This window comes from Streptococcus sp. HMSC066F10 (assembly GCF_001813805.1).
In the GTDB taxonomy this organism is placed as follows: domain Bacteria; phylum Bacillota; class Bacilli; order Lactobacillales; family Streptococcaceae; genus Streptococcus; species Streptococcus vaginalis.
Map to the genome: position 1 here is coordinate 1 of NZ_KV813955.1, position 57,189 is coordinate 57,189.

General features: G+C 38.9%; 56 protein-coding genes and 9 pseudogenes (1 of these 65 only partly in view). 56 read left to right on the plus strand and 9 right to left on the minus strand.

What is annotated here, in order from left to right:
• Positions 1-48 precede the first annotated feature (48 nt).
• The gene (locus HMPREF2933_RS00575; RefSeq protein ID WP_024052805.1) at positions 49-231 is read left to right on the plus strand and encodes a hypothetical protein; all 183 of its coding nucleotides are present in this window, start codon (positions 49-51) and stop codon (positions 229-231) included.
• A 31-nt stretch (positions 232-262) separates the two neighbouring features.
• On the plus strand, positions 263-493 hold the full coding sequence (locus tag HMPREF2933_RS00580; RefSeq protein WP_003026266.1) for a GlsB/YeaQ/YmgE family stress response membrane protein: 231 nt from the start codon (positions 263-265) through the stop codon (positions 491-493).
• A 503-nt stretch (positions 494-996) separates the two neighbouring features.
• On the opposite strand, the gene def is transcribed toward HMPREF2933_RS00580, so the two are convergent.
• Positions 997-1,611, minus strand: a complete 615-nt coding sequence (gene def, locus HMPREF2933_RS00585; RefSeq protein ID WP_024052804.1) for a peptide deformylase — start codon at positions 1,609-1,611, stop codon at positions 997-999.
• 231 nt (positions 1,612-1,842) lie between these two features.
• Here def and HMPREF2933_RS00590 point away from each other — a divergent pair.
• From HMPREF2933_RS00590 to HMPREF2933_RS00640, 11 genes and pseudogenes are all read left to right on the plus strand, one after another.
• A pseudogene (locus HMPREF2933_RS00590) lies at positions 1,843-2,905 on the plus strand (CotH kinase family protein).
• Positions 2,892-3,626: a polyphosphate polymerase domain-containing protein gene (locus HMPREF2933_RS00595; protein ID WP_070584653.1), complete on the plus strand. Its 735-nt coding sequence runs from the start codon at positions 2,892-2,894 to the stop codon at positions 3,624-3,626. The pseudogene HMPREF2933_RS00590 and the gene HMPREF2933_RS00595 overlap by 14 nt, the downstream one beginning before the upstream one ends.
• A gap of 14 nt (positions 3,627-3,640) precedes the next feature.
• Positions 3,641-4,301 (plus strand): annotated as a pseudogene (locus HMPREF2933_RS10530) (DUF4956 domain-containing protein).
• A 101-nt stretch (positions 4,302-4,402) separates the two neighbouring features.
• Positions 4,403-5,680 carry a DUF4832 domain-containing protein gene (locus HMPREF2933_RS00605; protein ID WP_224783935.1) on the plus strand — a complete coding sequence of 426 codons (1,278 nt, stop codon included), beginning with the start codon at positions 4,403-4,405 and terminating at the stop codon, positions 5,678-5,680.
• A gap of 121 nt (positions 5,681-5,801) precedes the next feature.
• Entirely contained in the window at positions 5,802-6,974 is a 1,173-nt protein-coding gene (locus HMPREF2933_RS00610; protein WP_024052798.1) for an MFS transporter, read from the plus strand.
• A pseudogene (locus tag HMPREF2933_RS00615) lies at positions 6,961-7,689 on the plus strand (pseudouridine synthase). The gene HMPREF2933_RS00610 and the pseudogene HMPREF2933_RS00615 overlap by 14 nt, the downstream one beginning before the upstream one ends.
• Before the next feature lie 134 nt (positions 7,690-7,823).
• The gene (gene rpsO, locus HMPREF2933_RS00620; protein ID WP_003026255.1) at positions 7,824-8,093 is read left to right on the plus strand and encodes a 30S ribosomal protein S15; all 270 of its coding nucleotides are present in this window, start codon (positions 7,824-7,826) and stop codon (positions 8,091-8,093) included.
• A 160-nt stretch (positions 8,094-8,253) separates the two neighbouring features.
• A complete protein-coding gene (locus HMPREF2933_RS00625) occupies positions 8,254-8,475 on the plus strand; it encodes a DUF4649 family protein (protein WP_003026254.1) in 222 nt (73 codons plus the stop codon).
• A gap of 15 nt (positions 8,476-8,490) precedes the next feature.
• Positions 8,491-8,805, plus strand: coding sequence for a thioredoxin (gene trxA, locus HMPREF2933_RS00630; protein ID WP_003039843.1), 315 nt, complete (start codon positions 8,491-8,493; stop codon positions 8,803-8,805).
• A gap of 193 nt (positions 8,806-8,998) precedes the next feature.
• Entirely contained in the window at positions 8,999-10,258 is a 1,260-nt protein-coding gene (locus HMPREF2933_RS00635; protein WP_024052745.1) for an MFS transporter, read from the plus strand.
• Between the two features lie 73 nt (positions 10,259-10,331).
• A complete protein-coding gene (locus HMPREF2933_RS00640) occupies positions 10,332-11,378 on the plus strand; it encodes an ArsR/SmtB family transcription factor (protein WP_024052744.1) in 1,047 nt (348 codons plus the stop codon).
• A 228-nt stretch (positions 11,379-11,606) separates the two neighbouring features.
• Here HMPREF2933_RS00640 and pepF read toward each other — a convergent pair whose 3' ends face one another.
• Positions 11,607-13,406, minus strand: a complete 1,800-nt coding sequence (pepF, locus tag HMPREF2933_RS00645; protein ID WP_024052743.1) for an oligoendopeptidase F — start codon at positions 13,404-13,406, stop codon at positions 11,607-11,609.
• Positions 13,407-13,832: 426 nt separating this feature from the next.
• On the opposite strand from pepF, the gene pnp reads away from it, so the two are divergent.
• From pnp to rpsI, 13 genes and pseudogenes are all read left to right on the plus strand, one after another.
• Positions 13,833-16,046, plus strand: a complete 2,214-nt coding sequence (pnp, locus tag HMPREF2933_RS00650) for a polyribonucleotide nucleotidyltransferase (RefSeq protein ID WP_024052742.1) — start codon at positions 13,833-13,835, stop codon at positions 16,044-16,046.
• A 15-nt stretch (positions 16,047-16,061) separates the two neighbouring features.
• On the plus strand, positions 16,062-16,679 hold the full coding sequence (gene cysE, locus HMPREF2933_RS00655) for a serine O-acetyltransferase (protein WP_024052741.1): 618 nt from the start codon (positions 16,062-16,064) through the stop codon (positions 16,677-16,679).
• Positions 16,680-16,690: 11 nt separating this feature from the next.
• Positions 16,691-17,557, plus strand: a complete 867-nt coding sequence (locus tag HMPREF2933_RS00660; RefSeq protein ID WP_024052740.1) for a GNAT family N-acetyltransferase — start codon at positions 16,691-16,693, stop codon at positions 17,555-17,557.
• Positions 17,558-17,561: 4 nt separating this feature from the next.
• Complete coding sequence (locus HMPREF2933_RS00665; RefSeq protein WP_070241992.1) at positions 17,562-18,323, plus strand: nucleoside phosphorylase; 762 nt, start codon at positions 17,562-17,564, stop codon at positions 18,321-18,323.
• A 43-nt stretch (positions 18,324-18,366) separates the two neighbouring features.
• The gene (gene cysS / locus HMPREF2933_RS00670; protein ID WP_024052738.1) at positions 18,367-19,710 is read left to right on the plus strand and encodes a cysteine--tRNA ligase; all 1,344 of its coding nucleotides are present in this window, start codon (positions 18,367-18,369) and stop codon (positions 19,708-19,710) included.
• Positions 19,703-20,107, plus strand: coding sequence for a Mini-ribonuclease 3 (locus tag HMPREF2933_RS00675; protein ID WP_024052737.1), 405 nt, complete (start codon positions 19,703-19,705; stop codon positions 20,105-20,107). The genes cysS and HMPREF2933_RS00675 overlap by 8 nt, the downstream gene beginning before the upstream one ends.
• A complete protein-coding gene (locus HMPREF2933_RS00680) occupies positions 20,094-20,966 on the plus strand; it encodes a helix-turn-helix domain-containing protein (RefSeq protein WP_024052736.1) in 873 nt (290 codons plus the stop codon). The genes HMPREF2933_RS00675 and HMPREF2933_RS00680 overlap by 14 nt, the downstream gene beginning before the upstream one ends.
• A 110-nt stretch (positions 20,967-21,076) precedes the next feature.
• Entirely contained in the window at positions 21,077-22,207 is a 1,131-nt protein-coding gene (locus tag HMPREF2933_RS00685; RefSeq protein ID WP_003026236.1) for an ABC transporter ATP-binding protein, read from the plus strand.
• 144 nt (positions 22,208-22,351) lie between these two features.
• Positions 22,352-23,080 carry a 23S rRNA (guanosine(2251)-2'-O)-methyltransferase RlmB gene (gene rlmB, locus HMPREF2933_RS00690; protein ID WP_024052735.1) on the plus strand — a complete coding sequence of 243 codons (729 nt, stop codon included), beginning with the start codon at positions 22,352-22,354 and terminating at the stop codon, positions 23,078-23,080.
• Positions 23,077-23,597, plus strand: a pseudogene (locus HMPREF2933_RS00695) (NYN domain-containing protein). The gene rlmB and the pseudogene HMPREF2933_RS00695 overlap by 4 nt, the downstream one beginning before the upstream one ends.
• On the plus strand, positions 23,587-24,456 hold the full coding sequence (locus HMPREF2933_RS00700) for a DegV family protein (protein ID WP_024052733.1): 870 nt from the start codon (positions 23,587-23,589) through the stop codon (positions 24,454-24,456). Before HMPREF2933_RS00695 ends, HMPREF2933_RS00700 begins: the two are co-directional and overlap by 11 nt.
• Before the next feature lie 181 nt (positions 24,457-24,637).
• Positions 24,638-25,084, plus strand: coding sequence for a 50S ribosomal protein L13 (gene rplM / locus HMPREF2933_RS00705; protein ID WP_003026230.1), 447 nt, complete (start codon positions 24,638-24,640; stop codon positions 25,082-25,084).
• Between the two features lie 19 nt (positions 25,085-25,103).
• Positions 25,104-25,496: a 30S ribosomal protein S9 gene (gene rpsI / locus HMPREF2933_RS00710; protein ID WP_003035124.1), complete on the plus strand. Its 393-nt coding sequence runs from the start codon at positions 25,104-25,106 to the stop codon at positions 25,494-25,496.
• A 315-nt stretch (positions 25,497-25,811) separates the two neighbouring features.
• On the opposite strand, the gene HMPREF2933_RS00715 is transcribed toward rpsI, so the two are convergent.
• Positions 25,812-26,984, minus strand: a complete 1,173-nt coding sequence (locus HMPREF2933_RS00715) for a tyrosine-type recombinase/integrase (RefSeq protein ID WP_070672313.1) — start codon at positions 26,982-26,984, stop codon at positions 25,812-25,814.
• A gap of 66 nt (positions 26,985-27,050) precedes the next feature.
• The gene (locus HMPREF2933_RS10535; RefSeq protein ID WP_083308021.1) at positions 27,051-27,605 is read right to left on the minus strand and encodes a helix-turn-helix domain-containing protein; all 555 of its coding nucleotides are present in this window, start codon (positions 27,603-27,605) and stop codon (positions 27,051-27,053) included.
• 150 nt (positions 27,606-27,755) lie between these two features.
• On the opposite strand from HMPREF2933_RS10535, the gene HMPREF2933_RS00725 reads away from it, so the two are divergent.
• The 10 genes and pseudogenes from HMPREF2933_RS00725 to HMPREF2933_RS00770 all read left to right on the plus strand — a co-directional run bounded on the left by HMPREF2933_RS00725 (position 27,756) and on the right by HMPREF2933_RS00770 (position 34,116).
• A complete protein-coding gene (locus HMPREF2933_RS00725) occupies positions 27,756-28,055 on the plus strand; it encodes a hypothetical protein (RefSeq protein WP_070672315.1) in 300 nt (99 codons plus the stop codon).
• Between the two features lie 130 nt (positions 28,056-28,185).
• Positions 28,186-28,464, plus strand: a complete 279-nt coding sequence (locus HMPREF2933_RS00730) for a hypothetical protein (RefSeq protein ID WP_024052730.1) — start codon at positions 28,186-28,188, stop codon at positions 28,462-28,464.
• A gap of 5 nt (positions 28,465-28,469) precedes the next feature.
• Positions 28,470-28,796: a replication initiator protein A gene (locus tag HMPREF2933_RS00735; RefSeq protein WP_070672317.1), complete on the plus strand. Its 327-nt coding sequence runs from the start codon at positions 28,470-28,472 to the stop codon at positions 28,794-28,796.
• 3 nt (positions 28,797-28,799) lie between these two features.
• Positions 28,800-29,411: a hypothetical protein gene (locus tag HMPREF2933_RS00740; RefSeq protein ID WP_142350982.1), complete on the plus strand. Its 612-nt coding sequence runs from the start codon at positions 28,800-28,802 to the stop codon at positions 29,409-29,411.
• A 324-nt stretch (positions 29,412-29,735) separates the two neighbouring features.
• Positions 29,736-30,610: pseudogene (locus tag HMPREF2933_RS00745) on the plus strand (replication initiation protein).
• A 35-nt stretch (positions 30,611-30,645) separates the two neighbouring features.
• Complete coding sequence (locus HMPREF2933_RS00750) at positions 30,646-31,047, plus strand: hypothetical protein (RefSeq protein WP_070584621.1); 402 nt, start codon at positions 30,646-30,648, stop codon at positions 31,045-31,047.
• A 317-nt stretch (positions 31,048-31,364) separates the two neighbouring features.
• Positions 31,365-32,606 (plus strand): MobV family relaxase, encoded by a 1,242-nt coding sequence (gene mobV, locus HMPREF2933_RS00755; RefSeq protein WP_070672320.1) that lies wholly within the window; start codon positions 31,365-31,367, stop codon positions 32,604-32,606.
• A 165-nt stretch (positions 32,607-32,771) separates the two neighbouring features.
• Positions 32,772-33,242, plus strand: a complete 471-nt coding sequence (locus HMPREF2933_RS00760; protein WP_070584625.1) for a hypothetical protein — start codon at positions 32,772-32,774, stop codon at positions 33,240-33,242.
• A 246-nt stretch (positions 33,243-33,488) separates the two neighbouring features.
• On the plus strand, positions 33,489-33,773 hold the full coding sequence (locus HMPREF2933_RS00765) for a type II toxin-antitoxin system RelB/ParD family antitoxin (protein WP_024052721.1): 285 nt from the start codon (positions 33,489-33,491) through the stop codon (positions 33,771-33,773).
• A complete protein-coding gene (locus HMPREF2933_RS00770) occupies positions 33,763-34,116 on the plus strand; it encodes a type II toxin-antitoxin system RelE/ParE family toxin (RefSeq protein WP_003070628.1) in 354 nt (117 codons plus the stop codon). Before HMPREF2933_RS00765 ends, HMPREF2933_RS00770 begins: the two co-directional genes overlap by 11 nt.
• Before the next feature lie 313 nt (positions 34,117-34,429).
• Here the strand turns inward: HMPREF2933_RS00770 and HMPREF2933_RS00775 are convergent.
• Positions 34,430-35,401 (minus strand): annotated as a pseudogene (locus tag HMPREF2933_RS00775) (tyrosine-type recombinase/integrase); the annotation flags it as partial.
• On the opposite strand from HMPREF2933_RS00775, the gene HMPREF2933_RS09910 reads away from it, so the two are divergent.
• The gene (locus tag HMPREF2933_RS09910; protein WP_024052719.1) at positions 35,374-35,592 is read left to right on the plus strand and encodes a hypothetical protein; all 219 of its coding nucleotides are present in this window, start codon (positions 35,374-35,376) and stop codon (positions 35,590-35,592) included. The pseudogene HMPREF2933_RS00775 and the gene HMPREF2933_RS09910 overlap by 28 nt on opposite strands.
• A gap of 183 nt (positions 35,593-35,775) precedes the next feature.
• Here the strand turns inward: HMPREF2933_RS09910 and HMPREF2933_RS00780 are convergent, their stop codons facing one another.
• The 3 genes and pseudogenes from HMPREF2933_RS00780 to HMPREF2933_RS10050 all read right to left on the minus strand — a co-directional run.
• Entirely contained in the window at positions 35,776-35,973 is a 198-nt protein-coding gene (locus tag HMPREF2933_RS00780) for a hypothetical protein (RefSeq protein ID WP_000793100.1), read from the minus strand.
• A 173-nt stretch (positions 35,974-36,146) separates the two neighbouring features.
• Positions 36,147-36,368, minus strand: a pseudogene (locus HMPREF2933_RS00785) (site-specific integrase); the annotation flags it as partial.
• Positions 36,359-36,901, minus strand: a pseudogene (locus tag HMPREF2933_RS10050) (zinc carboxypeptidase); the annotation flags it as partial. The pseudogenes HMPREF2933_RS00785 and HMPREF2933_RS10050, both read right to left, overlap by 10 nt.
• 160 nt (positions 36,902-37,061) lie before the next feature.
• On the opposite strand from HMPREF2933_RS10050, the pseudogene HMPREF2933_RS09560 reads away from it, so the two are divergent.
• From HMPREF2933_RS09560 to dnaJ, 9 genes and pseudogenes are all read left to right on the plus strand, one after another.
• Positions 37,062-37,230, plus strand: a pseudogene (locus tag HMPREF2933_RS09560) (substrate-binding domain-containing protein); the annotation flags it as partial.
• 111 nt (positions 37,231-37,341) lie between these two features.
• Positions 37,342-37,608 (plus strand): ACT domain-containing protein, encoded by a 267-nt coding sequence (locus HMPREF2933_RS00795; protein WP_003026213.1) that lies wholly within the window; start codon positions 37,342-37,344, stop codon positions 37,606-37,608.
• Positions 37,609-37,620: 12 nt separating this feature from the next.
• The gene (locus tag HMPREF2933_RS00800) at positions 37,621-38,958 is read left to right on the plus strand and encodes a PFL family protein (protein ID WP_024052716.1); all 1,338 of its coding nucleotides are present in this window, start codon (positions 37,621-37,623) and stop codon (positions 38,956-38,958) included.
• A gap of 201 nt (positions 38,959-39,159) precedes the next feature.
• Entirely contained in the window at positions 39,160-39,849 is a 690-nt protein-coding gene (locus tag HMPREF2933_RS00805; RefSeq protein ID WP_024052715.1) for a histidine phosphatase family protein, read from the plus strand.
• A 140-nt stretch (positions 39,850-39,989) separates the two neighbouring features.
• The gene (locus HMPREF2933_RS00810) at positions 39,990-40,685 is read left to right on the plus strand and encodes a histidine phosphatase family protein (RefSeq protein ID WP_024052714.1); all 696 of its coding nucleotides are present in this window, start codon (positions 39,990-39,992) and stop codon (positions 40,683-40,685) included.
• A gap of 266 nt (positions 40,686-40,951) precedes the next feature.
• Positions 40,952-41,986, plus strand: coding sequence for a heat-inducible transcriptional repressor HrcA (hrcA, locus tag HMPREF2933_RS00815; RefSeq protein ID WP_024052713.1), 1,035 nt, complete (start codon positions 40,952-40,954; stop codon positions 41,984-41,986).
• A gap of 60 nt (positions 41,987-42,046) precedes the next feature.
• Positions 42,047-42,577 (plus strand): nucleotide exchange factor GrpE, encoded by a 531-nt coding sequence (grpE, locus tag HMPREF2933_RS00820; RefSeq protein WP_003026205.1) that lies wholly within the window; start codon positions 42,047-42,049, stop codon positions 42,575-42,577.
• 211 nt (positions 42,578-42,788) lie between these two features.
• Positions 42,789-44,621, plus strand: a complete 1,833-nt coding sequence (gene dnaK / locus HMPREF2933_RS00825) for a molecular chaperone DnaK (RefSeq protein WP_024052712.1) — start codon at positions 42,789-42,791, stop codon at positions 44,619-44,621.
• 476 nt (positions 44,622-45,097) lie between these two features.
• Positions 45,098-46,234 (plus strand): molecular chaperone DnaJ, encoded by a 1,137-nt coding sequence (gene dnaJ / locus HMPREF2933_RS00830; protein ID WP_024052711.1) that lies wholly within the window; start codon positions 45,098-45,100, stop codon positions 46,232-46,234.
• A 12-nt stretch (positions 46,235-46,246) separates the two neighbouring features.
• On the opposite strand, the gene HMPREF2933_RS00835 is transcribed toward dnaJ, so the two are convergent.
• Positions 46,247-46,726: an NUDIX hydrolase gene (locus tag HMPREF2933_RS00835; RefSeq protein ID WP_070241968.1), complete on the minus strand. Its 480-nt coding sequence runs from the start codon at positions 46,724-46,726 to the stop codon at positions 46,247-46,249.
• Between the two features lie 123 nt (positions 46,727-46,849).
• On the opposite strand from HMPREF2933_RS00835, the gene truA reads away from it, so the two are divergent.
• From truA to HMPREF2933_RS00885, 10 genes are all read left to right on the plus strand, one after another.
• Positions 46,850-47,599: a tRNA pseudouridine(38-40) synthase TruA gene (gene truA, locus HMPREF2933_RS00840; protein WP_024052709.1), complete on the plus strand. Its 750-nt coding sequence runs from the start codon at positions 46,850-46,852 to the stop codon at positions 47,597-47,599.
• On the plus strand, positions 47,589-48,362 hold the full coding sequence (locus HMPREF2933_RS00845; protein WP_024052708.1) for a bifunctional hydroxymethylpyrimidine kinase/phosphomethylpyrimidine kinase: 774 nt from the start codon (positions 47,589-47,591) through the stop codon (positions 48,360-48,362). Before truA ends, HMPREF2933_RS00845 begins: the two co-directional genes overlap by 11 nt.
• A complete protein-coding gene (locus HMPREF2933_RS00850) occupies positions 48,340-48,807 on the plus strand; it encodes an ECF transporter S component (RefSeq protein WP_042754123.1) in 468 nt (155 codons plus the stop codon). The genes HMPREF2933_RS00845 and HMPREF2933_RS00850 overlap by 23 nt, the downstream gene beginning before the upstream one ends.
• A 97-nt stretch (positions 48,808-48,904) precedes the next feature.
• Positions 48,905-49,468, plus strand: coding sequence for a TIGR01440 family protein (locus HMPREF2933_RS00855; protein ID WP_024052706.1), 564 nt, complete (start codon positions 48,905-48,907; stop codon positions 49,466-49,468).
• A 118-nt stretch (positions 49,469-49,586) separates the two neighbouring features.
• Complete coding sequence (gene tig / locus HMPREF2933_RS00860) at positions 49,587-50,870, plus strand: trigger factor (protein WP_024052705.1); 1,284 nt, start codon at positions 49,587-49,589, stop codon at positions 50,868-50,870.
• Between the two features lie 237 nt (positions 50,871-51,107).
• A complete protein-coding gene (gene rpoE, locus HMPREF2933_RS00865; RefSeq protein WP_003035581.1) occupies positions 51,108-51,695 on the plus strand; it encodes a DNA-directed RNA polymerase subunit delta in 588 nt (195 codons plus the stop codon).
• 182 nt (positions 51,696-51,877) lie between these two features.
• Complete coding sequence (locus HMPREF2933_RS00870; protein WP_024052704.1) at positions 51,878-53,488, plus strand: CTP synthase; 1,611 nt, start codon at positions 51,878-51,880, stop codon at positions 53,486-53,488.
• Positions 53,489-53,650: 162 nt separating this feature from the next.
• Positions 53,651-54,337 (plus strand): B3/B4 domain-containing protein, encoded by a 687-nt coding sequence (locus tag HMPREF2933_RS00875; protein ID WP_070241965.1) that lies wholly within the window; start codon positions 53,651-53,653, stop codon positions 54,335-54,337.
• Between the two features lie 166 nt (positions 54,338-54,503).
• Positions 54,504-56,480 carry a peptide ABC transporter substrate-binding protein gene (locus HMPREF2933_RS00880; RefSeq protein WP_024052702.1) on the plus strand — a complete coding sequence of 659 codons (1,977 nt, stop codon included), beginning with the start codon at positions 54,504-54,506 and terminating at the stop codon, positions 56,478-56,480.
• Positions 56,481-56,677: 197 nt separating this feature from the next.
• A protein-coding gene (locus tag HMPREF2933_RS00885) for a peptide ABC transporter substrate-binding protein (RefSeq protein WP_024052701.1) crosses the window boundary here: on the plus strand, positions 56,678-57,189 show its beginning. The gene runs 1,468 nt beyond the window's last position; the window shows 512 of its 1,980 coding nt (coding positions 1-512); its start codon is at positions 56,678-56,680; its stop codon lies off the right edge, out of view.

Consider the following 57,189-nt stretch of genomic DNA (forward strand, 5'->3'; position numbering starts at 1 on the left):
TTTTTGTTGCACTATATTTTACAACTTATCAAATAGAAAGGATACGTTATGAAGTTAATGATTTCAGCTGAAGATAAAAAAGCCCTAAGAGATTTTCATTATTCACTAGAATTTTCTGGAAAAGTAGTACTTGCTTCGGTGGCGTTGGTCAGTTTGGCTGTATTAGCAAGTCGTGCCTATTCTTCCAAAAACAAGAAAGGCTGCTGTTTGCATAAAATAGTGCAAAAGTGAGAATAATGAAATAATCAGGAAGGATAACTAAATGATTGGAAGTATGTTTGTCGGCTTCATTATTGGTCTAATTGCAGCAGCAATCACCAATCGTGGAGAACGAATGGGCTGTATCGGCAAAATCTTACTAGGTTGGTTTGGAGCCTGGCTTGGGCAAATGCTCTTTGGTAGCTGGGGACCTCATCTGTCAGATACAGCAATCATCCCTTCAGTGTTGGGAGCGATTATTCTTTTAGCTATTTTCTGGGAAAGAGGAAGCTGACTTCTAAAAATAGGAGTGAGACCGATACCTACGATTGCTAGTGCAGTCGCCCACAAAGGAATTAACATTTGAAAATGTTAATCTCAGCTTTCTTATTTCAAGGCTTCGGTACAAAATGTTCTGTATAGTCTCGCCCCACAAGGCGACTTAACTGTTTTTCAGACTGTTTAGATAGTGAATGCAGAAAACGAAGGTTTCATCAAAATTGCTCTTTGGAGTTTCAAAGGCGAATGAAGATGAGACTTGCTTCACAAGTTCTATCTACCACCTCAAAATGGTGCTTTGTTTTTGTGCGATAGCAGTTGCGTTAAAATTGCTTGTCATCATAAAGGAGTGCGTCTGAGACAGATTCACACGATAACTACAAAAAAAGAACAACCTTAATTTTCTGTTTATCAGAATGCCAAAGTTGTTCTTTTAATTTGTATTATTGAGTTATAGTGCTTTTATAAAGAAATTTTAATTAGGAATGCTGTTTTAGAACAGAGATTCCTTTTTATTTATTATTCAATCACTAACATGCCTTTTTTGATTGCGAAAGGATCTTTTTCATTGATGCGGTCATAGAACATAATGCCATTTGTATGGTCGATTTCGTGTTGCACGACAATGGCATTGTATCCTTTTAGTTTGATACGGTGCTTTTCACCCTCTTTATCAAAATATTCAACGGTGACACGCGCATGGCGCACGACATAACCAGGAACTTCACGGTCAACTGACAAGCAGCCCTCCCCTTCAGCGAGTGCGGCATCTTGAACAGAATGTGCCACGACTTTAGCGTTGTACATAACCGTTTGCAAAGCATAGGCTTCCTTTGGTGGATTGCCCTCTTTGTCTGGCAGGTTTGGCACCAATACAGCAATAATACGCTTTGACAGATCTAGCTGAGGTGCAGCTAGACCAACGCCGCCACGAAGCCCCATTTTTTCAGCAGTTGCAGGGTCTTGTGAATTTCTCAAAAATTGGAGCATTTTTTCACCCAAGATAACTTCTTGCTCTGTAAGTGGAAAGGTGACATCCTTGGCGACTGCCCGAAGCGTTGGATTCCCTTCACGAATGATGTCATTCATATCAATCAAGTGAGCTGGTTTTGTTAATTTTTCAATAACAGACATGTTTTCTCCTTCGTTCTAAAAATGGATTTCTATTCCAAATTAAATTCTTTGTATATGATAAATATAACACAAAATAAAGGAGAAAGAAAGAAATCGGAATAGCGTGTAATGAATATGTGGAGAAAACACGAAATAAATTAGTAAAAAATTAGTCTATTTTGCTTGATATTTAGTTGGATACTAAACTATTATTAGTAACAAAATAAATTACTTTTTAGGAGGGACAAAAAATTGAAAATTCTACTATTTGGAAATACGGGATATGTAACCAAAAAGTTTATACAAGAAGCTTTTCCAAAGGATACGGTTTATCTTTTGGGAGAAACAGATTTAAAAAGTTCAAAAAAAATTAAAATTGACAGTTTTTCCGAAAACAAAAGAGGCCATTGATATGTTGGATAAATTGAATGATAAGTCAACGACAGGCGATAAAATGTTAGAAAAATATTTTGATGCCGAAAACATCCAATATTGGTTAGCTTTTCAGATTTTAATGGGAAACATTGACAATCAAAATCGGAATATGTTCCTTTATAGCCCACAAAATGGAACTCGTTGGTATATTTTACCTTGGGATTTGGACGATTCTTTACGGAAAGGCGAGAGAGAACTTCGTAGGTCGGGTGCGCTGGGACAAAATTCTTGGCGTTATGGTGTGAGTAATTATTGGGGGAATCTCCTTTTTCAACGATTGCTAAAATCTGAAAGATTTAGAACGGGTTTGGATAAAGTGGTTGATAAATTATATAGAAATCAACTTAGTCCTAACAGTATCGGTGACTTGAGCAAGCAATATGCGAATATTGTCAAACCATATTTAAGTCGTATGCCAGATGTGGAGCGTATGCCTATAAAAGAGGAGCAATATGACAAGATTTTAAATGAATTACCAAAGGAAGTTGAAAAAAATTATCAAGATTATAAAAATAGTTTGCAGTCTCCTCAACCATTTTATATTGACCAGCCAAAAGTTGAGAATGGGGAACTGGTTCTTAAGTGGATGTCATCATACGATTTTAACAATAAAGAAATCACTTATCATGTAGAATTAGCTAAGGAGCCTAACTTTAAAGATAAGATCCTTGACAAGAAAGGTCTAACAGAGACAAGTGTCACTACAAAACATCTTCCAAAAGGTCAATATTTTATGCGCGTGATTGCTACAAATTCTGATGGTAAATCTCAGGCTTCTTTTGAACAATATCGTGTGGATACTACCAGTCTTTTTGGCGTTTTAAGTTTTTATGTGATGGAAGATGGTAAGATAAAGGTTGATGTTTATGAAAATAAATAAAGAAGAACAGTTTCGTCATGAAAGGAAATACCTGATTGATCTGAAAGAAAAAGAACTATTGACGCAACGCTTTGGCTCCATCCTATCTTTGGATAGACATGCTCAAAATGGTGGGTATACTATTCGTAGTCTGTACTTTGATGATTACTGGAATAGTGCTTATGAGGGAAAAGAAGCGGGAATTTTGATGCGTAAAAAATACCGTATTCGGATCTATAATTTTAGTGACCGAAGTATCAAATTGGAGCGCAAAAAGAAATTTGGACAGTATATTTATAAAGAAGCAGCTCCTTTAACACGAGAAGAGGTAGAAAAAATTCTTGATGGTAACTATAATTTTCTTCTCCATAGCCCCTATTTGTTGTGTAGAGAATTTTATGTTGAATGTGTGGCAAATATGATGCGACCTCGTGTTATAGTAGACTATGAACGAGAACCTTGGGTTTATGACACAGGAACAGTTCGATTGACGTTTGATTCAAATGTTCGAGCTGCTATTGGTAGCTATGATATATTTGATCCATCGTTGCCGACGCTGCCGATATTGCAGCCAGGTAAATTGGTTTTTGAAGTCAAATATACAGAATTACTACCGCAAATTATAAAAACTATCATTCCGCCACAAGCTTCCGAGTTTCTTGCCGTATCCAAATATGTATTGTGTTATGAAAAAACAGCCTACTTACATGATTTCGGATACTGGTATGATACAGACCACTAGTAGAGGAGAAAAAGATGAGTGTTCAAGATATCATTAAAAAATCTGTCTTACAATCAGAAAATTTCACAACCCAAAATATTAGGAAAATTGTTGCGACCTTACTATTAGCCATTGCACTAGGAGCTTTCATTTACTTTGTTTATCAACGATTTTTTACCGGCGTTGTCTATTCTAGAAGTTTTGCCATGACCTTAGTTGGAATGTCTATTTTAACAGCGATGGTAACACTAGCTATTAGCTCCAACATTTGGTATGGTAGGGGCGCTGTCTATCGTTCGTTATCGTACAGCGGTTAAGGATCCGATGGACTTGATTTATCTGTTCTGGGCTATTACAACAGGAATCACTGTTGGAGCGGGCATGTACATTTTGGCAATTGTAACGGCAACTGTCATTTTTGGAATGTTAATCATTTTTAGCAAAATGCAGGGGCAAGGAAAAGTCTATATTGCTGTTATCCATTATAAAGGTGATGAAACGGGCGATAAAATTATTCAGGCTTTTGGAAAAATGAAATATTTTGTTAAGTCAAAAACGATGCGAGGAGATACTGTCGAAATGGCAGTAGAGGTCTTTTGTCAAAAAGAGAATTTTGTTTTTGTAGAGCAAATCCGGAATATTGATCAAGTTTCGGATGTGACTCTGATTCAATACAATGGTGAATATCACGGATGATGAGAATGAACAGAATAATACCAATTTGTTTAGATGTTTTAGCCCTCCTATTTATTTGTGTAGTGCTTTTTTCTCCTTCTTTTAAAAAAGGTAGAAAACGAGTGGAGCAGAATTTTACTTACTCTGATAAAGCACTAGCCAATCCTCTGATGGACTATGCTCCTTCAGCTAAGGAATCAGAAGTAACTAAGGATGTTCAGTTGGTTTATATGGATGTAACTTGGAAAGAATTGGAGCCTAAAAAAGGGGTATATGCTTGGGAAGCCTTAGAAGCAAAAAATCAGCTTAAACGCTGGTTAAAAGAAGGAAAGCATGTTGTTTTTCGCTTTGTTTTGGACTATCCTCGGAAAGCCACTCATGAGGATATTCCTTCTTGGTTAATCAAAAAAATGTCTGATCCGGGAGACCGCTATACTTCTTCCTATGGAAAAGTTTTTTCTCCTAATTATGAGGATAAAAAACTTCTTCAATATTATCAAAAAGCAATTGAGGCGATGGGGAAGAGATGGGCTGATTCAGGACAAATTTCTTTTATTGAGCTAGGGGGACTAGGTCATTGGGGAGAGTGGCATGTGAATGACGAAGCCAATATTCGGAAGTTGCCAGAAGCGGCTATTCGTGAAAAATATATTACCCCTTGGATAGATGCTTTCCCAGAAGCGAATATTTTGATGCGGCGTCCGTTTACAGTAGCTAAAAAATATGGGTTTGGTCTTTATAATGATGTGGTTGGGGACGAAGAAAGTAAAAAAGTTTGGTTAAATTGGATTAAATCTGGTGGAGATTATGATCAGGAAAATGCAAAAAATGGTTTAGTCCCTATGCCAAATGCCTGGCAAACTGCTCCTATAGGTGGTGAATTAACCAGTTCAGCTACTATGAAAACTCTCATGGGGAAAAAGCTGAAACAGATCATCAAAGAACTTCAGGAATCTCATACTACTTTTTTGGGTCCTAAAATTGCTGAAAGGATAGACAATGATAATAGTGGCTATAATGAAATCTTGAAAAACATGGGCTATCGTTTATGGGTTCCTCAGATGACTTTGACATCTGGTAAGACATCTACTCAGTTGACGATGACATTAGCAAATAAAGGAGTTGCCCCCTTTTATCGCAATTGGAAAGTGAAAATTTATGTGCTCAACAGAATGGGTGCTATTATTGAAAGTAAAACCGTACCGATTGCTTTAACAAAAATCTTACCTGATAAAGAACAAAAGGTGCAAATTTCCCTTTCAACTGTTAACGTGACTGGTGAAGGAAATGGATACAAAATCGCTTTGGGAATAGTTTCTCCTCTCACTAAGAAACCAGCTGTTCGATTTGCCAATAAAGGACAGGAAAGAGAAAAATTGATGACTTTGTATGAAGATTGAGACTAAGCAAACCAACGTTGTATTCTTATTTACGGCGTTGGTTTTTTATGTCAGAATTAGATTGCGTCTTTTCATAAAAAACTGTATGATAGGGATAGTGTGATTTTAGAAAGAAGATAAGATGAAAAGATTCATGGAGAAAGCTAGTATTCTGGCTTTATCATTTGTGTTGACAACGGCATTTTCAATTTCCAGCGCTTTACCGGCAATGTCTCAGTTTTATAAGAATTATTCCTCTAGTCAGGTAGAGTTATTAGTCTCCTTGCCGTCTATTGGGATTATGTCTTTATTACTTTTTAATAGTATTTTGGAGCGTTTTTTATCTGAGCGGCAAATGATTATACTAGGACTATTGTTGTTTTCTATTTGTGGCCTCATCCCATTTTTCAATCAAGCTTATGGTCTCGTTTTTGCTTCGCGATTTATTTTTGGTTTAGGGCTAGGTATGATGAACCCTCGAGCAATTGCGATTATTAGTGAGCGATTCCAAGGGAGAGAGCGTGTGCAGATGTTGGGCTACCGTGGGTCAGCAGAAGTTGTTGGGATGGCTTTGCTGACTTTAGCGGTCGGGCAACTCTTGCGTTTTGGTTGGACAACTACTTTTCTGGTTTATACAGTTGGCTTTATTGTTTTAGCATTGTATCTTTTGTTTGTTCCTTATGAAAAAAGCAAAGTCGATAAACATAAGTATCTCAAGTCTGCTCAGAAAATGACCACAAAACAAGTGCGTTTAAGCATATTGTTGGCTTTTATAGCTGGAATGATTGTGTGTACCAATGTCGCTATCAATTTACGTATTCCAAGTCTTGTCTTACAGAATAAAATGGGAAGTGCTGAAACAGCGAGCTTGATTCTCAGCTGTATGCAGCTTATCGGGATTCTAGCTGGTGTTAGCTTTGCTAGTCTAGTGAGTTTACTGAAAAATCGCTTATTGACAGTAATGGGAATTATTTTTGGTCTCAGTCAAGTGATGATTGGTTTTTCGAGCCACATTTGGTTCTTAAGTTTAAGTGCTCTGTTGGCTGGTTTTGCTTATAGCGTATCTCTAACAGCTGTATTTCATATTGTATCAGAGAAAATTCCTGCCCATTTAGTCAATCGTGCAACAGCGATTGTTGTCTTGGGTTGCAGTAGTGGTGCTTCAGTATCAACATTCGTCCTATCCTTGATTGGAATCATTTCTTCTGTTCCAACCTTTATTTTTAGTGTACTAGGGGTTCTCATGATAGCAGTATCCATTTTAGCTTCTTTTGTCACTTATCAACAAAATGAGGGAAAGGATGCGATTAGATAAGTTTTTAGTAGAAATGGACTTTGGCTCACGAACAGAAGTCAAACGCCTATTGAAAAAGAAGCAAGTTTTGGTGAATGGAAAAATAGAAACATCTGCGAAAATTCAAATAGATGAAAATCAGGATGAAATTTCGGTTAATAACCAAGTTCTGATCTATAAAAGATTTGTCTATTATCTTTTGAATAAACCCAAAGGTGTCATTTCTGCTACCGAAGATGATAAGCATCGAACAGTTTTGGATTTGCTGGATGAAAATGCACGCCAGAAAGCAGTCTTTCCAGTCGGATGGCTCGACATTGACACTCATGGTCTTTTGTTATTAACCAATAATGGAGCTTTGGCACACGCTATGCTGTCTCCTAAAAAGCATGCAGCAAAAGTTTATCGTGCAAAGGTAGATGGGATTATAACTGAAAAAGATGTGGAACATTTTGAAGCAGGAATAGAACTCAAGGACTTTACCTGTCAGCCTGCAAAATTGACCATATTAGAAGTGAATGAAGAATAGCAAACTTCTCTGGTGGAGATTATAATTTCTGAAGGAAAATTTCACCAAGTGAAGCGAATGGTTCAAGCATGTGGCAAAAAAGTAACTGACTTGGAACGCCTTTCTATGGGACCATTAACTCTGGATAGAAAGTTGGAAATAGGAACGTTCCGTCGTTTGACAAAAGAAGAATTAGAAAAACTCACTATTTTTGGTGTAGAAGTCTAAGCCGGAATGTCCCATTTGACAAAACCTTTTCTTCTTGGTAGAATAAGGATGTCGTTAAAGACAAATAACTTTTTCTTGGTATTAGGTGGGCCAAGCCTAACACTCGGATGAAGCGTAAAGAAAAGGAGTCTATCATGGCAATCTCAAAAGAGAAAAAAAATGAAATCATTGCACAATATGCACGTCACGAAGGTGACACAGGTTCAGTTGAAGTACAAGTAGCTGTTCTTACTTGGGAAATTAACCACCTCAACGAACACATCAAGGTACACAAAAAAGACCACGCTACTTACCGTGGATTGATGAAAAAAATCGGTCGCCGTCGTAACCTTCTTGCCTACTTGCGTAAGAACGACGTTAACCGTTACCGTGAATTGATCAACTCACTCGGACTTCGTCGTTAATTCAATTAAAAGTCTCTCATGAAAATGAGAGCTTTTTTTACCATTAGAAATAGAAATGTGTCAGAGTAAGCATATCCTTTGACTGTTGTAATAACTATTGATACAATGTATTTATAAAAATAATTACAAATGTAATTGAATAATAAAAAGGAGAATGACCATGATTGAAATCACTTATTTGGATGCTAGTAAGCAAGAGAGGGTTATAACGTTTGAAAGCTATCAAGAATTTGAGCAATCTCAACAGGCCTGCTTGATCAATGTAGCAGATTATTATCCGGTTCAAAAGCTGCTTGTTAATGGACACGAATTGGATTACCAAGGGACTTACGGTGATGTTTTCTTTTATCTAATGAAGCAAGATTTAAATCAATACAAATAAAAGTGAGGTAAAATGATGACAAAAGCTATTACTGATGCAACGTTTGAAGCAGAAACAAAGGACGGTCTTGTTCTTATTGACTTTTGGGCTACTTGGTGTGGACCTTGTCGTATGCAAGCTCCTATTCTAGAAAAACTTTCCGTAGAAATTCCAGAAGATGAATTGAAAATCGTGAAGATAGACGTTGATGAAAATCCAAATACCGCACGACAATTTGGTATTATGAGTATTCCGACTCTCTTATTTAAAAAGAACGGTCAAGTTGTGAAACAAGTCGCCGGGGTACATACAGCAGCACAAATCAAGCAAATTGTGGCAGAATTAGGATAAAGCATAAAATCCGCTTAGTTTTTAAGTGGATTTTTAGGTGCCTGAAAACTTTTAGTCACTAGGATACCTAAAAGAGATTCTTGAGGATTCTAATAAAACTCAAAATAAAGCATTGACTTATTTAAAATTAAGTGTATAATTACATTTAATAAAAAATTAAGTGATTGCTTAACGAAGAGAAAGCGGATATAAAATGAAACGAATATTGCAAAATAAACTGTTTATGGGAACTTTCGTCTCGGATATGTTGTCTAATTTTGGAGATATACTCTATTATTTGGCTTTAATGAATTATGTTCTGCTATTGCCAGAAGCAAAATTTGCAATCTCTTTAGTGACTTTATCTGAAAGTTTGCCTTTTCTAACGATGATTTTCATGGGCATGTGGGGCGATCGTACTAAGAAGAAAGTAGATACGATTTTGGCGACGCTTCTGTTTCGGACAGGGCTGTATCTGCTCATTGGTCTGGCTATGGGCTTTCAGCCAGCTTTATGGGGAGTGATTTTAGCTGTATTGGTCAATCTTTTATCTGACCTAGCTGGTCAATATGAAGATGCTTTGCATATACCACTCAGCCTTCGTATTATTCCATTGGAAGATCGTGAAGCCATGTATGCCTTTCGTCAAGGAGCAAGCTCTATCCTAAAGATTCTCTTTCAGTCCAGCGGAGCAATTTTAGTCGGGCTGATGAGTTACCAATACCTTGCATTTTTTAATGCTGGAACTTTTGTAGTTAGTGCTTTGATAATGTTGATACTTCGTCCCAGTTTAAATAATCTGCTCAAAGATAATCGAATTCATTCTTCTGTTGATAATCGTGAGGGAGAGAGGCATTTTATTAAAAATACATGGAATAGTTTGCAGCAATCTTATCAAACTGTTCAGAATATCTCCGTCTTAAAGACTTCTATTTTTACCATTGCTGGTTTAAATGCTGTATTTGCAGCAGAGAATGCACTGCTCCTCCTAAATATGAAAGAAAATCCCAGTTTTGCATTTCTCAATCCAGCCACAACTATAGCAACCGTTACAGTTGTAACTTTGATAGGAAATATTTTGGGGAGTGTTTTGGTAACGACCTTATTAAAAAAAGTAAGTATGGAATTTTTGCTGAAGATTTCCGTATTCATGCCTCCTGCTCTCTTTATTGGTTTTTTACTCCACAGTATTTATATTATTTTCTTGGTGAATTTTTTGACAATGGTTATCGTAGGCATTTTTCAGCCGAAGATGAATGCTTTTGTCATTTCATCGCTTCCTGAGAAGCATTTGGCGACAATCAGTGCGGGGATTAGTAGTTTTTCCACATTAGGTTTAGTTCTTTGTCAAATGCTGGTAGCAGTTTTAGTGACGTTCTTGTCATCAGCCCAAATTGCTTTCTTATTTTTAATATTATCATCGATTTTATTCTTTTATACACTGAAAGTGCCCAAAAAAATGCTAAACAAGTGATGCAATAGCTTTCCAAACAGTTTACTTGTTAGGGTGAATTTGATAAGATAACACTAAAGAAGGAGTAAAGATAATGGTGGAAGTACAGTATTCAGAACAAGCAAGTGATTTAATGGAGCAGTTTTCTCTATCTACTCTGATACAGGATAGAAGAGAGACTATCGAAAGTTTTAGTGGCAAAGAGCGTGAGCTTTTTAAAGATGTTTTTCCTATAATGGAAGAGCTTCGCCTTTTGTTTCAACCTTATAAGGAAAAAATGGAAACCTATTATTTGACTGGTTATGGAATCACCTTGCTGCAAAGTTGCTATTTGGAGATGGTAGATAAGGGGCTGACGCCCAAATCGGTTGAAGCGGTACATGCCTACTGTTTGCAGCTAGATGCCGAAGCGATAAGAGAACAGCTAAAAGGTCTCTTAAACACAGGTCCTGAGCACATGGCTAAAAGTGGAGATTTTTGGGATTATTTAGAAGCATCATCTATTAAATCAGAAACTAAGTGGTATTTCAGTCAATTTTATCGGAAGCCACTTGAAGCTATGAAAGAGTTAATAGAATTGTCTCGGGAACTTATTCCGCTTTACCAGCCTTACTTGGAAAAAAGTGCTGCTGAACGTAGAGCTTATGCGTCATCCTTTTCATTGGAGAATACCATTGCAGAGTCTGCTAGCCTATCTCATTTTGATTGGAATTTTAAAGAAAATCAATTTATTAGGCTTTATGTTGTCAGTCCATGGGTGGTGCAGTTTGCATCTTATTTTAGTGAAACAGAACCGAGTGAGAGCCATTATTTTATCGTTTCTTGCCGCATTGATCAATTACTTAAAAGTGGAACAGAACTGGATATGGATACGTTTGCCGCAGTTCTCAAGGTACTTAGTGATAGCACACGCTATAATGTTATGGTAGAATTAGCTAAACCGTATGCAAAGAGCAAACGGATTGCTGAAGAGTTAGATATTACTGGAGCAGCAGTTTCTTTTCATACTCAAAAGCTCATCAATGCAAAACTCCTGCTTTTTAACCGTGACCATAAAGATGTGAAATATGATGTAAATAAAAGTTTACTTAGAGAAATCATTGCCAAGCTGACGAGTGACTTTGGCTTGGAAGAAAAGTGAACAGAAAGATCTTTAGATTAGTTACAGACGAAAAAAGAGGCTGGGGCAAAAGTCCTTAACCTCGTCAGATTTTTATGAGTTTCTTGCAAGTCGCAGTGGTTGAGTGGGTTCTATGCGGTTGATAAATCAACCTTTACAGCCCTACTCAACTGTGCGGGGGTGGGACGACAAAATCAAATTTCTTCGAAATTACCGATTTTTGTCCCACTCCCTTTTGAATAGTTTCTGTTATTCTTCCAATTCTTCGCTGTATGCAATAATCTGATCAACTGTGTCCGACAGGAATTGAATGGTATCACGGAGTGGTTTATCAGTAGAGATATCCGCGCCAATGATGCGAGCAGATTCAAGAGGCGTTGTGCTTCCGCCGGATTTGAGGAAGTTGAGCCAATCGCGGGCTCCATTTTCAGAATTTTTCAAATGAAGATAACCAGCAGTTGAGATAACGAGACCTGCAGAATAGGTATAACTGTACAGTCCCATGTAATAGTGACTTTGGCGCATCCAAGTAAGTGCAGCATCGTCATCAATTTCCACCGCTTCCCCCCAGAATTCGGTCAGAACTTCTTTCATAATACTGTTCAGTTTAGCAGCACCAAAGGTTTCGCCGGCTTCAATCAGATTGTAAACACGGCGTTGGAAAGCTGCTTCCAGGAGGTGAGTGATGAAGTTATGGAAGTAGGTGTCAGTTAAGCGATGCGCAAGAGCAAAGCGTTTTTGGCGTGGATTGTCAAATTGATGTTCCAAATAGTCGCTAAGTAAGAGTTCGTTGAAGGTAGAAGGAGCTTCTACGTAATAGGTAGACATGTGGGTATTGAAATAGCTTTGACTATTGTCAGAGAAGATGAACTGACCAGAGTGGCCAATTTCATGAATCAGAGTATACACATCACTCATACGGCCTGTCCAGCTCATGAGAACGTACGGGTGCACACGATAAGGGTCAGTTGCATAGCCTCCGGAGTCCTTGCCGGCATTAGCTGCAAAATCCACCCAGCGCTCTTTTTGATAATTGGCAATTTCGCACGTGTATTCTTCTCCAAGTGGAGCAACGGACTTCATTACTAGTTCGTAAGCGTCATCAATAGTGACATCAGGATTAAGTGCGCTGTCCAAGTCCAATTTCCAATCTGCAAAGGTCATTTTTTCAAGACCGTTGATTTTAGCAACGTGTTTGAGAAACTTTTGTGCAACAGGGGCGAATTCTGTCATGATGAGGTCAATTTGCCGGTCAAACATAGAACGGTCTACCTCTTGCTCAGCCAAAAGATAGTCAAAAACAGAGTCATACCCCCGCATATCAGCAATCAGCTTTTCAGATTTCACTTGAGCCAGATAAGCTGCAGCAGCAGTATGTTGATGTTTACGAAGTCCAGCTGAGAAAGACCGGAAAGACTTTTCACGGACTTGAGCATTTTCGTGATTTTGGTAGAAATTTTCGTAGCTGATAAAGCTATTCTTATAAACTTTTCCGTCTACTTCAAAATCCTCCATGGCAAAATCACCTGCCCTCATTTTGGTGTAAATGTCTTGTGGGCTGTAAAAAACTTCACTGAGATTTGTCAGAGCCTTTTCGACATCGGCACCTAAATAGTGAGCTTTTTGAATTTTTGCTTGACGAATTGCAGCAGTCAAATGCGGTAGTTGTCCGAGACGGTCGAGTACTTTTTCATTGGCATTTACCAAAGCTGCGTCAAAGAAGCTAAGCGCAACGCTGGCTTCTGTTTCAAAATCTGTACCAGCTTGCGCAATCTGTGCAAAGCTTTCATCACTGTAGTCCGTTGTTTGCGGCATAAAGCTGTAGTTGCCAATATGGCTTCTTTGAATGTAGATTTGCTCCAATTCAGCAAAAGCCTTTTCAAAATCCTCAAAAGTATGGAGGTTATCCTTATAATCACGTGTGAATTGGTTAATGTCCTCACGCGTTTTTTCAATCGCCCGCAAGAAATCCTCTCGGTCTTGATAGAGGGCTGTTAAGTCCCACAGCTCCTTTTCTGGAAATTCAGAACGTTGCTTTTGTTCAACCATAAATCTATTTCTCCTTGTCATTAACTTTCTTCTAGTATAGCAGAAAATAAGAATAATAGATAACATTTCAAAAATTCTTGTTAAAAAGCTATTTTAAGGCTTTTTCTTTTGGTGTAAAATATGATAAAATAAAGTTTATACGTGCTTGATACAAAGATGAGGATTTAAAGGCTTATTAGGGACAATCCTTGTTTATTTCAAAAGTACAGCAGATGAATATTGTGAGCGTTTAACGAGATTTGCGACAGGAACTTGTTAAATCGGTATTATTTGGCAAGAGGCTTTGACTTAGCAAGGCATTTAGCGATTAGCGTAAACTTATTAGGTACTAAGTACCAATCAATTTTAATGCTTTGTATCTTGATCTTTGTAGGCAAGACGTATAAAAAAATTAGAAATTGAGTATAAGCTCAACGAGGAATATATATGACAAAGCAAGTATTTAAAACCACTTTTGCTGGCAAAGAATTAGTGGTTGAAACTGGACAAGTGGCGAAGCAAGCGAATGGTAGCGTAGTGGTGCGCTATGGTGAAAGTACCGTTCTGACAGCAGCCGTTATGTCAAAGAAAATGGCGACTGGCGATTTCTTCCCGCTTCAAGTCAATTATGAAGAAAAGATGTACGCAGCTGGGAAATACCCTGGTGGCTTTAACAAGCGCGAAGGACGCCCTTCAACGGACGCGACTTTGACCGCTCGCTTAATCGACCGTCCCATTCGTCCCATGTTTGCGGAAGGTTTCCGCAATGAAGTTCAGGTTATCAATACCGTTCTTTCTTATGATGCGGATGCTTCAGCACCTATGGCAGCTATGTTTGGTTCATCTCTTGCGTTATCAATCTCAGATATTCCTTTTAACGGACCAATTGCTGGTGTACAAGTTGGCTATATTAATGGAGAATTGGTTATCAATCCAAGTCAAGAACAAAAAGAAGCTTCGTTATTGGAATTAACTGTTGCAGGAACTAAAGAAGCGATCAACATGGTAGAGTCTGGTGCCAAAGAATTGTCAGAAGAAATCATGTTGGAAGCTCTTCTCAAAGGGCACGAAGCAGTCAAAGAATTGATTGCCTTCCAAGAAGAAATCGTTGCTGCAGTTGGTAAAGAAAAAGCAGAAGTAGAATTGCTTCATGTGGACACTGAATTACAGGCTGAAATCATCGCAGCCTACAACAGCGACCTCCAAAAAGCGGTTCAAGTGGAAGAAAAATTGGCTCGTGAAGCTGCAACTCAAGCAGTTAAAGACCAAGTAACAGCAGTTTGCGAAGAAAAATATGCAGACCATGAAGAATATGAACGCATCATGCGTGATGTGGCTGAAATCTTGGAACAAATGGAACATGCTGAAGTGCGCCGTTTGATTACAGAAGACAAGGTGCGTCCTGACGGTCGTAAGGTTGATGAAATTCGTCCACTAGATGCTGAAATTGACTACCTACCACGTGTGCATGGTTCTGGTCTCTTTACTCGTGGGCAAACTCAGGCTTTATCTGTTTTGACCTTGGCACCAATGGGCGAAACACAAATCGTTGACGGTTTGGATCCAGAATACAAGAAACGCTTTATGCACCACTACAACTTTCCACAATACTCTGTAGGAGAAACGGGTCGTTATGGTGCACCAGGTCGTCGTGAAATCGGTCATGGAGCACTTGGTGAACGTGCACTTGCGCAAGTTCTCCCTAGTCTAGAAGATTTCCCTTATGCAATCCGTTTGGTAGCAGAAGTTCTTGAGTCAAATGGTTCCTCTTCACAGGCCTCGATTTGTGCTGGGACACTTGCTCTCATGGCCGGTGGGGTACCAATTAAAGCACCTGTAGCCGGAATTGCTATGGGGCTCATTTCAGATGGTAGCAATTACACGATTTTAACAGATATTCAAGGCTTAGAAGATCATTTCGGAGATATGGATTTCAAGGTGGCTGGTACACGTGAAGGAATTACTGCTCTTCAAATGGATATTAAGATTGAAGGAATTACTGCTGAAATCTTGCAAGAAGCATTGGCTCAAGCTAAAAAAGCACGTTTTGAAATTTTAGATTTGATTGAACGTACAATTCCAGCTCCTCGTCCAGAACTCGCTCCAACCGCTCCAAAAATTGATACCATCAAGATTGATGTTGATAAAATTAAGATTGTCATCGGTAAAGGCGGTGAAACGATTGACAAGATTATCGCAGAAACAGGTGTCAAGATTGACATTGACGAAGAAGGAAATGTTTCTATTTACTCTAGCGATCAAGATGCGATTAACCGTGCCAAAGAAATCATTGCAGCTCTTGTGCGTGAAGCAAAAGTAGATGAAGTTTATCATGCCAAAGTGGTTCGGATTGAGAAATTCGGTGCTTTTGTCAATCTCTTTGACAAGACAGATGCCTTGGTGCACATCTCAGAAATGGCTTGGACGCATACTAATAAGGTTGAAGATTTGGTACAACTTGGTGATGAAGTAGATGTCAAAATCATCAAGATTGATGAAAAAGGCCGTATTGATGCCTCTATGAAAGCTCTTCTTCCTCGTTCTCCAAAACCTGAGCATGATGAAAAAGGTGAAAAGTCTGAGCGACCTCACCGTCCACGTCACCATAAGGGCCACAAACCTAAGAAAGAATTTACAGAAACACCAAAAGATTCAGAATAAGAAAAGGAGAAATGTATGGGATGGTGGCGCGAAACCATTGATATTGTAAAAGAAAATGATCCAGCGGCACGCAACAGTTTGGAAGTTTTGCTGACTTATCCAGGTGTCAAGGTCTTAGCTGCCCACCGTCTCTCGCATTTTCTATGGAAGCACGGCTTCAAACTCCTGGCTCGGATGCACAGTCAGTTTTGGCGTTTTTGGACCCAAATCGAGATTCATCCGGGTGCCCAGATTGACTCAGGTGTTTTTATCGACCATGGCTCAGGTCTGGTGATTGGAGAGACAGCGATTGTTGAAAAAGGCGTTCTTCTCTATCACGGAGTGACTCTTGGTGGAACAGGGAAGGATGTTGGCAAACGCCATCCGACTGTGCGTAAAGGAGCTCTCATATCAGCCCATGCCCAAGTCATCGGACCGGTAGAAATCGGTGAAAATGCCAAGGTTGGTGCAGCTGCAGTAGTCGTGGCAGACGTACCTAGTGATGTAACAGTTGTCGGTATTCCGGCTAAGATCGTCCGAGTTCATGGACGGAAGGATGAGCCTATCATCCATGAAGTCGAAGAAAAACGGGAGTACTACGTCAATAAACTCGAGCAGGCTAGAGAAGCCAGCCGCAGATCGTCTGGTTTGTAGAGGATACCTATATGATTCAAGCAAGAAATAAGTTGAGCAAAGAGGAGTTATCTGAGGCGAAAAAACTAATTAACTGTTGCCAAGCCTATGATGGAACTTATCGTGATCCCTATCTTTCTAACATGCTTAATTTTGACCCCAACATGCCCGCCTTTTTCCTTTATTATGAAAAAGGCGAACTTGTTGGTCTATTAACTGTCTATGCTGATGACCAAGATGTGGAAGTGACGATACTGGTTCATCCAAATCATCGCCGTCAGGGAATTGCGCGTGCTTTGTTTACGAGTTTTGAGAAAGAAACGGCTCCTTTCCCTATTCATTCAGTTACTTTTCAGACAGAACGTATTTTTCTAGAGCGTTATCCTGATTTTGTCAGCAACTGGGGATTGGTCGAGGAAGAAGAGACAGAAACCTGGTTAGGTAAGGATAGAAGACCTTATCCGTTAGTAACTGTTTCTAATCTTGAAGTTTTGTTAGCAGATAGTTCGTATCAGGAGCAAATTAGCCAGTTAAAATTTCAGGCATTTTCAGAGGAACATGAATCGAGAGAAGTTGTGGATAGATATGTCGCTGAAGCTCTGAAGGATCCAGAAAGTCGCCTATATATTTTATTAAAAGACGGTCAGGTTATTGGAACTTGCACGGTAGATTTATCGACTGATACGAATTATTTCTACGGTTTAGCAATATCGGAACTTGAACGTGGAAAAGGCTATGGAAGCTACTTAGCTAAATCCCTTGTCAACCAACTGATCGAGCAAAATGATAAGGAATTTCAGATTGCAGTAGAGGACTGCAACGTAGGTGCCAAACGCTTGTATGAAAAAATCGGCTTTGTCAAACAGACACAGGTAGTTTATTTGAATGAGAAAGAGTAGAAAAATGCTATTAGAAGAATTCGAAAATGTACCTGCTGTTATCGAACCAACTGATCGAAGTATTCGTGGTGGTGGAGAAATCTGTGACACGATTATTTTATCTTTTAATGGAGAAATCGTTGAACGAGTAAAGAAGTTTGAAGATGTTTATGAAGGTGGCTATCTAACCAATCTAAATGGCAGACTTCCATGGTATATCTATGAAAAAAATGGGAGTAAGGTAGCCGTTGCTATAGCTACGATTGGAGCCCCGATGTTTGTTGGACTCTTAGAAGAACTCAAAGCAAGAGGATTTAAGAACTTTATTGTTTTGGGTTCTTGCGGAGTTCTAGATCAGTCTATTCAGGCAGATAAGATTATTCTACCAAGTTCAGCTCTACGTGATGAAGGTACAAGTTATCATTACGCTCCTGCAAGTGATGAGATAGCTTATGACGAAACTTTGCTTTTAACCATGGAAGAAGCTTTGAATAAATCTTGCATTGAGCACATTCGAACAAAGGCTTGGACCACAGATGCTTTCTATCGTGAAACAGCCGATAAGGTCAAACGCAGATTAGCAGCAGGTGCGACTGTTGTGGATATGGAAGCCTCAGCAATCATGGCTTGGGCACAATTTCGACAAGCAAAAGTTTATCAATTTTTTTATACGGCTGATTATGTTGACCATCACAATCATGAGTGGGATGCAAGATACGAAGACAGAAAAGCAAATGCTATGACTTTCTTTGAGATAGCATTAGTAATTGCTAGAGAGTTGGATTGAAATGACTCTTTACGATAAACAAGAAACAGAAAGGAGACAGTGAGTGATTAAAATCTATGACACCATGTTCCGTGATTTGCGAGAATTTGTCCCGATTGAGGACGATAAGGTTAAGATGTATGTCTGTGGGCCAACTGTGTACAACTATATCCACGTGGGGAATGCCCGTTCAACAGTAGCCTTTGATACTATTCGTCGCTACTTTGAGTACCGTGGTTATGAGGTTGCCTATATTTCCAACTTTACGGATGTGGATGACAAGATTATCAATCGCGCCAAGGAAGAAGGCATTACGCCTCAGGAGGTTGCGGACAAGTACATCGCTGCCTTTCGTGAGGATGTGACGACGCTGGGGGTTCAACCAGCTACCCAACACCCGCGCGTAGTGGACTACATGATGGACATCATTGATTTTGTACAGGTCTTGGTGGACAAAGGATTTGCCTATGAGTCAGAGGGGGATGTTTACTTTCGGGTTGAAAAGTCCTCTAATTACGCTAAGTTAGCCAATAAAAGTCTAGCAGACTTAGAGCTTGGAGCTTCTGGTCGGACAGATGAGGAGACCACCCGCAAGGAAAATCCAGTGGACTTTGCTCTTTGGAAGGCTGCTAAGCCCGGTGAAATCTTCTGGGACAGCCCATGGGGACCTGGTCGTCCAGGCTGGCATATCGAATGCTCCGTCATGGCGACAGAAATTCTGGGAGATACGATTGATATTCACGGTGGCGGAGCTGATTTAGAATTTCCGCACCATACCAATGAAATCGCTCAATCAGAAGCTAAAACTGGAAAGACTTTTGCCAACTACTGGATGCACAATGGCTTTGTCAATATTGATGATGTCAAGATGTCTAAGTCTCTGGGGAATTTCATTACCGTTCACGATGCCCTTAAAACCATTGACGGACAGGTACTGCGTTTCTTTTTTGCAACTCAGCATTACCGCAAACCTATCAATTTCACAGAAAAAGCCGTCCACGATGCGGAAGTGAATCTAAAATATCTGAAAAATACTTACGAGCAACCCTTTACGGGAACGGTCAATTTGACAGAATTGCAGGTTTTTCTGGATAAATTTACAGCTGCTATGGACGAAGATTTCAATGCAGCAAATGGGATTACAGTTGTTTTTGAACTGGCTAAGTGGATCAATTCTGGTCATTACAGTCAAGAAGTAAAAACAGCTTTTGCTGAGCTTCTGCAAGTTTTTGGTATTGTCTTTACAGCAGAAGTACTGGATGCGGATATTGAAGCCTTGATTGAGCAGCGCCAAGCTGCGCGTGTTGCCAAGGACTTTGCAACAGCTGATAAAATCCGTGATGAATTGGCAGCTAAAGGGATCAAGCTTTTAGATACCAAGGACGGAGTGAGGTGGATCCGTGATTGATGTCAATCTTATAAATGGTATTGCCTTGGCTTTTGAAGGCGATGCTATCTACTCAACTTATATCCGCCGTCACTTGATTTTCCAAGGCTTGACAAAACCGAACCAGCTACACAGAGAAGCAACCAAGTATGTGTCGGCTCGTGCGCAAGCTAACCTCATTTCTCAAATGTTGGAAGAAAAAATTCTGACAGAAAAGGAAGAAGAAATCTACAAGCGCGGGCGCAATGCCAACAGCCATACAAAGGCTAAAAATGCTGATATTGTGACCTATCGCATGTCGACAGGTTTTGAAGCTGTTCTGGGATATTTACACATGACCGATCAAATCAAGCGTTTAGAAGAGCTGATTGATTGGTGTATTGTGAGAGTGGAGGGCGCACAGCATGGTAAAAACTAATCTTTTAGAATGGTTCCCTCAAGGTAGCCTTCAATCCAATCCAAATGCAAACGAAAATGAAGTGGCAATTCCCATTTCAAGTAAGCAATGGTTGTTATTAAAAAAAAGCAGTCTGACAGAGCGAGAGCAAGAACTTATTTCTTTACTGACTGGGAAAGACTCTGCATTTGATGGTGGACCTTGGTATGATTATTTGGTTCATAACCGTGGCAAAATGCCTCAAAACGTTCAAAAGCTACAGTTCGTCCATTGTCATTTATTCCATTATGAAAATGAAACAATTGGGTCTTGGTTGGAAATGATGCGAACCATACTGCCTAATAGAATAGCAGATTTTCAGCTGTCCTCTCAGGATTACATCTTTGTGCTGGATCAAACGCAATTAGTCCCTGTAAAAGATGTTCTCCGTGATACTTTATCGGCTATCGAATATGACTTTAGCTTAACTCTGACAATTCAAATCGGACAGATTTGGACTCGCATTTTTGAGGAAAACTATCCTGAGCTATTTCAAGCAGAGAATACCCTTTTTTCCAAGTGGTGGGAACAGGCTCAGCATTCCAATGTGCATTCTTTTTCTCAACTCTTTTTGTGGGGGATTAGCCAAAACGATTTCATATTGCCAATTTTAACAAAGAAACTTCACCAATTGATTGAAAGTCAGGAACAGCTCATTGATATTATCGCTGCTTTGTGGGAAAATACGGCGGTTGTGACAAAAGCTGCCCAGCAGTTGTATATTCATCGGAACACATTGCAATATCACATTGATAAATGGGAAGAACTGACGGGCTTACAGCTAAAAGACCTGACAGATTTGACCCTGTGTTACCATATTGTCATCAATGATTTAGTGTAATGTTTTGTGCATCCTGCACAAAACATTTTTTTTATTTTGTTCACTTTGCCATAGGATAATGAAGCGTTTTCATATATAATAAAATCATAATAACAAAGGAGTTCCATCTTATGGTAGAATTAAATTTAAAAAACATTTACAAAAAATATCCAAACAGCGAACACTACTCTGTAGAAGATTTCAACTTGAATATTAAAGATAAAGAATTTATCGTTTTCGTAGGACCTTCAGGCTGTGGGAAATCTACTACACTTCGTATGATTGCTGGTCTTGAAGATATTACAGAAGGTGAATGTTCAATTGACGGGCGCGTGGTGAACGACGTAGCGCCAAAAGACCGTGATATTGCTATGGTTTTCCAAAACTATGCTTTGTATCCACATATGACCGTGCACGACAATATGGCTTTTGGTTTGAAGCTTCGTAAATACAGCAAGGATGATATTGAAAAACGTGTAAATGAAGCAGCGGACATTCTTGGTTTGAAAGAATTCTTGGATCGTAAACCAGCTGACCTTTCAGGTGGTCAACGTCAACGTGTAGCCATGGGACGTGCTATTGTTCGTGATGCAAAAGTATTCCTTATGGACGAACCACTTTCTAACTTGGATGCGAAATTGCGGGTATCTATGCGTGCAGAAATTGCTAAAATCCACCGTCGTATTGGGGCAACCACTATCTATGTTACCCATGACCAAACAGAAGCAATGACTTTGGCTGATCGTATCGTTATCATGTCTGCAACAAAGAATCCTTCAGGAACGGGGACAATTGGACGTATAGAACAAATCGGTACCCCACAAGAAGTTTACAAAAACCCAGTCAATAAATTTGTTGCAGGCTTTATCGGAAGCCCAGCGATGAACTTCATCAATGTAACTTTGAAAGGTGATGAAATTGTAGCACAAGACCTTTCTCTGAAAGTACCAGAAGGTGCCTTGAAGGTACTTCGTGAAAAAGGCTATGAAGGCAAGAAACTCATTTTTGGTATTCGTCCAGAAGACATCAATACAGAAGCTGCTTTCCTTGAAACCTTCCCAGATTCAGTTGTACATGCTAAAATTTCTGTATCTGAATTGCTTGGTTCTGAATCTCACTTGTATTGCCAAATTGCAGATAATGAATTTATTGCCAAAGTAGACGCTCGTGATTACCTCAAAGCTGGAGCAGGTATTGACCTTGGCTTTGACTTGAACAAAGCACACTTCTTTGATCCAGAAACAGAAAAGACAGTTTACTAATTTACAACGCCTCTAGAATAAATTAATAAGAAAATGCAGGATGCCTTGTTTGATGCAAGACTCCTGCGTTTTTTTATAGAAGTTAACTATAAGGTGATTTATAAATAAGAAGAAGCATTTTAAATTTTATGTTATACTAAAGTTATGGAAAATAACGATATTGTTTACGGCGTACATGCTGTGACGGAAGCTCTCATGACCAATACTGGAAATAAACTCTATATTCAAGATGACCTACGTGGAAAAAATGTTGCTAAGATGAAAGATTTGGCAGCAGAAAAAAAGGTTTCCATTTCTTGGACTAGTAAAAAAACACTACAGGAAATGACAGACGGTGCCGTTCATCAAGGTTTTGTCTTGCGTGTTTCAGAATTTGCTTATACGGATTTTGAGGCGATGTTGAAAATGGCAACTCAGGAAGACAATCCTCTCTTGCTCATTTTAGATGGTCTAACAGATCCGCATAATTTAGGCTCTATTTTACGGACGGCTGATGCGACAAATGTTACAGGTGTCATTATTCCTAAGCATCGAGCGGTTGGTGTCACGCCGGTCGTCGCCAAGACCTCTACTGGTGCGGTGGAGCATATTCCTATTGCTCGTGTGACCAATCTTAGCCAAGCTCTGGATAAACTAAAACATGCAGGTTTTTGGATTTTTGGCACAGATATGAATGGCACCCCTTCGACTAAGTGGAATACGGCAGGTAAACTGGCTCTGATTATCGGCAATGAAGGCAAGGGCATTTCTGCTAATATTAAAAAGCGAGTTGATGAAATGCTTACCATTCCTATGAATGGACATGTGCAGAGCCTTAATGCTAGTGTGGCGGCGGCTATTCTCATGTATGAAGTATTTAGAAATCGCCTATGAAACGGAAAATTTTATTAGTAGATGGCTATAATATGGTGGCTTTTTGGCAAGAGACTCGTTCTCTCTTTAACAAAGGGGAATTAGATGCAGCACGAACCATTCTGCTTAACAAACTCAGTAATTACGCCAGTTTTGAACAGTTGGAAATTATCTGTGTGTTTGATGCGCAGTATATGCCGGGAGTTCGCCAGACTTATGATGAATTCAATGTTACGGTTGTGTTCACTGAGGAAGAAGAAACAGCAGACGATTACATTGAGCGTTTGGCAACTGATCTCAACAATCCTAGAAATCAGGTATCTGTGGCAACGAGCGACTTAAATGAGCAGTGGACTGTCTTTAAGGGGCTTTGCGTGTTTCGACTCGTGAACTAGAAAAGCGAGTAGCTGTTACAAAGTCAAATCTCAATCAAATGAGCCAACAGCTTAAAATGGGAAAACCACCTTTGCGTCCTATGGACAATCCAACCTTGCGCGATTTACAGAAAATGATGGAGAAAAAGAAAGATGACTTTTAAAATTTTAACTGATTCAACCACAGATCTTCCAGAAAGCTGGGCTTTGAAAAATGATGTTCAAATCCTTGGCTTGACTATTCAGTTGGACGGGACAACTTATGAAACGGTCGGGGATAAGAAACTGACGAGTGAGCAGCTCCTCTCTAAAATGGAAGCAGGGAGCCAACCAACAACCAGCCAAATCAATGTCGGTCAGTTTGAAGATATCTTTCGTCGCTATGCTGAGGTCGGCATGCCAGTTCTTTATATTGCGTTTGCTTCAGTCTTGTCAGGAACTTACCAAAGTGCGGTTATGGCACGGGATATGGTTTTGGAAGATTTTCCAAAAGCAGTTATCCGGATTATTGATACCAAGGCGGCATCTATGGGAGAAGGTATTCTGGTGATGAAAGCGGTGGAAGCGAAAGCTGCCGGTCAAAGTTTGGAACAAGTAGTAGCCTTAATAAAATCTTTAGTTCCAAAAGTGAAAACGTATTTTCTAGTAGATGACCTAAATCATCTTATGCGTGGTGGACGAATTTCAAAGACCGCAGCTCTCATGGGAAGTTTAGTCAATATTAAGCCAGTCATTGCAGTTAAGGGAGATGGAAGGCTAGATTCTGTGGCTAAAGTCCGTGGGAAGAAAAAGGCTCAGACTGAGGTGGTGCGCATGACCTTGGAAGATATTGCCGATCCGCGCGTGGTAATTGCCTATGCAGGAGCAGACAGCCAAGAGGTGGCTCAAGTCTTAAAAAATCAGCTTCTTGCCTCTGAGCAAGTCAATGAAGTTTTAATTTTACCATTAGGACCAGTCATTTCCACTCACACGGGTCCTGGAACTTTGGGACTATTCAGTATTGCCCATGAAAATCAAGATTAAGCGAAATGAAACCGTTCTTTCATAAATAATTTATCAAATATATTGACTTTTACCCCTAAAATTTGGTATGATAGTAAACGGTATTGTTTACCCCATTTGTAAGGCCCCGGAACCTTCCAAATAACTTGCGGACCGGAACATCCGCCTTGTAAACAAAAACGATATTCATATAGGAGAAATCATGAACAAAACAACATACATGGCTAAGCCAGGTGAAGTTGAACGTAAATGGTATGTAGTAGACGCTACTGATGTACCTCTTGGACGCCTTTCTGCTGTTGTAGCAAGCGTACTTCGTGGAAAAAATAAACCAACTTTCACACCTCATACTGATACAGGTGACTTTGTGATCGTTATCAATGCTGAAAAAGTAAAATTAACTGGTAAAAAGGCAACTGATAAAGTTTACTACACTCACTCAATGTACCCAGGTGGATTGAAATCAATCACTGCTGGTGAACTCCGTTCTAAGAACGCTGTTCGTTTGATCGAAAAATCAGTTAAAGGTATGCTTCCACATAATACTCTTGGCCGTGCTCAAGGTATGAAATTGAAAGTATTTGTAGGCGCTGAACACACGCACGCTGCACAACAACCAGAAGTTCTTGATATTTCAGGACTTATCTAAGGAAAGGAACAAATAAGCTATGTCACAAGCACAATATGCAGGTACTGGACGTCGTAAAAACGCTGTTGCACGCGTTCGCCTTGTTCCAGGAACTGGTAAAATTACCGTAAACAAAAAAGATGTTGAAGAATATATCCCACACGCGGATCTTCGCCTTGTCATCAACCAACCATTCGCAGTTACTTCAACTGTTGGTCAATACGATGTTCTCGTAAACGTTCTCGGTGGTGGCTACGCTGGTCAAGCAGGAGCTATCCGTCACGGTATCGCTCGTGCCCTTCTTCAAGTAGACCCAGACTTCCGCGACTCACTCAAACGCGCTGGTCTTCTTACACGTGATGCCCGTATGGTAGAACGTAAGAAACCAGGTCTTAAGAAAGCTCGTAAAGCTAGCCAGTTCTCTAAACGTTAAGAACCGCTTTACAACAACGATTACAAGCATTTTGCAAGTCTCTTGCAAGGTGCTTTTTTTAGTTGATTTTTGCTTTTGATACCTTTTTTGATACCGTTTTGGAAAAACTTTTACATCTTTTTTGATTATATTCTTATCTTTGAATAGTTTATATAATTGACGTATACTTCCTGTTTATGTTAAACTTTGAGAGTGTAATGACAGGAAAATCAGGTTGGGATTCATTCCTAACAGGCTTCGATGCTGTCCTTGGAGAAAATTCTTCTAAAAAATCGGGATTGCGATGCAAATCGCCCGCATTACTCTACTCTAGACTTACTGTCTGGAGTTTTTTGTATTGTTTTTTAGATAACTCGCAAATTGTTTGATGGTTCTATCTTCTCCGTTAGCTGTTGAATGGCTGTAGGTGTCTAAAGTCATTTGGCTACTTGCATGCCCTAACCTTTTGGCAGTGTTGACAGGGTCGACTCCGATTTCAATCATCAAGGTAGCATGAGTATGTCTGAAGCCGTGAGGACTGATTTTCCTTAAGCCATGTTTTCGAATAATCCTTGAAAGTACATTGTTGATATAGTCTGCATGTAGTGGCTCTATTGAGCCTGTACGTGTGCAGTAAGTGAAGATAAAATCTTGTTCGATAGAAAGAGGTGCGACTGCTAGTTGTGCCTTTTCTTTTTGGCAATTTGACTTCCATTCTTGCAGAATAGAGATAGTTTCGCTATCTAGCTTAATCTTTCGAATTGAAAAATCGTTTTTAGTGCCTTTTTCAATAGCTTGTCCGTTTAGTCGTCCTAGGCTCTTACTGATACTTAGTATCTCACTATGGAAATCTATATCACCCCATTTAAGAGCGTATAGCTCGCCTTTTCTTAAGCCGCTATAGGCAAGTAGTCTAAACAGTGCGTAATGCTTGTAAGGCTCTTCCTGAAGGACAATAGCTAGAAACTTCTGTAGCTCCTGAACCGTCCAATAGTTTTCTGTCCGTATCTTCTTTCTCTTTGGCATAATGATTTCTGCCATAGGATTATGCTTAAGCAATTTCATCTTGATTGCAAAATCAAAGACTTTTTTAGTGTAAGACTTGATTTGCTTAATATTTTTAAAGGTTTTAGCTTTTTCTGTGATAAAGTTCTGGCAGTCTAGGGGAGAGATTTTGCTGATAGGAAACTCTCCCATAACTGGCAGAATGTGGAGTCTGAACATATCAAGAGTACGTGAAGCCGTTGTCGGCTCTACCGTATCTTGGTAGGCTTGATACCACTTTTCGAAAACTTCATTATAGGATTTCTGAGAAGGTTTGATAAACTCCTCTAGCTTTCCTGAGGACTTAAGATAAATAAGTCTAGCTTCGTAGTCTTTGGCTTCCTTTCGAGTACGAAAGCCACGTTTGATATGGTCTGCACGTCGACCGTCTCTAGTCATATAGACCTTGACTAAATACAAATAGCCATTTTTGGCTTTTTTACTTGGGTATTTGTGAATGGACATTGTAATTTCTCCTTTATTTTTTAGGTTTCGAAGCTTATAAAATAAAGAAATTATGACCAATTCAGATTATTTATTTAGTAATTGTTTTAAGTCATGTAAGGAAAGTTCAATTTCTCCTTTTTCATTAGAGATTTTATTAAATATTTCAGTTGTTTGTACTTTGAATTTGTCTTGTAAGGTCTCTTCTTCCGCTTCTAACTTGAATAAGCAGTTCTGTAAGTCCTTTAGTTTATCTAAAGTCTTTTTCTTTTTTTCATGGATAGATTGTAATTTTTGAATATCCTCGTTATTTAGGATATTCAAATTTTTACTAGACTGCGCTAAATACACCAAATGAAGATAGGCAACTTTGGCATCTTCAGTAAGATTTTTCAATGTGTTTTCTTTTTCATCTTGAATACTATCTCTTCCTAACAAAAATGGAACTGATACACCAAAATAATTAGCTAGTTTTATAGCATTTTCTTTTTTAGGCGTCCTAATACCTTGATTGTAAGAACTTAAAGCACCATAAGGAATGTCAGCTTCTTTACTAATCTCTTTTAATTTTTTTCCAGATTTTATAATTAGCTCTCGTATTCTTGTTGGTGGTTTTTCAAAAATATCATCAATATTAGACATATAAAACTCCTTTCAAAGCATTATTTTATCATTTTTAAACAAATAAGTATAATTTTAGTTGACAAAAACAAAAATGTTTTATAAAATCTAATCATTAAACAAAAATGTTTAATTTTTTCGAAGCTTATACAATAAAGAAAGGGGCAAATTATGGCTTATACACTAGAAGAACAAGAAACGTTTGTCCGATTTGACGCACTGGCTAAACAATGGACGATTGAAACAAATTATTCTCCACACATTCAAAAAGTGCTAAAACTTCCTGAAGCCTATGAAGTGTTAAACACTGAGGAAGAAGAAGGCAGAACGATTTGGCTCAATGCCATTATGAAGATTGGTGAGGATTTTGGAATCAACGTATTTCCTAAGAAAAAACGCAAGATGACAGAAGAACAACGTCAAGAACTTGCTGAACGTATGAAACAAGCAAGAACCAGCCTTGAAAAATAGGAGTGTTGCTCGGTCTGAAATACTAGACAGGTATATTTACCCTATGGAACTGTTTTAGATTGAGCCATCTCCAGAAAATAGGAAATGAAAATAGCTTAAAATCGATTTTAACAAAAAGGAGAACCCGCAGATGACAGAAGGATTTACTATACAACTCCCAAAAGTAACTGAAAAGAAATTGCTTTCTCGCTACGATACCATGGTCCAGAAGGCTATAGAAAAAGCCCTTGAAGACAAGGAACTTTATAAGCCTATGGTTCGTATGGCAGGCTTGTGCCGTTGGCTAGATGTCTCAACGACGACTATTGTCAAATGGCAGAAGGAAGGCATGCCACATATGGTTATTGACGGAGTGACCTTGTACGACAAGCACAAGGTCGCTCAGTGGTTAGAACAGTTTGAGAGGTAAGAGCTATGGACTATGATAACGAAAATTACTTAATACCTAAAATTTTATTACAAGATGATTTTTACAGTAGCCTGTCTGCTACAGACTTGTTTGTCTATGCTGTCCTAAAAGACAAGCAGATAGAAGCACCTGAAAAAGGTTGGATAGATGTTGATGGGAGTGTCTATTTAAATTTTAAATTAAACGAGTTAGCCAAGATGTTTTCTTGTAGTAGAACTACAATGAGAACCATTATGCGACGATTGGAAGAAGTCAATCTGATTGAACGTGAAAGAGTAGATATTTATTATGGTCACAGTTTGCCCTATAAAATGTATATCAACGAGGTATGAAAAATGATAAAGATTTATTTTGGGAAAGATAATGCACTTAATCAAGCTATCCAATCACGATTGGACAGCTATCATCTTGATTATCAAGCATTTTCAAGCAAAGATATAGATACTAAAACACTGATGGAATGGCTTTTTAGGTCAACTGATATCTTTGAACTACTAAGCACTAAGATGTTGAAGTATAAGTTGAATACACAAATTACCCTTAGTCAATTTGTTCGAAAGATTTTGAAAGATGTTGATAGTTCCCTAAAGCTTCCCATTGTTGTAACAGAAGAGGTTATCTATTCAAACATGTCTCCTGAGTATGTGACGGTACTTTTGCCGAAAGAATATCGAAAAATCGAAAGAATTCAACTGATGAGAAAGATGGATCAATTAGATGAAGGTCGGACATTCTGGAGAAATTTTGAAATACTCCGCAAACAATCTGAACTACGTTGGTTTGAATTGAATGAGTTGTTGTTTGCTGACGAGTCAGATGATTTAGGAGAAATCAAAAAAACTAAAGACCGTTTCTTTAGCTACAAGAAAAATAAACAGGTGCCACCTGATGAGATTATTGAAAAAATCCTCAAAATATTTTTAGTTGACCGAGAAGACTTTTTTTAAAAAATCTCCTTCAGATTTACAAAATTTCTAGTCAAAAATATTTATGAAAACAGTTGTGAAAATATTATGAAAATAGATTTTAGGGGTCAGATTTTGAGGTGCTACGAAAAATTTATAACAGGGCGCCCTCTAACAGCCCGCTATGTGCACATCTGATGTGCATTTACTACACCCGTTTTTTGGCAAGTTTGGCTGGAGCAAAATGAAAATGGTCCGACGAAGTCGGCTCGGGGTTGCTCCCCCGAGAATGTCATTTTACGTAGGCCTTTACGCAGTCAAAAAAATTGGCGCCGATAGGCGACCTCTACAAGAAAGGAGGTTGATTTGGAATTAAAAGTTAGCTTAGACAACATCACTATTACAGCTTATATCAAACCTATCAAACTCCTTGATCTCAAAAGTTTGATAGAAAGTCATATAGCCATTATCGTCCAGACTGCTATGACTGATATGTTCAGAGCTTACACAAAGGATAGAGGTCAAGTTGTGCTCCACATGGAATATGACAAAATAAAAGGACAAGCCTTTAATGCTCGCCCTTTCCGTTTGGAGTTCAACCCTAATAAACTCCGTTCAGTAGATACTGAAATTATAGACACTATTATACCATATCTTGAAGATATTTCAATATCTCGTGCTGACTTAGCTTTTGATTTGTTTGAGGTTGATTGTAGTGAGTTTGTGCTAGAGAAAAAAGGGCGCCCCACTGCGACCAAAGAATTTCGTTCAGATACTGGAAAACTAGAAACGAAGTATTTAGGTGCTTCTCGCTCGGAAAAACAGGTTAGGCTGTATAACAAGAAAAAAGAGCAACTAGAAAATGGGACTGACAAAGAAAAGGAATTTGCAAGTCAATTTAAGCATTGGTGGCGCTTAGAATTTCAGCTTCGGAGTCGCTCGGTTGAAGAAATATTCGAGGTCATTGACTCTATTATCTTTAAACCTTTTATGTTTGATGATTTACCAGTTGAAACTCAGATATATTTAGTCGCATATACACGCAATAAAAATGTTTGGCAAAAATTACATAGAAATACAAGAACTAAATATAAAAAGATTTTAGAAACCTATAAAACATCTGATATTGACTATCTGAAATTGATGAAAGATTTATTAAAACATGAACGACCAATATTAGAAAAACAGCTTGCATATTATGGGGGAAGAGAAACAAAAATAGCTTTCAACCATTTGGTTGAAAATCCAGTATTAACAAGGAGTTATGAGGCCTAAAATGAGAATAAAAGACTACGCTGATATCCTGGGAGTTAGTAGTCAATCCATCTATAAACGGATACGATCTCCAAAATATAAAGAGAGGTTGAAAGGTCATTTATACCTAGACAACCAAAAGGTTGAAAACCTTGATTTAATAGGCATTAGAATACTTGAAGATTATCATTTTGAAAATGATGTGATTAAACTTGAGAAAGAATTAGAGGAGGCTAAAGAACAAGGCAAACAACTAGAACAAGATTTGCAACTTTTGAGAGGCTATCGGAAGAGTGAGCAACAAAACTTAAAAGCTTGGGCAGATTATGCTGAACGATTGGAACAACATAGAGTTTACTTAATGCTTGCACTCACTACTGTATCTATAGCTTTCCTTGTAGCTTTAGCCTTTGCCGTCTTCTGACGGCATTTGTCGGACAATGCGAAGCGTCCGACCCTGGGGCACCGACAGAGTGCCCTACTCGCTTCGGCGAGTATAGTCGAAACTCCTCTTGTGGCTCGAGAGGTGATTCGATGTCGCTCCTGTATTCGGAGCGATGTGTCGTCTGCAAGACCCTTCGGAGAACGCACATTTACGGAGTAAAGTGTAGTGCGTTACACTTTACATGGAAGTCGTGCCGTTCCTTCAGGAAAAAATCTACCCTATGGGTCACTTAGTCCTGGTGGCAATCTTCCGCCACCAGCTCGGCGACCCTTTGAGCCGAGAAAGGAGAACAAACTATGAGTTATGCAGTAGCTAGAATGCAAAAAATGAAATCTGGAAATCTTGGTGGTGCCTATCGTCACAATGAACGAATTTTTGAAAATCACTCGAACAAGGATATTGACCCAGAAAAAACTCACCTAAACTATGAATTAACCGACCGTGACCGCTCTATCCCATACGATAGACAGATTAAACAATACATCAACGATAATAAAATATCCAAACGTGCTCTACGTAAAGATGCCGTTTTGTGTAACGAATGGATTATTACATCAGACAAGGCATTTTTTGAGAATATGAGTCCGGCTCAGATTAAGAATTTTTTTGAAACAGCAAAAAATTTCTTTGCTGAAAGATACGGTAATAGTAATATCGCTTATGCTATGGTACATCTTGACGAGAGTACGCCACATATGCACTTAGGACTTGTACCTATGCAAAATGGCAAGTTAAGCTCTAAGTCATTATTTGGCAGTCGTGACCAACTGAAAGAGATTCAAGAGGCATTTCCTAAATACCTGAACAAACACGGATATAATTTGCAACGTGGGGGGTCTGATAGCAAGAAGAAACACCTAGAAACAGCAGAATTTAAAGAAAAGCAACGCTTACTAGATGATACTGATAGAAAGATAGTTGATAAAACCCAAAAACTAAAGCAACTAGAAAAACAGGAAAAGCAAACTACAGAAAAAATCAAGCAACACGAAAAAGAGAAAGATGCTTTACTAGATGATATAGCTGTTTTGGAGTCTCTTCAATCTCTACAGATTGAAGAAATGAAGAAAGACAAATTAGTCAGACGTACATTTGACGGTAAACTAAAAATGGATAAAGCAACCTATGACAGACTCTTTCATACAGCCTCTCAAAATGCCCTAGACAATAATAGGCTAAGGCACGAAAACAGCAAACTTGAACATCAATTACAGCAATCACTTTCTAAACAGAATAACTTAGCTAAAGAACTGATGAAGAGTGATCACATATTGTCTGAAAATCGTACGCTAAAATCAGAAGTCGATAAACTAAAACACGCAAATAAAAAACTCAATGAAAGTATAAAACGATTAGGTGAGCAATTAAATGCCGTAAATAAAAAACTTGCACTTTGGCGCAAAACAGCAAGAAATTACATGCATCCTAAAGAATTCGGCAGAATGTTACATGTCATAAATCAAATACGTCCACCAAGAATAACCATTATGTCAGTCGCTCGAAGTGTTAAAAATATGATTGAAAAAAATATATTTTAAGCACTTTATGCCGTGAAAGTCTCTTGATAACAAGCTAGTCGACTTTAGACTAAAGTCAGTCGAGTCGGCAGGCTGAAAAGCTGACGACCGATTGCCAAAGGCTAAAAGAGACTAGGTTACTTGTTGTCAAGAGAACCATGGAATAAATGAACAAGGAGAAAGAACATGACTAATACTAATAAACCACTTGTTTATAAAATCTCACAGCCTACCCCTTTTTCTGGAAAGGAATTGATAGGCTTCTTACAAATTGTCCATAAAGAAACGACAGGTGAAGATTTATTACCTGCTTTGCCCCTAAGTATTATTGAAACATCTATTCTGGAAGATGAACAAGGTCAGGAATTTTGGACGAAAGATTTATCTATCAATGTTCTAGAAATACGACTCAAGGATAACTACAATATCCGTTTTATTCAAGAAAAATTGGACTTATATATCATCATTGAAGATTTGGAAGCCTTCAGACTAGGTTGTTCTCAGCTAGTAGAGGATTTAGTAAACCCTAATAAAAAGTATTTGGTTTATCGTGATTTTATCAGGGCTTATCGCAATATGCTTCCTCATGAAAAAATAGAATTTCATCAGAAGAAAATACGAGAGGAAATCGCCCGTAAAAATTCTAGTAAGAAGTAACCTGTAGTATAATATTGAGAGAGGAGATAACGCTATGAGAAAAACGCTATTTGGTTGGATGATTGCATTTTCTGTATTACGCTTTTTTGGCCGCTCTGTGAGACAGTCGAATAAGGCGTTGCGTCGCTTATTGCGATAAATGCGAATTTGGGGAAAATCCTAGTTTTTTGATAACTAGGATTTTTACTTGCTTAAAATCTATACATGGTATATAATAAATCTATAAATATAGATTGGAGATATATCATGGCTATAACATTATCAAAGCAATATAATTTTAAGTTGAATGAGGCCACTATGGAACAAGCTCGAAATATTATTAAGGCAAAGGGCATGACCATGACTGAAGCCATCACGCTTTTTGTTGAGCAAATTGTACTTGAGCAAGATTTGCCTATTAAGACAGCTGAAGATTTGCATAGAGAACAGTTGATTGAGGAACTACAGTCTCAGTCAGAAAAAGCATTGAGACAGTACGAGGAAGGACAAGGCGTTTCCTTAGTAGAAATGAGGGAACGCTATGGTCTATAAAGTTGTTTTTTCAGAAGAGGTCAGCCAGGCGATAGACAATATTCATGAATATATTTCAAATGTATTGTTATCAGAGCAATCAGCAAAAAATACGATTGCTAAAATTTTAAATGGATTGCAGGAACTGGAGCTTTTTCCAGAGGCTGGTTTTGATGCTGATGAACGAATAGGCGTTAAGATAAATAGCAAGTATTTGACTAGGGGAAAAATTATTGGACAATATGTGCTACTGTATTTTGTGATTGAAGAAGATAAAGTTGTATTCTTGTCGCATCTCTTTCATACTAAGAGTGATTATGTGAATTTACTACGAAAAAGCAATAAAAAAAGCTCAAATGATTGAGACAGATTTCGTTTATTTTATAAGCTCCGAAACTATAGAAAATTGATACCTTTTTGATACCGTTTAGGTTTAGATATTTGTTTATAAATAAGATTTTTGATGATTTTTTGTTTTAGAAACGTTTATTTTAATGGTATTTGAGTTTAAATAATCGAGTGAACCAAAAACCAGGTCTTAAGAAAGCTCGTAAAGCATCACAATTCTCAAAACGTTAATCAATACGATTATATCAACGTTTACAGACATTCAAGAATTTACTCTTGGATGTCTTTTTTGTTTCAAAAAATCAAAGTTCACCCCAAAATTCACCCCATCAATTTTTTAAACTACGAAATGCAATATCACCTACAGTCTGATTGACTTTATCTTTGGTATTAACGTAAGTTTTTGTAATTTCTTTATCACTATGAGTAAGAGCTTCTGAAATGGCCTCAAGAGAAATACCTGCTTGTTTAGCAAGAGTAGCACCAGTATGTCTTAGTTTGTGTGGTGAAGCTGGTGCTAATTCGGGATGTCTTTTTCTTACAGATTTCATTCGGTAGTTGAGATAGTCTGTATGGAGAGGTAAATTTATGTTATTAGTCCGGTCATTATATGTAAACACAAATTGTTTCTGTGTTTGTCGTAGTCCAAAAAGTTTGAGTTCTTCTTGTTGTTGAATTTTCCATTTTTTTAGTATTTCTAGTAGCTCGATTGGAGCTTTAAAGATTGTCCTTTTATTTCCCTTGGTAGATTTTACATTTCCAAAGCGGTCTAATGCTTGCTCTATTAGTATTTCTCCAGTAGAAAAGTCAATGTGTTTCCACTGTAGTGCATAACTTTCTGATTTACGATCGGATAAGAAGAATGTTGTGTAAAATAGTGTATAATCCTTGAAATCAATATCACCCTTTGCAAGATCAGTATCAAAAGCTTGTAACCATAGTTTCAATTCTTCCTCATCAAGAGAAAGATCCTCCTCTCGTTTATTCTCTTTGAGGAGGATTTTTTTATTAGCTTTTATTCTACTGATAGTTTTTCGAAGCTTATTTGAAGAAATATAATCAAGTTCTTCTGCCCAATCAAAAACAGAGTTTACATAGCTCCTAATTACTTTGAAATTAGCATAACTATTTGCTTTAGGAGTGAGTAGTGATAGAACGAGTTGTTTATTATTGATTAAATGCTCTAGTGAGTAATCCCCTAGTATTGGTAAAATATGTAACCTAAAGAGACTCTCTGTTTGAAAAATGGTTGCTTTAGTAGGAGGTTTTATAGTTGTTGTTGTTTGCCCTGCCTTATATGGTTAAAGTAAATGCTTTAAGACAAGACATTTTAACAAAGGATTATAGCAATATAAAATTTGAAGAATTACCGAGATATTTTATGCAACTAAGATTTGGATCGACGTTCAGTAAGCCTAAAGAAATTAGGGTATACAGCTATTTCTCAGATGCTTTGTTGTTTCCAGATGGCGCTTTATGGCGAGAGGGTTAACGAATAATTAAATCGCTCTAAAAATGAAAATAGAGTAGACAATAAATTGTGTAAACACAAAAAGGAATAAATCTGTTATAGTAGAGTTGCGAAACATTACTAGAAAGAGATTTATTCCTATGACTCAGTTTACCTCAGAACTACTTAACTTCCTAGCTCAAAAGCAATAAATGGTTCGAAGTTTCAAAAAACTTCCTCCCTATCCAAATTCGGATAGGGTTTTTCATCGTTAAAAACTCTCTTTAGTATCTCGACACTTTCCTTCAGATGAAGGAGTTCGATTTTTCTTCTAAGAACATCAGTATTTTTCTCTATATTCTCGCAATGTCGTTTGATGTGCCATAAGGATTTTTGAATGTTATCTTCTTTTAAATTTTTCATACTCCTATCTTATCAGATAAATTCTTAAAAATAATGTTTCTTTTCTCAAATGATCAAAATATTCGTTTTATAATTCCTCTTCTTTTTAAATAAACGAATCAGTTTCTTATTTCATAAAAGGTAGTGAATAGGTGATTAATCCTAATTGCCCTAAAATTTGCCCTAAATTTGCACTACTCATTTTTAAGATGTTGATAGGCGACATGACCAGCAGATAGAGGGACAACATTAGAAGTGTTGACATAGGTCTTAGTTGTGAGAGTATCACTATGAGTTAATGCTTCTGAGATAGCTTCTAAGCTCATTCCAGCTTTCTTAGCAAGTGTTGCTCTAGTGTGTCGTAATTTATGCGGAGTAGCATGTTTTAACCGTGGGTGCCGTCTTCTGCTTGAGTCGTTTTAAAGCTGATTTGGTCTTGGGTTGCGAAAGAGTTGAACAAGCCGGTAATAATATCAATAGCAGGTTGCTCATCAGCATGTGTGTTGTTGATGAGGATAGGAAGTTTGTAGTCTAATTTGCCGTCTTTGAGGGCTGCTAACATTTCAGCAGGTTTGGTTAGCGCCATTTTATTGGTTGAGTTGAGGTAATCATCAATGCTTTTTTGATCAGAACTGATAATGCCTAACTTAATTTTCCGTCCTTGAGCGCTGGTACCAATGTCTTCAATTTGAACAAGCCGATCATTTTTAGCTTCTTGACGACTTTTTTCGATAGCCGCTAACATTTCTTCGTGAGTATGGAAGTTTTCATATGGTCGGAAAACAAGTGTTTTTCGAATCGTTAGACCGGACTCTTCATCTGTTCCAACGAGCTCATGATTTCCGATGAATTGTCGATAGGTTCTGCGGATATTGTTTGGTGTCCGAAGACTTAAGTCATTTCCAAATAATTCATTGAATTTGAGAGAAAGTTTGAGGTCAGAACCATTACTGTTTTTCTTGCTCAAAATGGGGATGAGGTCAAAAGAAAAAGCATCAATAAATCAAAAAGATACTTGACAAAACGCTTTAGGGCAGAGTAAACCAGTTTTCGGGTAGCCTGTCTGACCCTCGGATGAAGTGAACGAGTTTTCGTTCAGTCCGTTGATCGAGATGACGAGCTTATCTTCGCCGAGTATCACGACAAGGCCAACCAGCTTTTGAAGAAGGCCAGCGTGCAACCAAGATTTTGATTGACCAGATTGATGGGCGTCATCAAGAAGAAAAACAACAAGTGCTGGATTGTAGTGTTCATTGGAAAGAATCAACAATCAATTGATAACGATTAGGCAGAGCTTAAGGGATAAAAGTCGTATTTTTCTCTTTCGGTTTATGCAAATTTCCTTTACTTATGCTACAATAGGGAAAAGCATGTTGATTGGAGTAAAAAATGAAAGCAATTATTACGGTTGTTGGCAAGGATAGAACGGGGATTGTGGCAGGAGTGTCTAGCAAAATTGCAGAGCTTGGTTTGAATATTGATGATATTTCACAGACTGTTTTAGATGAATTTTTCACTATGATGGCGGTTGTTTCTAGTGAAGAAAAGAAAGATTTTACAGAATTGCGCAATGAATTTGAAGCCTTTGGCAATACACTCAATGTTAAAATTAACATTCAAAGTGCAGCGATTTTTGACGCTATGTACAATATCTAATAGAGGTGAAAAATGGATATAAAGCAAGTTACTGAAACCATTTCCATGATTGAGGAGCAAAATTTTGATATTCGGACGATTACCATGGGGATTTCACTTCTCGACTGTATTGATACGGATATTGAGCGAGCAGCAGAAAAAATTTATCAAAAGATCACAAGGAAAGCTAAAAATTTGGTGGCAGTTGGTGATGAAATAGCTGCGGAGCTGGGTATTCCCATCGTGAACAAACGTGTATCGGTGACCCCGATTTCCTTGATTGGTGCTGCGACAGATAGTGATAACTATGTGCTTCTAGCAAAAGCGCTGGATCGAGCAGCAAAAGAAATCGGTGTTGATTTTATCGGTGGTTTTTCTGCACTGGTGCAAAAGGGCTATCAAAAAGGGGACGAAATCCTCATCCGCTCCATTTCGCGAGCTTTAGCGGAGACTGATAAGGTTTGCTCATCTGTTAATATTGGATCCACCAAGTCAGGAATCAATATGACAGCAGTTGCAGATATGGGACGTGTCATCAAGGAAACTGCAGAACTTTCTGACATGGGGGCAGCGAAATTAGTTGTTTTTGCCAATGCGGTCGAGGATAATCCTTTTATGGCGGGTGCTTTTCATGGCGTTGGCGAAGCTGATGTCGTCATCAATGTAGGCGTTTCTGGTCCTGGTGTCGTCAAACGTGCCCTTGAAAAAGTTCGTGGCGAAAGTTTTGATGTAGTGGCGGAAACAGTCAAGAAAACAGCTTTTAAAATCACTCGGATCGGTCAGCTTGTCGGACAGATGGCTAGTGAGCGGCTGGGTGTTAAATTCGGGATTGTTGATTTAAGCTTGGCGCCAACACCTGCTGTCGGCGACTCTGTTGCCCGTGTTCTGGAAGAAATGGGCTTGGAAACAGTCGGTACGCATGGAACGACGGCAGCTTTGGCTTTGCTTAATGACCAAGTCAAAAAAGGTGGCGTAATGGCTTGCAATCAAGTCGGCGGTTTGTCTGGTGCTTTCATTCCAGTTTCAGAAGACGAGGGGATGATTGCAGCGGTTCAAAACGGATCTCTCAATTTAGAAAAATTAGAGGCAATGACCGCGATCTGCTCGGTTGGATTGGATATGATTGCCATTCCGGCTGACACGCCTTCTGAAACGATTGCAGCTATGATTGCAGACGAAGCCGCTATTGGGGTTATCAATCAGAAAACAACAGCGGTACGGATTATTCCTAAAGGAAAAGAAGGCGACATGATTGAGTTTGGAGGTCTTTTAGGGACTGCGCCAGTGATGAGAGTCAATAAAGCTTCATCAGCTGATTTTATTGCGCGTGGTGGACAAATTCCAGCACCGATTCATAGTTTTAAAAATTAAAATGAGAGTGGGACAGAAATCAGTAGTTTCGTAGAAACTTGATTTCATCGTCCCACCTCTGCACGGTTGAGTAGGGTTGTAAAAGTTGATTTATCAACGTGTTAGAGTCCACTCAGCCACTGCGTCTTATAATTATGACTATATAAGCAAAGGAAGCTGAGCACTTTTGTCCCAGCTTCTTCTTTTGAAAAGGAGATTGAAATGGCAAAAACGAAGTTATATATTATTCGTCATGGAAAAACGATGTTTAATACAATTGGTCGGGCACAAGGTTGGAGTGATACGCCACTTACAGCTGAAGGGGAACGTGGCATTCATGAATTAGGAATTGGTCTGCGAGAATCAGGACTTACATTTACAAGGGCTTTTTCTAGCGATTCTGGGCGGACGATTCAGACCATGGGGATTGTCCTTGAAGAGCTCGGCTTAACCGGCAAAATTCCTTATACCTTTGACAAATGGATTCGTGAATGGTGTTTTGGCAGTTTTGACGGTGCTTATGGTGGCGATCTGTTTCATGGCGTGATTCCACGAGTGCTGGATGTAGAAGACTATAAGAAACTAACCTTGCAGGAATTGGCAGACGGTCTAGTCGAAGTGGATACAGCTGGCTGGGCAGAGCCTTGGGAAAAGCTGAGTGGACGTATTTTAGAAGGTTTTACAGCCATTGCAAAAGATGTAGAGGCTTCTGGCGGGGGCAATGCTCTTGTCGTCAGCCACAGTATGACAATCGGTGCCTTTGCTTGTTTGATTGATCCGTCTATTATTTTAAATCCTGGCGTACAAAATGGCAGTGTAACGGTCGTGGAATATGAAAATGGAAAATTCACCATTGAAGCGTTAGGAGATATGTCTTATCGCCAAGTAGGTGCTAAGATATTGGAAGAATAGAAATAATCATAACAACGGGAATGTGAGAAAAGTTATTTTTTACGAATGGTGACGTTTATCTTACTCCCGATTTTTCTTTCATTCTTAAATGCTTCTCTGCAAAAAATGATATAATATAGTAAGAAAAACGGAGGTAAAATATGGCAAAAACAAGATTATACATTGTTCGCCATGGGAAAACCATGTTTAATACCATCGGTCGGGCGCAAGGCTGGTCTGATACGCCTTTGACCGCTGTGGGAGAACGTGGAATTCGTGAGCTAGGAATTGGACTTCGCGAGTCGGGGCTACAATTTGCAAAAGCTTTTTCTAGCGATAGCGGGCGGACGATTCAAACCATGGGAATTATGCTAGAGGAACTCGGATTAACCGGACGCATTCCTTATCGCACAGACAAACGACTTCGCGAATGGTGTTTTGGCAGTTTTGATGGAGCTTATGATGGTGAATTGTTTATGGGAGTGATGCCTCGTGTTTTCAATGTAGAGCATGTTCATCAATTGAGTTATCCTGAGTTGGCTGAGGGTCTGGTAGAGGTTGATACAGCTGGTTGGGCTGAAAGCTGGGAAAAATTGAGTAGCCGCATTTGGGAAGGATTTTCAGATATTGCCAAGGAAATCGAAGCTGCTGGTGGTGGCAATGCACTGATTGTTAGCCACGGTATGACCATTGGAACATTTGTGTACCTCATTGACCAAACAAGACCACATGGTTTAGACAATGGTAGTGTGACCGTCATTGAATACGAGACTGGTCGCTTCACAGTTGATTGCATCGGAGATATGTCTTACCGCACTGTTGGCAAAAAATATTTGGATGACGGTGAGCAAGATTAGTTTTTAGTAGTGCAATTCGTGTGAATTTGCTGCGGTTTTATTTAACATTGAGGAAAGCTTAAGATTTATAACATCTTCTATAAGATATTTTGTAGGTCCTCGGACCGATTTTTAGCACTCTTGCAAAAAGAGTGCTAATTTTTTGAGTTTTTGTCTTGACTTTGGTGTGGAAGAGTGTATAATAGAATCATGAGTTAGCACTCGGGTGTTTAGAGTGCTAAACAAAAAATCTCATATTCCAGCTCAAAGCTGAAAGGGGTGATGTCATGGTAACGGAACGTCAGAATGAGATTTTAAACTTGATCATTGACATCTTTACAAAGACCCATGAGCCAGTCGGCTCCAAATCCCTACAAGAATCAATCCAGTCTAGCAGCGCGACGATTCGTAATGACATGGCTGTTCTTGAAAAACAAGGTCTTTTAGAAAAAGCACATACATCAAGCGGGCGCAAACCCAGTGTGGCAGGTTTTCAATACTTTGTCAAACACTCCCTTTCCTTTGATCATCTTGCTGAAAATGAACTCTACGAAGTGATCAAGGCATTTGACCGTGAATTCTTCAAATTAGAGGATGTTCTTCAACAGGCAGCGGACGTTCTTTCAACGTTAAGTGGATGTACGGTGGTAGCACTTGATGTAGAACCAAGTCAACAACGCTTGACGGCTTTTGACATTGTGATTCTCAGCCAGCATACAGCTTTAGCAGTCTTTACTTTGGATGAGTCCAATACGATTACCAGTCAATTCATGATTCCCCGTAATTTCTTGCGAAGTGATTTGATTCAGCTGAAGGAATTGATACAAGAGCGTTTCTTAGGACAGACAGTTCTTGATATTCACTATAAGATTCGGACAGAGATTCCACAAATTATCCAGCGTTATTTTACAACGACCGATAATGTTATGGATCTTTTCGAGCATATCTTTAGTGATATTTTCAAAGAAAATGTCATTGTATCTGGTAAGGTGAAGTTGCTGAATTTTTCAGATCTAAAGAGTTATCAATTCTTTGATCAACCGCAAAAAGTGGCTTTTGAAATTCGAGATAGTTTAGCTGAAGATCAAATGCAGACGGTGCGCGTGGCAGACAGCAGAGAAAGCAGTCTGGCGAATTTGACGCTCATCTCTAGCAAATTTCTCATTCCTTACCGAGGATTTGGTATGCTAGCGGTCATTGGACCAGTCAATTTAGATTATCAGCGAGTTGTCAGTCAACTCAATGTTGTCAATCGCGTTTTAACGATGAAGCTCACAGATTTTTATAGATATCTGAGTAGCAATCATTATGAAGTGCATTAAGGCGACAGAGCTGATAGTTATAGATAGAAAAATACTTAAAATACCATAAGGAGGTGCCTAGTGGCAGAAGAAAAACAGCAAGAAGAAGCAAAAAAAGAGGACGTTTCGGTAGAAGAAACGTCTGAAGAAACAACAGAGGTAGCTCCTGAGAAGTCCGAATTGGACTTGGCAAATGAGCGTGCAGACGAATTTGAAAACAAATATCTTCGTGCAGCTGCTGAAATGCAAAATATTCAGCGCCGAGCAAATGAAGAGCGTCAGCAATTGCAGAAATATCGTAGCCAAGACTTAGGGAAAGCAATCCTTCCTTCGTTGGACAACTTAGAACGCGCCTTGGCTGTTGAGGGATTGACTGAGGATGTCAAAAAAGGCCTGGAAATGGTTCAAGAAAGCTTGATTGCCGCTCTTAAAGATGAAGGAATTGAAGAAGTTCCGACAGACGGTGAATTTGATCACAACTTCCATATGGCTATTCAGACGGTGCCGGCAGATGATGATCACCCAGCTGGAAGCATCGCACAAGTCTTCCAAAAGGGCTACAAACTCCATGAACGTCTCCTAAGACCAGCTATGGTAGTAGTAGCAGAATAAAAAATCTCGTCCGAAACGACGGTAAACTATGAAGAAAGAAAATATATTTTCGCTCTGCTAAACCGTGAGCGAAGCGAACAATTGGCGATACTCCTCGCTGTGGCGCTCTCTGCACAAACTTTAATAAAGAGATTGACTTAGTCAAGCTCTGATGGTGTCGCCACTTAAGAAGAGTATCAAAAAAGAAATTCTAAATAAAGAGGAAAAAATAATGAGCAAAATTATTGGTATTGATTTAGGTACAACAAATTCAGCAGTTGCAGTTCTTGAAGGAACTGAAAGCAAAATTATCGCAAATCCAGAAGGTAACCGTACAACACCATCAGTTGTGTCTTTCAAAAACGGTGAAATCATCGTTGGTGACGCAGCAAAACGTCAAGCAGTGACAAACCCTGATACGATTATCTCCATTAAATCAAAAATGGGCACTTCTGAAAAAGTTTCAGCAAATGGAAAAGAATATACTCCACAAGAAATCTCAGCTATGATTCTTCAATACTTGAAAGGCTATGCTGAAGATTACCTTGGTGAAAAAGTAACCAAAGCAGTTATCACAGTTCCTGCTTACTTCAACGATGCGCAACGTCAAGCAACCAAAGACGCTGGTAAAATCGCTGGTCTTGAAGTAGAACGGATTGTCAACGAACCAACAGCAGCGGCTCTTGCTTATGGTTTGGATAAGACAGATAAAGAAGAAAAAATCCTTGTATTTGACCTTGGTGGTGGTACATTTGACGTGTCAGTCCTTGAATTAGGCGACGGTGTCTTTGATGTGTTAGCTACTGCAGGGGACAACAAACTCGGTGGTGACGACTTTGACCAAAAGATTATCGACCACTTGGTAGCAGAATTCAAGAAAGAAAATGGTATTGACTTGTCAACTGACAAGATGGCTCTTCAACGTTTGAAAGATGCGGCTGAAAAAGCTAAGAAAGACCTTTCTGGTGTAACGTCTACTCAAATCAGCTTGCCATTCATCACTGCGGGAGAAGCTGGACCTCTCCACTTAGAAATGACCTTGACACGTGCGAAATTTGATGACTTGACTCGTGAGCTTGTGGATCGCACAAAAGAACCTGTTCGTCGTGCATTGTCTGACGCTGGTCTTAGCTTGTCAGAAATTGATGAAGTTATTCTTGTTGGTGGTTCAACACGTATCCCAGCCGTTGTGGAAGCAGTAAAAGCTGAAACTGGTAAAGAACCAAACAAATCTGTAAACCCTGACGAAGTGGTTGCTATGGGTGCTGCTATCCAAGGTGGTGTGATTACTGGTGATGTTAAAGACGTTGTCCTTTTGGACGTAACACCGTTGTCACTTGGTATCGAAACTATGGGTGGTGTATTTACAAAACTTATTGACCGCAACACAACTATCCCAACTTCTAAATCACAAGTGTTCTCAACTGCTGCTGATAACCAACCAGCTGTGGATATCCATGTTCTTCAAGGTGAACGCCCAATGGCAGCAGATAACAAGACACTTGGACGTTTCCAATTGACAGACATTCCTGCTGCACCTCGTGGTATCCCTCAAATTGAAGTAACATTTGATATTGACAAAAACGGTATCGTGTCTGTTAAGGCTAAAGACCTTGGTACGCAAAAAGAACAACATATCGTTATCCAATCGAACTCAGGTTTGACAGATGAAGAAATTGACCGCATGATGAAAGATGCAGAAGCAAACGCCGAAGCAGATAAAAAACGTAAAGAAGAAGTAGATCTTCGCAACGAAGTGGATCAAGCTATCTTTGCGACTGAAAAGACTATCAAAGAAACAGAAGGCAAAGGCTTTGATGCAGAACGTGACGCTGCTCAAGCTGCTCTTGATGAATTGAAAAAAGCCCAAGAAAACAACAACTTGGATGACATGAAATCAAAACTTGAAGCCCTCAATGAAAAAGCTCAAGCCCTCGCTGTGAAACTTTACGAACAAGCGGCTGCAGTCCAACAAGCTCAAGCAGGAGCAGAAGGAGCAAGTCAAACAAATACAGACGACAACAAAGGTGATGATGTCGTAGACGGTGAGTTTACTGAGAAATAAGACGCCAAAGCAAAATGGCTACTCGAAGCAGTTCATCTGCTAACGCTTGCCACTATAAGGCGGTCGAGCTAGGCGGCTTACTAGCTCGAAAACAAAGAAAAAATCGTCTTTGTCTTTTCCCGTCGTAACGATGAGATGGGAGTGCCTCAGGAAAATCCTAAGACCTCCTTTGTCACATCTTGGAAAGAACGATTGCGGATTATATTTTAGTGCTTGCTCAATCTTACTTGTAGCCGATTTGTAACAGATAAATTCAGGGGTTGATAAACCAACCTCTGTTTTTGGATAATGGAATCTTAGAATTGAACCTGCCCTAAAAAAGTTCGTTCTGTTAAATTAAAACGAAAGGAAAGTGTTCGTAACTGAACACGGGCTACGGACTGTGCCAAAAAGATAGTTTTTCCTAGAATCTCTGGCTTCTTCGTCAAAACTCCTATTTTGGCTGTGCCCACTTAACGCCCTTTGTATCTTATATTATGAATAATACAGAATTTTACGACCGTTTAGGCGTTTCAAAAAACGCATCTCAGGATGAGATTAAGAAAGCCTATCGGAAATTATCAAAAAAATATCATCCAGACATCAATAAAGAACCGGGTGCTGAAGAGAAATACAAAGAAGTCCAAGAGGCTTATGAAACCTTGAGTGATGAGCAAAAACGGGCAGCCTATGATCAATATGGTGCTGCGGGTGCTAATGGAGGCTTCGGCGGTGGAGCTGGCGGTTTTGGTGGCTTTGACGGTTCTAGCTTTGGTGGCTTTGAAGATATTTTCTCTAGCTTCTTTGGTGGAGGTGGTGCAAGTCGCAATCCCAACGCACCTCGTCAAGGGGATGATCTGCAATATCGGGTCAACCTTAAGTTTGAAGAAGCGATTTTTGGTACAGATAAAGAAATTAAATACAATCGTGAGGCGACTTGCCATACTTGTCACGGTTCGGGTGCGAAACCAGGAACTAGCCCAATAACTTGTAGTCGTTGTCACGGATCTGGTGTCATCAATGTGGACACGCAAACTCCACTTGGCATGATGCGTCGTCAAGTCACTTGTGATGTCTGCCATGGGCGCGGACAAGAAATCAAAGACCCTTGTCAAACCTGCAATGGGACAGGGCATGAAAAACAAGCCCATAGTGTTCATGTGAAAATCCCTGCAGGTGTTGAAACTGGTCAACAAGTTCGTTTGTCTGGTCAAGGTGAGGCTGGTTTCAATGGTGGACCGTACGGAGATCTATATGTTGTCGTTCAGGTGGAGTCAAGTGATAAATTTGAGCGAGATGGCTCTACCATTTATTACAAACTGAACCTCAACTTTGTTCAAGCAGCCTTAGGTGATAGCGTTGAAATTCCGACTGTTCACGGAGATGTGGAATTAACCATTCCAGAAGGAACGCAAACAGGCAAACGATTCCGTCTTCGTGGAAAAGGAGCGCCAAGTCTTCGTGGTGGTAGCATGGGAGACCAATATGTCACGGTCAACGTTGTGACACCGACAGGACTTAATGACAAACAAAAAGCAGCATTGAAAGATTTTGCTGCTGCTGGAAATATAACCGTTACTCCTAAAAAGAAAGGCTTCTTTGATAAAATGAAAGATGCCTTTGAAGGAGAATAAAATAAATGGGGATCAGTTTTTCTGTTCTCCATTTTTTGTAATGATATGCTGTATTCCCATATCTAATCCTTTTAAAATCTGTGGAATGAAGGTTGGAAATACCCTGTGGTTTTCTAATTCTTGAATAGGAATCCAGTGAACTGTTTCGTCCTCTATTTGACTTTGGAATTGTTTTCCTTTTGGTTTCATAAGATAGTATAGGCAAATTTCATGGCAATCTAACCCTCTTAAGACACCGTTTGAATTTGAAAAGAAATTTTCGTGAAAGCAGACCAAGCGGTCAATTTCATATTGCTGTCCAGTTTCTTCTATAACCTCTCGAAGAACAGCTTCTTCGGTTGTTTCGCCAAATTGAACAGCTCCACCAACGGAGTAATGATAGTCTTCGGAAGGACTGCTCATGAAGCAAATAGCTCCCTCTTCAATAATGATAGCGGCTGCTCGATAGCGAAAGCGTTGATGCCCGTTTGTGTAACTAATATCTTCTGCCATTTGGCTCCTCCTTAGCTAATTAAGTGTATAGTCTTTTGTCAGTCTTGTCAAGCCCAATCTGTACCCAGACAGTTTTGTTTTTACAGTCTTGCGAGGGGCTTTTTTTCTTGTTACAATAAACACATGACACGATATAAAGCGATTATTTCTTATGACGGTCATGATTTTGCTGGTTTTCAGCGGCAACCTCATGCTCGCAGCGTCCAAGAAGAGATTGAAAAGACTTTAACTAAAATCAATAGAGGAAAGCCTGTCATCGTTCATGGAGCTGGACGCACAGACAGTGGCGTTCATGCTTTGGGGCAGGTAATTCATTTTAATTTACCACAAAAAAGGGATGAAGAAAAACTACGTTTCGCACTTGATACGCAGACACCAGAAGACATTGATTTTATTAGCGTAGAAGAGGTGAATGAAGATTTTCATTCAAGATATTGTAAACACAGCAAGACCTATGAATTTATAGTGGATATTGGGCGTCCTAAAAATCCTATGATGCGCCATTATGCAACCCATTTTCCTTATCTTTTGGACATTTCTTTAATGAAAAATGCTATTGCAAAGCTCGAAGGAACTCACGATTTTACGGGTTTCACAGCTTCAGGGACTAGTGTGGAAAATAAAGTTCGGACGATTACAGAAGCACGCTTAGACTTTGATGAGAAACGTAATTTTCTGATTTTTACTTTTTCTGGCAATGGATTTTTATATAAGCAAATCCGCAATATGGTCGGGACATTGCTGAAGATTGGCAACGGACGAATGCCAGTTGAGCAGATTGATAGAATTTTAACAGAGAAAAATCGTCATTTGGCTGGACCAACAGCAGCACCAAACGGACTTTATCTAAAGGAGATACGATATGAAGAATAACTTTATTTTAGCTATATCAGGAAATGATATTTTTAGTGGTGGCGGACTGCATGCTGATTTAGCAACCTACACGGTCAACCAACTGCATGGTTTTGTGGCGGTGACTTGCTTGACCGCTATGACAGAGCAAGGTTTTGAGGTTGTTCCTGTAGACACGACCGTCTTTGCTCAGCAGCTCAATTCTCTCAAGGATGTACCTTTCTCAGCTATTAAATTGGGGCTTTTGCCCAATGTAGAAGTGGCAGATTTGGCTTTAGATTTTGTGAAAGCTCATGCAGAGACTCCTGTTGTGTTAGACCCTGTCTTAGTTTGCAAGGAAACCCATGATGTGGAGGTTTCGGCACTTCGAGATGAACTGATTAAATTTTTTCCTTACGTAAGCATCGTCACGCCCAACTTACCAGAAGCCGAACTGTTAGTTCAAAAAGAGTTGCAAACATTGGAGGATGTCAAAGAAGCGGCTAAACTTCTCCATTCCTTGGGTGCTAAATCCGTTGTTATCAAAGGAGGAAATCGCTTAGATGCTCAAAAAGCGATAGATGTTTTTTATGACGGCGAACAATTTCAAATTTTGGAATCACCTGTTTTAGAAAACAATAACACGGGTGCTGGCTGCACCTTTGCTTCTAGCATTGCCAGTCAGCTATTACTAGGAAAATCAACTTTTGAAGCTGTTCAAATTTCCAAAAAATTTGTTTATCAAGCTATCCAACATTCAGATCAATATGGGGTTGTTCAATATGAAAAAAAATCAGACATATAAACTTGTTCTTTTGTCCATGATTGCTGCATTGACAGTTGTTTTGGGCTATTATTTGAAAATTCCAACACCAACGGGGATTTTAACTTTCCTTGATGCAGGAATTTTCTTTACCGCCTTTTATTTTGGTAGAAAAGAAGGAGCAATTGTTGGTGGTTTAGCCGGATTTCTTATTGATTTGATTTCGGGTTATCCTCAGTGGATGTTTTTCAGCCTGATTTTTCATGGTCTACAAGGCTATTTTGCAGGTTTTAAAGAAAAAAGTCGCTATCTTGGTTTAGTATTGGCGACGCTTGTTATGGTAGGAGGTTATGCTCTCGCTTCCACGATTATGCATGGTTGGGGAGCAGCTTTTCCAGAAATATTTCCTAACTTTTGCCAAAATACCTTAGGAATGATTGCCGGAGCTATTTTGAATAAATTGTTGGCAGATGTTTTGAAAAAATAAAGTAAATAAGGGGCGTTGTGCCCTTTTTACTTTTAAGAATTTCAGTTTGTAAAAGCGATAAAAATCATTTATAATACAATTAAAAAGAGGTGAAATCATGGATTTACAAGAATTGAAAATACAAACACAAATCATTTTAACAGATGTTTTAGAAAAATCAGCTCTTTCTTCCGGTGATATTTTTGTACTGGGCTTGTCTTCCAGTGAGGTGATTGGAGGGCATATTGGAAAAAATTCCAGTCAAGAAGTGGGAGAAGTTATTGTCAAAACTATGTTGGATACGTTGTCAGTTCGCGGAATTTACTTGGCGGTTCAGGGCTGTGAACATGTGAATCGCGCTTTGGTCGTGGAGAAAGAATTGGCGCAAAAACAAAACCTGGAAATTGTCAATGTCTTGCCAACTCTTCATGCTGGTGGAAGTGGTCAATTAGCAGCTTTTAAATATATGAGCAACCCAGTTGAAGTGGAATTTATTACGGCTCAAGCGGGGCTAGATATCGGAGATACAGCGATTGGTATGCATATCAAACATGTCCAAATCCCAGTTCGACCAATTTTGAGAGAATTAGGAGAAGCGCATGTGACTGCTCTTGCCAGTCGCCCTAAGCTAATCGGTGGAGTACGTGCTGCTTACCAAAAGGATAAAATTCGGAAAGCATAAAGAGAAAAATAAACAAGTTGATGGAAAATCATTAAATTTTCATTAGAAAATTTGTGAATTAACGTGTATTTATGGTATAATTGATTGTATTCAATAAATTTTAAGGAGAAATGACAGAATGTCTGTATCATTTGAAAACAAAGAAACAAATCGCGGAGTTTTGACATTTACAATCAGTCAAGAACAAATCAAGCCAGAATTGGATCGCGTGTTTAACTCAGTTAAGAAAACTCTGAATGTACCAGGTTTCCGTAAAGGTCATCTTCCTCGTCTGGTGTTTAACCAAAAATTTGGGGAAGAAGCTCTTTACCAAGACACACTGAACGCCCTTCTCCCAGCTGCTTATGAAGCTGCTGTTAAAGAAGCAGAAATTGAAGTTGTTGCTCAACCACAATTTGATGTGGCGTCTATGGAAAAAGGTCAAGATTGGACTATTACCGCTGAAGTGGTTACAAAACCTGAAGTAAAATTAGGTGAATATAAAAATCTAGAAGTGTCTGTTGATGTCTCTAAAGAAGTATCTGACGCAGATGTAGACGCAAAAATTGAACGCGAACGCAACAATTTAGCAGAGCTAGTATTGAAAGAAGACAAGGCTGCTAATGGCGACACAGTTGTGATTGACTTTGTTGGAACAGTTGACGGCGTTGAATTTGACGGCGGTAAAGGAGATAACTTCTCACTTGAACTCGGAAGCGGTCAATTCATTCCGGGTTTTGAGGATCAATTGGTTGGACATGCTGCTGGTGAAACAGTAGAAGTAAACGTGACATTCCCAGAAGACTATCAAGCAACAGACCTTGCAGGTAAAGATGCTAAGTTTGTTACAACCATTCATGAAGTCAAAGAAAAAGAAGTTCCAGAACTAGATGATGAACTAGCGAAAGACATTGATGAAGATGTTGAGACACTTGACGAATTAAAAGAAAAATACCGCAAAGAATTAGCTGAATCAAAAGAAATTGCTTTTGATGACGCAGTCGAATCTGCAGCGCTTGATCTTGCAGTAGAAAATGCAGAAATCGTTGAGTTGCCAGAAGAAATGGTTCACGAAGAAGTTCACCGCTCTGTAAATGAATTCCTTGGAAACATGCAACGTCAAGGTATTTCACCAGATATGTATTTCCAAATTACTGGTACAACGCAAGAAGATCTTCACAAGCAACATGAAGCTGATGCTGAAAAACGTACTAAGACAAACCTTGTGATTGAAGCTGTTGCGAAAGCAGAAGGATTTGAAGCAAGTGATGAAGATATTGAAGCAGAAATTGCTTCTCTTGCCGCTGATTACAATATGGAAGTAGAACGCGTTCATCAACTTCTTTCAGCAGATATGTTGAAACATGATATTGTGATTAAAAAAGCCGTTGAATTGATTACAAGTACTGCAAAAGTAAAATAATCGAGCGATAACATAAGGCAAGTTCAGTCAGAGAATTGGCTGAATTGCCTTTTTGCTTCTTTTTATATAAAAGCGGAAGTCATTTTGGTAAAAATGGTGATTTTCTTGAATAGAAGATAAAATTCTTTTGACGAAAGAAGATTTTTATCGTACAATAAAAAGTAGCGAAAAATTCAATAAATTAAATATTTGAGAGCTAACAGGGCAGAAGCCCTCAGACTTAAAAGGAGATCGACTTTGGAATTAGAAGTATTTGCTGGACAAGAAAAAAGTGAACTTTCTATGATTGAAGTAGCGCGTGCTATCTTAGAAACGCGTGGTCGTCATCATGAAATGTATTTTAATGATCTTGTCAATGAAATTCAAAATTACCTTGAAAAATCAAATAGTGATATTCGTGAAGCCTTGCCACTTTTTTATACAGAGCTAAATGTAGACGGCAGTTTCATTCCTCTTGGAGATAACAAATGGGGCTTGCGTTCATGGTATGCGATTGACGAGGTGGATGAAGAAATTATCACACTTGAAGAAGATGATGAAGAAACTCCGAAGAAACGGAAGAAGAAACGTGTGAACGCCTTTATGGACGGAGATGAAGATGCCATTGATTACAATGACGATGATCCAGAAGATGAAGACTCATACGAAGCAGACCCTGCCCTTAATTATGACGAGGACAATCCGGACGACGAGAAGAGTGAAGTTGAAGCGTATGATGCTGAAATCAATGAAATTGCACCTGATGATTTAGGTGAAGAAGTCGAACTCAATGAAGAGGACGAAGATTATTCTGACGATGAAGTAGATGGAGAAGATGAAGAATAGTCAAATTTAATGATATATTCTTATTTTCTTATTTGACAAAAGTTTTATTCTGCGATATTATAATATTGGGCACTTCTTTTAAGAAGTCGAAGCTCCCTAGCTCTAGGGAGCTATTTTTGTTTTGCTATTCATGAACACGTCTTAAAAAGCAATGGACGTTGTATTTTAGATAAGGAGTATTTATGGCAACAAAATATATTTTTGTTACAGGTGGTGTAGTTAGTTCAATCGGTAAAGGGATTGTGGCAGCAAGTCTTGGTCGTCTTTTGAAAAATCGTGGTCTTAAGGTAACCATTCAAAAGTTTGACCCCTATATCAATATTGACCCAGGAACGATGAGTCCTTACCAACACGGGGAAGTGTTCGTGACAGACGATGGCGCAGAAACAGACTTAGATCTAGGACACTATGAACGTTTTATTGACATTAACCTAAATAAATATTCAAATGTCACAACTGGTAAGATTTATAGTGAAGTTCTTCGAAAAGAGCGTAAAGGTGAGTACCTTGGAGCAACAGTTCAAGTCATTCCACACATTACAGATGCTTTGAAAGAAAAGATTAAACGCGCTGCAACGACAACCGACTCTGATGTGATTATCACAGAAGTAGGAGGAACTGTTGGAGATATTGAAAGTTTGCCATTCTTAGAAGCACTTCGTCAAATGAAGGCAGATGTTGGTGCAGATAATGTGATGTATATCCACACGACATTGCTTCCTTATCTGAAAGCTGCTGGGGAAATGAAAACGAAGCCCACTCAGCATTCTGTAAAAGAATTGCGTGGTCTTGGAATTCAACCGAATATGCTTGTTATTCGTACTGAAAAACCGGCTGGCCAAAATATTAAGAACAAATTGGCACAATTTTGTGATGTAGCACCAGAAGCAGTGATTGAGTCGCTAGATGTGGAACATTTGTATCAAATTCCGCTGAATTTGCAAGCACAAAACATGGACCAAATCGTTTGTGATCACTTGAAGTTGGACGTGCCAGAAGCAGATATGACAGATTGGTCTGCTATGGTTGATAAAGTCATGAACTTGAAGAAACAAGTAAAAATTGCGCTTGTTGGGAAATATGTGGAGTTGCCAGATGCGTATATCTCTGTTGTAGAAGCTCTCAAGCACTCTGGTTATGCCAATGATGCAGAAATCAAGCTGAATTGGGTCAATGCAAATGATGTCACAACTGAAAATGTCACCGAATTGTTGAAAGATGCAGACGGTATTATTGTGCCGGGGGGATTTGGTCATCGCGGAACCGAAGGAAAGATTGCGACCATTCAATATGCGCGTGAAAATGATGTGCCAATGCTTGGAATTTGCCTTGGTATGCAGTTGACTTGTGTTGAGTTTGCTCGCCATGTGCTAGGATTTGAAGATGCTAATTCTTCAGAATTAAATCCTGATACGAAGCATCCTGTTATTGATTTGATGCGTGATCAGATTGATGTAGAAGATATGGGAGGAACGCTTCGCTTAGGACTTTATCCGTCTAAGTTGAAACGTGGTTCCAAAGCCGCTGCAGCTTATGATAATCAAGAAGTTGTTCAGCGTCGTCACCGCCACCGTTACGAATTTAACAATGAATTCCGTCAACAATTTGAAGACGCAGGATTTGTCTTCTCAGGAGTTTCACCTGATAATCGTCTGGTAGAAATTGTTGAAATTCCAGAAAATCAATTCTTTGTGGCTTGTCAATATCACCCAGAATTATCCAGCCGCCCTAATCGTCCAGAAGGACTTTACACAGCTTTTGTTACAGCTGCGGTTGAAAATAGTGAGAAATAAGATTGGAAGCAATTCCAGTCTTTTTAGCATTTCTCATAGGAGAAAAATTTGTCAATATGAATGAAAGACAGCATTTTAAAACTAAAGTAAGAAATTTTCTCCTAAAAATGATACAATTTGAATAGTTGATGAGCTCAATAAATAATGAAACGGAGGTGGATCATGATGAAGTTTATACTGAATGAAAGTCTCGCAATGCTTGGGATTAAAAATGTGGTTATTGGCATCGCTAAAAATGTAGATCCACATGCACCTTTACCTGCTTCATTTTTGAAAAAGCAAAAAGAGATGGAAAAGTGGGCATTGAATTGCGATATAGATGAGGTGTCTGATACTCCAGTTATTCAAGGCTACAAGGATTTGTTGCAAAGTGTCGGACGTAGTGTCAAGAAGAATCCTCCTACCGTTTTGGCGCTTATTCGGAATATTCGACATCGTGGATCCATCCCGAATATTAATAGTATTATTGATATTTATAATGTTGAATCTTTACATTCTTTATTAGCCATCGGTGGGCATGATTTGGATAAAATAGAGGAGCAGATAGAGTTTACTGTTAGCCAAAATGAAGACGTTTTTCTGCCGATTTTATCTACGAAAAAACATGTTTCTCCCACGGATTACATCTATCGTGACAAAAAAGGTATTCTAGCGTGGTTGGACGTTCGTGATGGAGAACATTATAAATTTGATGATGAGACAAAGAATGCCATTTTTATCATTCAAGGAAATGCTCATACATCTGTTGAAATGCGTTTAGAAGCACTGAAGCGCATTGAGAACGATTTAGCAGAATGTATGCCGAATCTGGATTTTGAAACGTATGTCATTCACCCAGAGGGGAAATAACCTAAAAAGCAATGTATCCATCAATAGGATACGAGAAGTGAGTCCGTTGTTTGAAAGCATTTCGGCTCACAACAACGTTTTTTGTTGAAAGATTTGTTTGAAAATTCTTTACTTTTTATGAAGATATAGTATAATATAGAATATATCATACTTTTCGGAGGTAACTATGAAAAAAAGTAAAATCATCGCAGTTGCGGGGCTTGCTCTTTTAACGTCTGGTCTTTTAGCTGCTTGCTCGGGTTCAAAATCGAACTCCACAGAAAAAAAGTTTGGTTATGTATATGCTGGTGATCCAGAAACTTTGGATTATGTAACATCAGGAAAAGCAACCACTAGCGATCTTGTGACAAATGGAGTTGACGGATTGTTAGAAAATGACAAATATGGAAATCTTGTACCATCAATGGCTAAGTCATGGACTGTATCAAAAGATGGTTTAACCTATACTTATAAACTTCGTAAGGATGCCAAATGGTACACATCAGAAGGCGAAGAATATGCAGAAGTTAAGGCGCAAGACTTTGTAACTGGTTTGAAACATGCTGCTGATAAGAAATCAGAAGCTCTTTATCTTGTTCAAAACTCAATTAAAGGTTTGGATGCTTATGTAAATGGTCAAACAAAAGACTTTTCAACTGTAGGCGTGAAAGCTGTCGATGATTATACTGTTCAGTATACATTGAACCAACCAGAACCTTACTGGAATTCAAAAACAACGTCAGCTATTCTTTGGCCAGTCAATGCAGAATTTTTGAAATCTAAGGGAGATAAATTCGGTCAATCAACGAATCCTAGTTCCATTCTTTACAATGGTCCATTCCTTATGAAAGCTATTACAGCTAAGTCTGCAGTAGAATATGTTAAAAACAACAATTATTGGGATAAGGATAATGTAAACGTTGATAGCATCAAGTTGGCTTATTATGATGGTCAAGACCAAGACTCATTAGCACGTAACTTTAAAGATGGCGCTTATACGTATGCACGTCTCTTCCCAGCAAGTTCAAACTTTGCAACTTTTGAAAAGGACTTCAAAGACAATATCTATACATCAGAAGCAGGTGCAGGAACAGCGGTTTTAGGACTTAATATTGACCGTCAAACATACAACCACACTGCTAAAAAAACAGATGAACAAAAAAATTCAACGAAAAAAGCATTGTTGAACAAAGACTTCCGCCAAGCTTTGAACTTTGCACTTGATCGCGATTCTTACGCTGCACAAGTCAATGGTAAAGATGGCGCTGCTAAAGCAATCCGCAATATGTTTGTACCGTCTGACTTTGTCCAAGTTGGAGAAAAATCATTTAGCGATGTTGTAGAAGAAAAATTAGCTAGCTATGGTGATGACTGGAAGGGTGTCAAATTAGCAGATTCACAAAACGGTTTGTACAATCCAGACAAAGCAAAAGCGAAATTTGCAAAAGCAAAAGGAGCATTGCAAGCTCAAGGTGTGCAATTCCCAATCCACATAGATGTTCCTGTAATTGAAACTTCTAAAAACTTTGTTGCTCGTATACAATCTATGAAACAATCTATTGAAAAAGTGCTTGGCAAAGAAAATGTTGTCATGGACTTGAATATGATGTCAGAAGATGATGTAATGAACATCACTTATTATGCTCCGAATGCAGCTAGCGAAGATTGGGATCTCTCAGGTATCGTTGGTTGGACTCCTGACTATCAAGACCCATCTACTTATCTTGACATTTTGAAATCAACATCTTCTGATAATACGAAAACTTGGTTTGGATTTGACTCTGGTAGTGAAAATGCTGGTGCTAAAGCAGTTGGCTTGGACGAATATAATAAATTAGTCGATGAAGCAGGTGCAGAAACAACAGACATTGCAAAACGTTATGAAAAATATGCAGCAGCACAAGCTTGGTTGACAGATAGCTCTTTGATTTTACCAACAATGGCTTCAACGGGTGCCGCAACATTTGTTTCACGTATCGAACCATTCTCAGGTCCATTTGCGCAAACAGGTAGCAAAGGTAGCTCAACCTACTTCAAATACATTAAAGTTGGTAACGATGCTGTCACTAAGAAAGACTATGAAGCAGCTAAGAAGAAATGGCAAAAAGAAAAAGCTGAGTCTAATAAAAAAGCTCAAGATAAATTAGCTGATCATGTAAAATAATACAACCTATAAAAGCAGGTAAAACTCACTAAAAGGTGAGGAAAACCTGTTTTTTTCTATCCATGAAATTGTAAGGTTAATATAATTCCTTTGATACTAGGTTTAAAAAATATGTCATAAAATTTAGAAAATTCTATTTACTTTTTATGTTTTGTGTGCTAGAATGTATAAAAATAATGATTTTGGGAGGAATATTCATGAAGAAAAGTAAAATCATTACCCTTGCAGCGCTAGCCTTGCTTGCAACAGGAGCTCTAGCAGCTTGTTCTGGCTCTAAAACAAGCTCGGGGAACAAAACATTCTCATATATTTATGAGCAAGATCCAGATAACCTGAACTATTTGACAACTGGGAAAGCAGCCACTGCAAATCTTACCAGTAATGCCATTGACGGACTCTTGGAAAATGACCGTTACGGAAATCTAGTTCCTTCTGTAGCGAAGGATTGGACAGTCTCCAAGGACGGCTTGACTTATACTTATACACTTCGTAAGGGTGTGAAATGGTACACATCAGAGGGCGAAGAGTATGCAGAAGTTAAGGCACAAGACTTTGTGACAGGCTTAAAATATGCTGCGGATAATAAATCTGAAGCTATTTACTTGGTGCAAGATTCAATCAAAGGCTTGGATGCTTACATGAAGGGTGAAAATAAAGATTTCTCTTCTGTCGGTATCAAAGCAGTTGATGATTACACGGTTCAATACAC

What these genes read in the sequence shown, in the direction of transcription:
- HMPREF2933_RS00575 (WP_024052805.1), top strand. Translation starts at nt 49, where the DNA reads ATGAAGTTAATGATTTCAGCTGAAGATAAAAAAGCCCTAAGAGATTTT.
- HMPREF2933_RS00580 (WP_003026266.1), top strand. Translation starts at nt 263, where the DNA reads ATGATTGGAAGTATGTTTGTCGGCTTCATTATTGGTCTAATTGCAGCA.
- def (WP_024052804.1), bottom strand. Translation starts at nt 1,611, where the DNA reads ATGTCTGTTATTGAAAAATTAACAAAACCAGCTCACTTGATTGATATG.
- HMPREF2933_RS00595 (WP_070584653.1), top strand. Translation starts at nt 2,892, where the DNA reads ATGAAAATAAATAAAGAAGAACAGTTTCGTCATGAAAGGAAATACCTG.
- HMPREF2933_RS00610 (WP_024052798.1), top strand. Translation starts at nt 5,802, where the DNA reads ATGAAAAGATTCATGGAGAAAGCTAGTATTCTGGCTTTATCATTTGTG.
- rpsO (WP_003026255.1), top strand. Translation starts at nt 7,824, where the DNA reads ATGGCAATCTCAAAAGAGAAAAAAAATGAAATCATTGCACAATATGCA.
- HMPREF2933_RS00625 (WP_003026254.1), top strand. Translation starts at nt 8,254, where the DNA reads ATGATTGAAATCACTTATTTGGATGCTAGTAAGCAAGAGAGGGTTATA.
- trxA (WP_003039843.1), top strand. Translation starts at nt 8,491, where the DNA reads ATGACAAAAGCTATTACTGATGCAACGTTTGAAGCAGAAACAAAGGAC.
- HMPREF2933_RS00635 (WP_024052745.1), top strand. Translation starts at nt 8,999, where the DNA reads ATGAAACGAATATTGCAAAATAAACTGTTTATGGGAACTTTCGTCTCG.
- HMPREF2933_RS00640 (WP_024052744.1), top strand. Translation starts at nt 10,332, where the DNA reads ATGGTGGAAGTACAGTATTCAGAACAAGCAAGTGATTTAATGGAGCAG.
- pepF (WP_024052743.1), bottom strand. Translation starts at nt 13,406, where the DNA reads ATGGTTGAACAAAAGCAACGTTCTGAATTTCCAGAAAAGGAGCTGTGG.
- pnp (WP_024052742.1), top strand. Translation starts at nt 13,833, where the DNA reads ATGACAAAGCAAGTATTTAAAACCACTTTTGCTGGCAAAGAATTAGTG.
- cysE (WP_024052741.1), top strand. Translation starts at nt 16,062, where the DNA reads ATGGGATGGTGGCGCGAAACCATTGATATTGTAAAAGAAAATGATCCA.
- HMPREF2933_RS00660 (WP_024052740.1), top strand. Translation starts at nt 16,691, where the DNA reads ATGATTCAAGCAAGAAATAAGTTGAGCAAAGAGGAGTTATCTGAGGCG.
- HMPREF2933_RS00665 (WP_070241992.1), top strand. Translation starts at nt 17,562, where the DNA reads ATGCTATTAGAAGAATTCGAAAATGTACCTGCTGTTATCGAACCAACT.
- HMPREF2933_RS00680 (WP_024052736.1), top strand. Translation starts at nt 20,094, where the DNA reads ATGGTAAAAACTAATCTTTTAGAATGGTTCCCTCAAGGTAGCCTTCAA.
- HMPREF2933_RS00685 (WP_003026236.1), top strand. Translation starts at nt 21,077, where the DNA reads ATGGTAGAATTAAATTTAAAAAACATTTACAAAAAATATCCAAACAGC.
- rlmB (WP_024052735.1), top strand. Translation starts at nt 22,352, where the DNA reads ATGGAAAATAACGATATTGTTTACGGCGTACATGCTGTGACGGAAGCT.
- HMPREF2933_RS00700 (WP_024052733.1), top strand. Translation starts at nt 23,587, where the DNA reads ATGACTTTTAAAATTTTAACTGATTCAACCACAGATCTTCCAGAAAGC.
- rplM (WP_003026230.1), top strand. Translation starts at nt 24,638, where the DNA reads ATGAACAAAACAACATACATGGCTAAGCCAGGTGAAGTTGAACGTAAA.
- rpsI (WP_003035124.1), top strand. Translation starts at nt 25,104, where the DNA reads ATGTCACAAGCACAATATGCAGGTACTGGACGTCGTAAAAACGCTGTT.
- HMPREF2933_RS00715 (WP_070672313.1), bottom strand. Translation starts at nt 26,984, where the DNA reads ATGTCCATTCACAAATACCCAAGTAAAAAAGCCAAAAATGGCTATTTG.
- HMPREF2933_RS10535 (WP_083308021.1), bottom strand. Translation starts at nt 27,605, where the DNA reads ATGTCTAATATTGATGATATTTTTGAAAAACCACCAACAAGAATACGA.
- HMPREF2933_RS00725 (WP_070672315.1), top strand. Translation starts at nt 27,756, where the DNA reads ATGGCTTATACACTAGAAGAACAAGAAACGTTTGTCCGATTTGACGCA.
- HMPREF2933_RS00730 (WP_024052730.1), top strand. Translation starts at nt 28,186, where the DNA reads ATGACAGAAGGATTTACTATACAACTCCCAAAAGTAACTGAAAAGAAA.
- HMPREF2933_RS00735 (WP_070672317.1), top strand. Translation starts at nt 28,470, where the DNA reads ATGGACTATGATAACGAAAATTACTTAATACCTAAAATTTTATTACAA.
- HMPREF2933_RS00740 (WP_142350982.1), top strand. Translation starts at nt 28,800, where the DNA reads ATGATAAAGATTTATTTTGGGAAAGATAATGCACTTAATCAAGCTATC.
- HMPREF2933_RS00750 (WP_070584621.1), top strand. Translation starts at nt 30,646, where the DNA reads ATGAGAATAAAAGACTACGCTGATATCCTGGGAGTTAGTAGTCAATCC.
- mobV (WP_070672320.1), top strand. Translation starts at nt 31,365, where the DNA reads ATGAGTTATGCAGTAGCTAGAATGCAAAAAATGAAATCTGGAAATCTT.
- HMPREF2933_RS00760 (WP_070584625.1), top strand. Translation starts at nt 32,772, where the DNA reads ATGACTAATACTAATAAACCACTTGTTTATAAAATCTCACAGCCTACC.
- HMPREF2933_RS00765 (WP_024052721.1), top strand. Translation starts at nt 33,489, where the DNA reads ATGGCTATAACATTATCAAAGCAATATAATTTTAAGTTGAATGAGGCC.
- HMPREF2933_RS00770 (WP_003070628.1), top strand. Translation starts at nt 33,763, where the DNA reads ATGGTCTATAAAGTTGTTTTTTCAGAAGAGGTCAGCCAGGCGATAGAC.
- HMPREF2933_RS00780 (WP_000793100.1), bottom strand. Translation starts at nt 35,973, where the DNA reads ATGAAAAATTTAAAAGAAGATAACATTCAAAAATCCTTATGGCACATC.
- HMPREF2933_RS00795 (WP_003026213.1), top strand. Translation starts at nt 37,342, where the DNA reads ATGAAAGCAATTATTACGGTTGTTGGCAAGGATAGAACGGGGATTGTG.
- HMPREF2933_RS00800 (WP_024052716.1), top strand. Translation starts at nt 37,621, where the DNA reads ATGGATATAAAGCAAGTTACTGAAACCATTTCCATGATTGAGGAGCAA.
- HMPREF2933_RS00805 (WP_024052715.1), top strand. Translation starts at nt 39,160, where the DNA reads ATGGCAAAAACGAAGTTATATATTATTCGTCATGGAAAAACGATGTTT.
- HMPREF2933_RS00810 (WP_024052714.1), top strand. Translation starts at nt 39,990, where the DNA reads ATGGCAAAAACAAGATTATACATTGTTCGCCATGGGAAAACCATGTTT.
- hrcA (WP_024052713.1), top strand. Translation starts at nt 40,952, where the DNA reads ATGGTAACGGAACGTCAGAATGAGATTTTAAACTTGATCATTGACATC.
- dnaK (WP_024052712.1), top strand. Translation starts at nt 42,789, where the DNA reads ATGAGCAAAATTATTGGTATTGATTTAGGTACAACAAATTCAGCAGTT.
- dnaJ (WP_024052711.1), top strand. Translation starts at nt 45,098, where the DNA reads ATGAATAATACAGAATTTTACGACCGTTTAGGCGTTTCAAAAAACGCA.
- HMPREF2933_RS00835 (WP_070241968.1), bottom strand. Translation starts at nt 46,726, where the DNA reads ATGGCAGAAGATATTAGTTACACAAACGGGCATCAACGCTTTCGCTAT.
- truA (WP_024052709.1), top strand. Translation starts at nt 46,850, where the DNA reads ATGACACGATATAAAGCGATTATTTCTTATGACGGTCATGATTTTGCT.
- HMPREF2933_RS00845 (WP_024052708.1), top strand. Translation starts at nt 47,589, where the DNA reads ATGAAGAATAACTTTATTTTAGCTATATCAGGAAATGATATTTTTAGT.
- HMPREF2933_RS00850 (WP_042754123.1), top strand. Translation starts at nt 48,340, where the DNA reads ATGAAAAAAAATCAGACATATAAACTTGTTCTTTTGTCCATGATTGCT.
- HMPREF2933_RS00855 (WP_024052706.1), top strand. Translation starts at nt 48,905, where the DNA reads ATGGATTTACAAGAATTGAAAATACAAACACAAATCATTTTAACAGAT.
- tig (WP_024052705.1), top strand. Translation starts at nt 49,587, where the DNA reads ATGTCTGTATCATTTGAAAACAAAGAAACAAATCGCGGAGTTTTGACA.
- HMPREF2933_RS00870 (WP_024052704.1), top strand. Translation starts at nt 51,878, where the DNA reads ATGGCAACAAAATATATTTTTGTTACAGGTGGTGTAGTTAGTTCAATC.
- HMPREF2933_RS00875 (WP_070241965.1), top strand. Translation starts at nt 53,651, where the DNA reads ATGATGAAGTTTATACTGAATGAAAGTCTCGCAATGCTTGGGATTAAA.
- HMPREF2933_RS00880 (WP_024052702.1), top strand. Translation starts at nt 54,504, where the DNA reads ATGAAAAAAAGTAAAATCATCGCAGTTGCGGGGCTTGCTCTTTTAACG.